This is a genomic window from Sphingomonas sp. 10B4 (assembly GCF_035019905.1).
GTDB lineage: Bacteria > Pseudomonadota > Alphaproteobacteria > Sphingomonadales > Sphingomonadaceae > Sphingomonas > Sphingomonas glacialis.
The window spans coordinates 1-44,096 of record NZ_JASJVC010000031.1 but is presented as its reverse complement, the minus strand read 5'-3'; the positions used below and the strand labels follow the sequence as shown (position 1 = coordinate 44,096).

Sequence of the window (44,096 nt, the reverse complement as noted above, 5' to 3'; positions counted from 1 at the left end):
GGCAGCGTCAGATGTGTATAAGAGACAGCCCCAACCCCTCCCCTGAAGGGGAGGGGCTTTTCGGGCTCGTCACGCATCGAGTGCGGCCAATCTTTCAGCCTCGTCCTGCGCGATCAGCGCGCCGATCAGTTCGTCCATCTCGCCCTGCAAGATCTCGGGCAGCCGGTGCAGCGTCAAATTGATGCGATGATCGGTCACGCGACCCTGCGGGAAATTGTACGTCCGGATCCGCTCGGAACGATCGCCCGACCCGACCATCGATTTCCGCGCACCCGCGCGCTCCTGGTGCAACCGGTCGCGCTCGGCCTCGTACAGCCGCGTGCGCAGGACCCGCATCGCCTTGGCCCGGTTCTTGTGCTGCGACTTCTCGTCCTGCTGGATGACGGTCAGCCCAGTCGGAATATGCACGATCCGCACCGCCGAATCGGTGGTGTTGACCGACTGCCCGCCCGGCCCCGACGAGCGATAGACATCGATCCGCAGGTCCTTGTCGTCGATCTTGACGTCGACCTCCTCGGCCTCGGGCAGCACCGCGACGGTCGCCGCCGAGGTGTGGATGCGCCCCTGCGCCTCGGTCGCGGGAACGCGCTGGACGCGGTGGACGCCGCTTTCGAACTTCAGCTTGGCGAACACGCCCTTGCCCTCGACAGAGGCGATCGCTTCCTTGAACCCGCCGCTTTCGGAAGAAGACGCGGAGATCAGCTCGACCCGCCACCCCTGCGCTTCGGCATAGCGCTGGTACATGCGGAACAGGTCGGCGGCGAACAGCGCCGCCTCGTCGCCCCCGGTGCCGGCGCGGATCTCGAGCATCGCGGCGCGCTCGTCGGCAGCATCGCGCGGGAGCAGCGAGAGCGCGAGCTTCCGTTCGGCATCTGGAAGCGTGTCGCGGATCGTCGCGATTTCCTCGCGCGCCATCAGCTTGATCTCGGGGTCGCTCTCCTCCTCCATGCTGGCGAGCACGTCGAGCTCGGCGCGGAGCCGCCGCACCTCGCCCGCCGCGCGCGCGATCGGTTCGAGTTCGGCATAGTCCTTCGAGACCTGGACGAAGCGGTCCGACGGGAGGTCGCCCGACGCCATCAGCGCCGACAGTTCGTCGCGCCGCGCCTCGATCTGCAGGATGCGTTCGGGGGAGATCGAGGTCATCGCGGGCGCCAGATCAAGGCGATCCCCGTTCCGATCAAGGTGCCAGCATCGTCCGCGCCAACCGCGATATCGGCGGACAGCGCCTTCAAAACAGCGTCCGCCCTGTCCTCGAGCGCGACGGGCCCGGTCCCGATCTTGCCGAGCTTGAGCGACGCTGCGGTGCCGCCCTCGACGCCCACACGCCCGACGAAAAGAACCTCGGTCACGTTCGCGCGCCGCGCGCGCTCGACTTGGCGCTTCGCATTACCGGCAAACGCCGCCGCAACGGACAGACCGCTGCGCCGAAGGCCTGCCACCACGCGAACGGCATCGAGCGGATCTGCGTCATTCTCGGTCACGACCGCGATATCGACCTGATCGATCGTCGGCTCCTCGAGCAGCATCGCCAGCCGCTCGATCCCCGCCGCCCAGCCGACGCCCGCCGTCTCCGGACCGCCGAGGCTGCCGATCAGCCCGTCATAGCGCCCGCCCGCGAGCACGGTGCCCTGCGCGCCGAGCCGGTCGGTGACGAATTCGAACGCGGTGTGGCGGTAATAATCCAAGCCCCGCACCAGCCGCGCGTTGCGCGTCCACGCCACGCCAGCCGCATCGAGCCCCGCCGTCACCGCGTCGAAGAACGCTCGCGCCTCGGGCGTCAGATAGGCGTCGATATCGGGCGCGCTGTCCGCCACCGGGCGATCGCGCGGGTCCTTAGAATCGAGGATGCGCAGCGGGTTCTTGTCGAGCCGCGCGAGGCTGTCCTCGCTCAGCACGTCGCGATGCGCCTCGAAATGCGCGACCAGCGCCGCGCGCCACGCGTCGCGCGTCTCGGCGTCGCCGAGCGTGTTGAGCTGGAGCGTCACGCCATCGGCGATGCCGAGTTCGCGGAGCAACTGGTCCGCCAGCACGAGCAGCTCGACATCGGCAGCAGGCTCGCTCGCGCCGATCACCTCGGCGTCGATCTGGTGGAACTGGCGGAAGCGCCCCTTTTGCGGGCGTTCGTAGCGGAACACGGGCCCATGCGTCACGATCTTGAGCGGCGCGTATTGCTGCCAGCCCTCGGTCAGATAGGCGCGCGCGATGCCGGCGGTGAATTCGGGGCGCAGCGTCAGCGAATCGCCGCCGCGATCCTCGAAGGTGTACATTTCCTTCGACACGACGTCGGTCGTCTCGCCGAGCGAGCGTGCGAACACCGCGGTGCTCTCGAACACGGGGATGTCGACGCGCTGGAAGCAATAGAGCCGGCGGACGCGTTCGAACGTCGCGATGACGTGTGCGAAGCGACGCTGCTCCTCGCCGAAGATGTCCTGCGTGCCGCGGATGCGTTTTGGGGTTTCTATGCGGGCCATAAGGGTGCGTTCTCTATGCGAGCGTTCGGGCGAACGCCAGATGGTTGTGGATTCTGCTCCCCTGCGTGGAAGGGAGGGGAGGAAGAGCGGCTTGACACGTCCGGCTCCCGCGCCGCAGCATAAGCGTAACGGGGGCGGCAACAGTCCCCATTTCAGCATCCGCAGGATCTCACCCGGCTCGTTTCGGAAAGGTCGCCATGCGTCTGTTTGCCGTGTCCGTTGTCCCATTCCCGCGTGCCAGCGCATGAGCGCCGTGCTCGCCTGGGCGCCCGCCATCCTCGCCATGCTCGCCGCCGGGCTGTTCGCGGGGTTTGCCGCCGGACTGTTCGGGATCGGCGGCGGCTTCGTCGTCGTTCCCGCAATGATCGCGCTGCTGCCGCTGCTCGGCGGCGCGAAGAGCGAATATACGCATGTCGCGATCGGGACGTCGTTCGCGACGATCGTCGTCACCGCTTTGCGCTCGACGCTCAGTCACCACAAACGCGGCGCGGTCGATTTCGAGATCCTCAAGACCTGGGCGCCGTGGATCATCCTCGGCGTCGGTGTGGGCGTGCTGCTCGCACAGCGGATGACGGGGCAGACGCTGACCTTCATCTTCGCTGGCGGCATCGTGCTGATGTCGATCAATTTCCTCGTGCCCAGGCTCGCGCGGCGCCAGGTCAGCGACACGATGCCGAGCGGCCTGCCCCGCGCCGCGATCGCCGGTGGGCTTGGCCTCTTCTCCTCGTTGCTTGGGATCGGCGGCGGGACGGTCGCGGTGATCGTGATGACGCTGTGCGGCCGCTCGATCCACAAGGCGATCGCGACCGCCTCCGGGTTCGGCTTCATCATCGCGGTGCCCGGCACGATCGGCTGGATCCTGATCGGGCTCGGCAAGCCCGGCCTGCCGGTCGGCTCGCTCGGCTATGTCAATCTGCTCGGCGCGGTCGTCATCACCTCGATGTCGATCCTCACCGCCCCACTCGGTGTCGCCGCGGCCCATGCGCTGCCGGCCGAGCCGCTCAAGCGCGTGTTCGGCGTGTACCTGCTGTTCATCGCAGGGGTGATGGCGAACCGCGCGCTGCAGATGTGACAGAAACGTTATGTTTGCGCGAGGATTTCACCCCGCACAAAAGCGCGGTAGCTCTGTTGCATGGGTCTGAATCTCGGCAACAAGGTCGCCCCGCCCCGCTTCATCCTGTTCGCGACGCTGTTCGTGATCGGGCTATTCGTCGCCATCCCCCCGCTCGGCTGGGGGCGCGGTGCGATGGCGGCGTTCGACGTCGCCGCTGCCGTGTTCCTGATCGCGATCTCGACGCTGCTCGGCCACGGCGAGGCCGACAAGATGCGCAAGGCCGCCGCGAACAACGACGCCAATCGTGCCGGGCTGCTCGTGCTCACCGGCGTGACGATGCTCATCATCCTCACTTCGGTCGCCAAGGAATTGCAGGGCAAGACGAGCGTTGCCGCGACCGTATTGGTGATCGCGACGCTGGTGTTTGCGTGGCTGTTTTCGAACACCGTCTATGCGCTGCATTATGCGCATCTCTTCTATTCGGACTGCGACGACGACGGGCAGGATTCGGGCGGGCTCGATTTCCCCGAATGCGCCGAGCCCGATTATTGGGACTTCCTCTATTTCAGCTTCACGCTCGGCATGACCTTCCAGACCTCCGACGTCGAAATCTCGTCGCGGCGGATGCGGCGCGTGTCGCTCGGCCAGTGCCTGGCGGCGTTCGTGTTCAACATCGGCGTGCTCGCCTTCACGATCAACGTGCTCGGCAGCAGCAGCGGGTCGTAGCGGAATCGCGCGGCGGGGGGCTGGACGGCGCGCGCTTCAACCGCTTTAACCACCGTCAAAGCCGCTCTTCCCAAGAAAGCTCCCCTGCATGATCCGTCGCGTCGCGTTCACCGCCCTGTTGCTCGCCACCACCGCATCGCCGGTGCTGGCCGAAAATTCCAAGCCGCAGCCGGTGCCGATCGTCGACACGATCCCCGAAGCGCGCGACACGCCCTTTCCCGGCACGATCAGCCTCGACATCGACGCGACCGACACGACGCGCGGCATCTTCACGACGCGCGAGACGATCAGCGGCGTGAGCGCGGGCCACATGGTGCTGCTCTTCCCAAAATGGCTGCCGGGCAACCATTCGCCGACCGGCCAGCTCGACAAGCTCGCCGGCCTGCACATTCGCGCGGGTGGCAAGGAGGTCGCGTGGACGCGCGATCCGGTCGACGTCTACGCCTTCCACATCGACGTGCCGGCGGGCGCAAAGAACCTCGACATCGACTTGCAGTTCCTCTCGGCGACCGCAGGCGACCAGGGCTCGGTGGTGATGACCCCGAACATGCTGCGGCTGCAGTGGAATTCGATGAGCCTCTATCCGGCGGGCTATTTCACGCGCCAGATTCCAGTCAAGGCTGTGGTCAAATACCCGATTGGCTTCACCGCCTCGTCGGGCCTGCCGTCGAAGGCGAACGGCTCGACCTATGCCTATCAGCTCACCAATTACGAAGTGCTGGTCGATTCGCCCGTCCTCGCCGGGCGCTATTACAAGCAGTGGCCGCTCTCGCCGCGCGTCAATCTCGACGTCTATGCCGATACGCCCGCCGAGCTCGCTGCAACGCCCGATCAGATCGACGCGCACAAGCGGCTGGTCGATCAGGCGGTCAAGCTCTACGGCGCGCAGCATTACGACACCTATGAATTCCTGCTGTCGATCTCCGACGTGATGGGCGGGATTGGGCTCGAGCATCACCGCTCGTCGGAAGACGGCGTCAAGCTTGGCTATTTCACCAAGTGGAAGGACGGCCCGGGCTCGCGCAACCTGCTGCCGCACGAATACAATCACAGCTGGGACGGCAAGTTCCGCCGCGGCGCCGATTTGTGGACCCCCGATTTCCGCATGCCGATGCGCGGCAGCCTGTTGTGGGTCTATGAGGGCCAGACGCAGTTCTGGGGCTATGTGCTGCAGGCGCGCTCGGGGATCGTGTCGAAGCAGGATACGCTCGACGGCTATGCCGCGATCATGGCCGAGCTCGACAATCGCCCGGCACGCAACTGGCGCGACATGGTCGATACGACCAACGACCCGACGATCTCGCAGCGCCGCCCCAAGGGCTGGACGAGCTATCAGCGCTCCGAGGATTATTACAACGAGGGCCTGCTGGTGTGGATGGAGGTCGATTCGATCCTGCGCCAGCAATCGGGCGGCAAGAAATCGATCGACGATTTCGGACGTGCGTTCTTCGGCCTCAACGACGGCGATTACGGCGAAGTCACCTACACGTTCGACGACGTGGTCAAGACGCTCACCGCGATCCAGCCGTACGACTGGGCCGGTCTGCTCACCAAGCGGCTGATCGAGACCGGCGCCCCGGCGCCGCTGAAGGGCTTTGAGGCGAATGGCTACAAGCTGGTCTATACCGAGGAGCCGACGCTCGCCTTCAAGAATGCCGAGGCCGCACGCAAGAACACCAACCTCACCTTCTCGCTTGGCCTGACGGTCGACAAGGACGGCAAGCTGACCGGCGTCGGCTGGGACTCGCCCGCGTACAAGGCCGGGCTGACGATCGGCGACAGCATCGTCGCGGTCGACGGCACCGCCTTCTCCGACAGCGCGCTGAAGGGCGCGGTCACCGCCGCCAAAGCGCGCAAGACGCCAATCGTTCTGCTGGTCAAAAGCAACGACCAGATCAGCCCGGTCAGCATCGACTATCACGAGGGCTTGCGCTATCCGCACCTCCAGAAGATCGGCACCGGAGAGGGTGGACTGGACCGTTTGCTGGCACCGCGTTAAGGCCGATTTTCTTCCATATTATTCAGTGTAGTTAAGGACTTACTATGCGTATCGACATGATCCCGGTCGGCAAGGGCCCGCCGGACGACCTCAACGTGATCATCGAAGTTCCGACCGGCGGCGAGCCGGTCAAGTATGAGTTCGACAAGGCGTCGGGCGCGCTGTTCGTCGACCGCATCCTGCACACGCCGATGCGCTATCCGGCGAATTACGGCTTCGTGCCGCACACGCTCTCGCCCGATGGCGACCCGCTCGACGCGCTCGTCGTCGCGCGTTCGCCGTTCATCCCAGGCTGCGTCGTGCGCGCGCGGCCGATCGCGGTGTTGAACCTCGAGGACGAGGCCGGCGGCGACGAGAAGCTCGTCTGCGTGCCGGTCGATTCGACCTTCCCGTATTATTCGAACGTCAACGAGCGCGGCGACATGCCCGAGATCGTGTTCGAGCAGATCGAGCATTTCTTTACGCACTATAAGGACCTCGAAAAGAAGAAGTGGGTCCGCGTCGGCAAGTGGGGCGACCGCGACGAAGCGCGCAAGGTCGTGATCGAAGCGATCGAACGCTATGAGCAGGCCAAGAAGGCCGGCGACCCTGCACCGGGCGAAGTCGCGCAGCAGGACTGAATCGCTTGAGCCCTTCCCCTTTAGGGAAGGGGTTGGGGTGGGGCCGTCCATCGCGTCCACCGCCGACAGGCTCGGTGAGACCTCCCCCACCCCCTGCCCCTCCCCTGAAGGGGAGGGGTGGTAGCGGCTACGTCCACGCCTTCTTCACTGGCGCGCGCATCCCCGCCGCAACGCCAAGCGCCGCCCATTCGCGCAGCGCATCGGCGTCGTCATAGACATCGTCGGGCGCGCGGCGATAGTTCATCGAGCCTTCACGCCCCTCGCCCATCGTATAGCTGAAGCGCGGGCAGGCGGCGGCATCCCACACCGCATCGCTCGTCGCATCGGCCTTGATCCACAGCCCGTCCTCGACCGCGATCGCGAAGATCGTGCCGTCGAGATAGAGCGTCGCCCCGCCCATCATCGCGCGCTTGGTCACGGTGCCCAGCGGTGCGAGCGCTTCCTCGATCCAGGCGATCAGGCCCGAATCGACCGGCATCAGCCCTGCCCCGCCAGCTTGGCGAGCGCATCGCCGGTGACGCGGTAGACGGTCCATTCCTCCATCGGCGCGGCGCCCATCGAGCGGTAGAAGGCAATTGCCTTCTCGTTCCAGTCGAGCACCGACCATTCGAAGCGCGTGCAGCCGCGCTCGACCGCGAGTTTGGCGAGATGCTGGAGCAACGCCTTGCCGACGCCCGCGCCGCGTGCCTCGGGCGTGACGTAGAGATCCTCGAGATACAGCCCGCGCCAGCCGGTCCAGGTCGAGAAATTGTGGAAGAACAGCGCCATCCCGACGGGCTTGCCGTCGAGCTCGGCGATCACCGCCTCGGCGGCCGGGTGCGGCCCGAACAGCGCGTCGTGGAGCAACGGCTCGGTCGCGACGACCTTGTCGGCGGCGCGCTCGAACTCGGCGAGCTCGCGCACGAGATGCAGGATCAGCGCGACGTCGGCGGGGGTGGAGGGACGGATTTCGATCATGCGGCAGCCTCGGTTTGTGGAGCGGGTGCGGCATGGCCGCGCACGGCGAGGACGCATCCCAGGATGATCAGCGCCGCGCCGCCCGCGGTGTAGAGCGAGACGGTCTCGTGGAAAACCCACCAGCCGAACAGCGACGCCCAGACGAAAGCGGTATATTCGACAGGTGCCAGCACCTGCGCCTCGGCATGGCTGTACGCCCAGGCGAGCGCCATCGCCGAAAGCGACCCGAGCACCGCCGCCACGCCGATCGACGGAAGCTGCGCTGTGGTCGGCAGCCCGGCGAACCACGGCGCGCCGAGCAGCAGCAGCCCCCCAAGCACCACGCTGGTGAACAAGGCGACCTCGAGCGGATCGGCGACCTGCGCCTGCTGGCGTAGCAGGATCAGGCTGTAGGCGTAGAAGATCGACGCGGCGAAGATCGCGAGCGAGCCGAGCACATGGGCGGTCGAGGCATGCCCCTGCACCTCCCCTGCGGCGATCACCAGCACGCCCAGACTCGCGACGATCGACCCGAGGATCGCCGCACGCCGGATCGTCTCGCCAAGCAAGGCGGCAGCAAAATAGAGCGCGATCAGCGGCGCGAGAAAGGTCAGCGCCATCCCCTGCGCCATCGGCACGCGCACGAGGCCCCAGAAGAAGAGCAGCACCGAAAAGCCCGCCGTCGCGCCGCGCAGCGCGTGCAGCTTGAGCGCCGCGCGCCCTGGAAACGGCCGCCGCCGCAGCACGAAGATCGTGCCGAGCAACACCACGCCGACGACCGAGCGCCACAGCACCGCCGAATAGGCGCCGCTGGTGATGCTGAGGCCCTTCATCAGCACGTCCATCGCCGAATAGGTCGCGATGCCGGCGGCGGCGACAGCGAAAGCGAGCGCCGCACCCACCTTCTTCGGTGTTGGCACACGCATGTTCAGCGGATCAGTCGAAGTTCGAGACCGATATCGACGCCGGCGAGTCGACGGTCTCCGGTATAGACGGTCGCGCGCCGCTCGGCGGCGAGCGCCAGACAGGCGCGATCGCCGAGCGAAATACCCGCCGCCTTGGTTGCGGGACGCAAATCGGCCGCAGCGATCGCGTGATCCACCGAAAAAGGAACGACTTCGATCTCAAGGCCCTTCAGCAATGTGAGAACGCGCTGTGTCTGATGGCCCTTGTCTGCCGCACGCTGGAACGTCTCCGACGCGTTCACCGCCGAGAGCGCGCTCCCGCGCATCACCGGGATCACAATCTCCGCGCCGGGTTCATCCAACAGCACCGCGAGAATTGCTGACGCATCGAGAACGACGCTCATTCCTCGCGCCAGTCGCTCACGCGCTCACGCAAGAACTGATCAACGGAATAGTCGTCACCGGTCATCTCGCGGAACGCCTGCTGCGCCTCCCGGACGACCTGCCCGTAGGTTTTCAGCGATATTCCGCCATCGTCGCTCTTGGCGAGCACGAGCGAGTCACCGTCCGCAATCCCCAATTCGCGGCGCAACTCCGCCGGGATAACGATCTTGCCGCCAGCGATCACTTTGGCATGATAGGTCATGTCAGGCCTCCCGAGACCTGACACATACCACAAGACCTATTCCGCCGCCACAGCCACCGGCGCCGCCGCTGCCAGCGCCGCATCATGCGCTTCGATCGACGCTGCCTTTTCCTCGACCAGCTTGACGATATGTTCGAGCATATCCTCGGAATTGACCGTGTGATCGGTCACGCCCGACAAATACACCATATGCTTGCCGTTGCCGCCGCCGGTCAGGCCGATATCGGTCTCGCGTGCTTCGCCCGGGCCGTTGACGACGCAGCCGAGGACCGAGAGCGACATCGGCGTGCGGATATGCTGGAGCCGCTCCTCGAGCGCTTGCACGGTGCGGATCACGTCGAACCCCTGTCGCGCGCACGACGGGCACGACACAACGCGCACGCCGCGGTTGCGGATGCCGAGTGCTTTCAGGATCTCGAAGCCGACGCGGACCTCGTCCTCGGGCTCGGCCGAGAGCGAGACGCGGATCGTGTCGCCGATGCCGTACCACAGCAGCGAGCCGATCCCGATCGACGACTTGACCGTCCCGCCGACGAAACCGCCCGCCTCGGTAATGCCGAGATGCAGCGGGCAATCGACCTGTTCGGCGAGTTGCTGATACGCCGCCACCGCGAGGAAGAAGTCCGACGCCTTCACCGCGACCTTGAACTCGTGGAAGTCATGGTCCTGCAGGATCTTGATATGGTCCATCGCCGATTCGACCAGCGCGTCGGGGCACGGCTCGCCATATTTTTCGAGCAGATGCTTTTCCAACGACCCGCCATTGACGCCGATGCGGATCGCGCAGCCGTTCGACTTGGCCGCGTCGATCACTTCCTTGACGCGGGCGGGCGAGCCGATGTTGCCGGGGTTGATGCGCAGGCACGCCGCACCCGCATCGGCGGCTTCGAGCGCGCGCTTGTAGTGGAAATGGATGTCGGCGACGATCGGCACGCGGCTCGCGCGGACGATTTGCTTCAGCGCCGCGGTGCTTTCCACGTCGGGGCACGACACACGGATGATGTCGACGCCGGCATCCTCGCAGCGGCGGATCTGGTCGATCGTCGCCTTGACGTCGTCGGTCGGCGTGTTGGTCATCGTCTGGACGGTGACGGGCGCGTCGCCGCCGACGGGCACGTTGCCGACCATGATCTGGCGGCTCTGACGACGGTTGATGTCGCGCCACGGGCGGAGGGACATGGAAAACTTCCTCTGGTTGGTCGCGCCCATATAGCGACGATCCGCGCCATCGGAAACCGCTAGAGTTTGCTCGATCGGGCACATCGCATTAGGGCCGCGCGATGGAACGGCATTACGGACTGGACTGGTTGCGCATCGGCGCGTTCGCGCTGCTGATCCTCTATCATATCGGCATGGTGTTCGTGCCGTGGGGATATCATGCCAAGACCGCGCAGCCGCTGGCATGGGTCGCGATCCCGATGCTCGCGGTCAACAGCTGGCGGTTGCTGCTGCTGTTTGTCGTGTCGGGCTATGCCAGCCGGGCGCTGCTGGTACGCGGGCCCGCAACCGGGCATTTCGCGGTCAACCGTACGTGGCGGCTGATCATCCCGCTCCTGTTCGGCGTGATCGTCGTGGTGCCGCTCCAGCCGTGGGTCGAGCTCATCACGCAGCACGGCTACACCCATGATTTCGGGTATTTCCTGCTCCACGATTATTTCAGCTTCCGCGTCGTCAACGGCCTCGCGCTGCCGACGTGGCAGCATCTTTGGTTCGTCGCGTATCTCTGGATCTACACGATGGTGCTGGCGGTGCTCGTCGCCGCGATGGGGCAGCGCAGCCTTCAGCGCGGCTTCGATCGGCTGTTCGGCGGGTGGCTGGTGTGGCTGCTCCCGGCCGCCTGGCTCGTGCTGGTGAGCGCCTGGCTGTTCCCCGGGATCGGGCCGAGCAACGATCTGGTCGGCGATTCGGTGAGCCATGTCCAATATCTGCCCGCCTTCCTGTTCGGCTTCGCGCTCGCCGGGTCCACGCCGGCGCTGGCGACGATGCGGCGATTGTGGCCATGGGCGCTGGCGATCGGAATCGCCTGCTACGGAATTGTCGCCGCGACCGAGTTGCGCTGGCCGAACAGCTCGATGCCGACCTGGCCATGGGGTATCCTGTTCGCCAGCGCGCGCGCCGTGCAGGGCTGGAGCATGATCGTCGCGTTGATCGGCTTTGCCGACAGCCACCTCAACCGCGACCTGCCGTGGCGCCGCGTGCTGACCGAGGCGGTGTTCCCCTTCTACATCATTCACCAGACGATCATCGTCGGGGTCGAGGGCGCGCTTCTCCCGTTCGGCCTGCCGCGCTTGGTCGAGTTCGGCGTGCTGGTCGTGACGACGCTGGTCGGATGCTGGCTGTTTTACGCGATCGGCCGCGAAATCGGCTGGCTGCGCCCGCTGATCGGGCTGCGCCCCTTCCCCCAGACGAAAGAGACGTGATGAGCTGGACCCTGATACTCCATGGCGGCGCGGGACAGATGACGCGCGACACCGTCTCGCAGGCACAGGCCGAGGGTGCGCGCGCCGCGCTCGGCCGCGCGCTCGATGCGGGCGCGGCGGTGCTGGCAGCGGACGGTGCGGCGCTCGATGCCGTCGAGGCGGCGGTGCGCGTGCTCGAGGATGATCCGCACTTCAATTCGGGGCGCGGCGCGGCGCTGACGCACGCCGGTGTCGCCGAGCTCGATGCAGCGATCATGGACGGTCGGGATCGCAATGCGGGCGCAGTGGCAGGGGTGACGGCGACACGCAATCCGGTGAGCCTTGCCCGCGCCGTCATGGCGAACAGTCCGCATGTGCTGCTGAGTGGTGCGGGGGCCGACGCGTTTTCGGTGGAGCAACGCTGCGAGCCCGCGACACAGGACTGGCTGGTCCTGCCCGAGCGGCGCGCGCAGCTCGACGAGATGCTCGAAGGCGGCGGCGCGTTCGATGTCGACATGAAATATGGCACGGTCGGCGCGGTGGCGTGCGACGTGCACGGCCATGTCGCCGCCGCGACCTCGACCGGCGGGGTAACAGGCAAGCGCTGGGGCCGGATCGGCGATTCGCCGCTGATCGGCGCGGGCACCTATGCCGATGATCGCGCAGGCGCCGTTTCGTGCACCGGATCGGGCGAATTCTTCATCCGCGCGAACGTCGCGCACGAGATTTGCGCGCGGGTGCGGCTGGCGGGCGAAACGCTGGAAGCGGCGGTCGAGACGGTGCTGGCCGAAGTGACCGCGCTCGGCGGGACCGGCGGCATCATCGTCGCGGGGCCGCAGGGCGAGGCGCTGTGGCGGTTCTCGACGCCGGGCATGTACCGCGCGCGCCTTGACTCCGCCGGGGGCCGCGAAGTCGCGGTGTTCGGCGACGAATAGCCTGCAAGGCAAAACCCTTCTTCTCCTCCGCGTCCTCCGCGCCTCTGCGCGAAAAAGAAGATGGGTTCGCGCAGAGGCGCGGCGGATGCAGAGGCGGTTGCTTTCGCCTCTTCGTGCCTGCGCGTCTTCGCGTGAGCACCCCTTCTTTTCTCACGCGAAGACGCGAAGGCGCGAAGAGCGGGCGTGACGGCGACGGAACGTCTCGTTTCGGCATCGGACTTGCGAGACCCGCTTTCGCGGGAGGAGCAACGCCGCTAAGGCCGGAGCCCATGACCAGTCTCCGTCGCGTTCGTCCCGGCCTTGCCGTTGCCGCCACCTTGATCATCGCGGCGACCGCGTCGCCGGCGGCGGCCTATTGGGAATATGGCCACCAGACGATCGCGCAGATCGCCGACGCCAATGTCCGCCCCAAGACGCGCCTGGCGATCCGCGCGCTGCTCGCACATTCGGAGCTGCTCGGCACGCCCGAGTGCAAGGCCTCGACCATATCCGACGCCGCGGTGTGGGCCGATTGCATCAAGCCGCTGAAGGGCCCCGACGGCAAATCGCGCTTCGGCTATGCCTATAACTGGCACTATCAGGACGTGAACATCTGCCACCCGTTCGACCTCGTCGCGGCGTGCAAGGACGGCAATTGCGTCTCGGCGCAGATCACCAAGGACGTCGCTGTGCTCAAGAACAAGCGCGCGCCGCTCCACGACCGCGTCGAGGCGCTCGCCTTCCTCGTCCACTTCGTCGGCGATCTCCACCAGCCGCTGCATGCCGGCGAGAAGGACGATCAGGGCGGCAACAAGGTGCTCGCCAGCTATGGCGGCTACGGCACTGCGCGGCTGAACCTCCACAGCATCTGGGACGGCTATCTCGCCGAGCGCGCGATCACCAGCGGGCCGCCGATCGTGCGCCGCTACCCGGCCGCCGTGCGCGCGAAGATCGCCGCGGGCGACGTCACCGACTGGAGCCGCGAGAGCTGGCAGGTCGCGCGCGACGTGACCTATGCGAGCGTGATGGCCGATCCCTGCGCGCCGACGCCGGCGCACGTCACGATGGACGAAGCGACGATCGAGAAGGCCGTGCCGATCGCGCGGCTCGAGGTCGAGCGCGGCGGGCTGCGCCTGGCGAAATTGCTCGACCAGGCGCTCGGCTGACGGTTCAGCTCAGCCGCGTAGGCCCCAGCGCCAGCGCCAGCCGCCCTTGGTCTTGCGCACCGCGATCACAGTGAAGACTGCAAACAGCGCAACGCCGATGCCGATTTGCGCGACCGGCTCGTGCACGAAGCGAATGTCGGCAACGAGCAACGCCGCAAACCCGATCGTCAGCGCCCAGCCCTGCCACGTCACTGGCGTCGCGCCGATGCCGAACAGCTTGGGCACGAACCAATAACCCGGCTCGGCGCGGTAATGGTCGATCACGTCACGCGTCTGCATCGTCGTCCTCCTTGGGTGGCCGCCCGCGCCGGGGCGGGTTGGGCGCTTCGAGCTTCACGCCGCGCTTGGCGAGCGCCTCGCGCAGCAGGCATTCGAACTGGGCGTTGACGCTCCTGAGATCGGCCGCCGCGATCCGCTCGACCGCCGCGTACAGCGAAGGGTCGAGGCGAAGCGCGAACGCCTTCTTGGGAGGAGCCGCCACCGTCCAGCTCGTTACTGGTAGAGCGAGCCGGCGTTGACGACGGGCTGCGTATCGCGCTCGCCGCACAACACGACCATCAGGTTCGAGACCATCGCCGCGCGGCGCTCGTCATCGAGCTCGACGACGTTCTTCTCGCTGAGCAAGGCGAGCGCCATCTCGACCATCCCGACAGCGCCCTCGACCAAGGTCTTGCGCGCCGCGACCACCGCCTGCGCCTGCTGGCGACGCAACATCGCGCCGGCGATTTCCGAAGCATAAGCGAGGTGCGTAAAGCCGCATTCGTCAACGGTGATCCCCGCGGTCGCGAGGCGCGCGATCAGCTCGGCGCGCAGCTCGGCGGCGACCTGGTCGTGATTGCCGCGCAGCGTCACTTCCTGATGCTCGAAATCGTCATACGGGTAGCGCGCGCCGATCGTGCGCACCGCCGCCTCGATCTGGACGATGACGAACGCCTTATAATCGTCGATGTCGAACAGCGCCTGCGCAGTGTCGGTGACGCGCCACACGACCTGCGCGGCGATCTCGATCGGGTTGCCGCGCAGGTCGTTCACCTTCAACCGCTCGGAGATCATGTTGTTGGCCCGCAGCGAAACCTTTTTCCGCGCGAGCCAGGGGAGCAGCCAGCGCAAGCCGGTCTTGCGATCGGTGCCCTTATACGCGCCGAACAGCGTGATCGCGGTCGCCTGGTTGGGCTGCTGCATGTAGAAACCACAGGCGACAAAGGCGATGACGAGCGCCGCGATCGCGACAAGCGCGCCGCCGAGCGTCGATTCGTCCTGAAGCAAGCTCGCGCCGAACAGCCCGAAGCCGAGCGCCACGAGCATCACGATCAACATCATGTACCCGCTCGACGTAGCCGCGGTGTGTTCGTGCGACAGCGTGAGTGCTGTGTTGCGTGTTGGCGACTCGACCATCAATGCCTCCCGTTAATGTGATATCACATTTATATCGGGATTTAGGGAGAGGCAAGCCTATTCCCTCGCCCGTTCAGAGAGGGAGTGTGGAGGATAGCGACGGGAGGGGTAAGGGTCACGGACATGGCAAGGGCGACGCCAGCAAAAGCCGACGTCGCCCCCATCCCCATCTTCTTCACCCCGGCCGCGTGCCGGGGTCCACCGTGCCACACATTCTACGACCGTAGGGCGCGCATCCGAGTGGACCCCGGAACAAGCCCGGGGTGACGGATCAGCTTAGTTCAGCACGATCGTCACCGCGCGACGGTTCTGCGCCCAGCTGGCTTCGTCCGAACCCAGCGCGATCGGGCGTTCCTTGCCGTAGCTGATCGTCGAAATCCGGCCCGGCGCGACGCCGCGTGCCGCGAGATAGTTCTTCGCCGAGAGCGCACGACGATCGCCAAGCGCCAGATTGTATTCGCGCGTGCCGCGTTCGTCGGCATGACCTTCGAGGCTCACCGGCGTGTTGGGATAGCGCGCGAGCCACGTCGCCTGGCTGTCGAGGATCGACCGCGCACGGTCATCGAGGCTGTAGCTGTCGAGCGCGAAATTGACGGTGTTGCTCGTCACCGACCGCTCGAAATCGGCGCGCGAACCGGGAACGATGGCTCCCTGCCCGCCCGAGCCGCTCTGATCGGTTACCGCCCCGGGCGCGGGCGGCAGCTCGGCGGGGCGCTTCTTGCTGCACGCGGTGGTTGCGAGCAGAGCGGTGGCAATCAGCAGCGTCGTGGTCAGTTTCGCCATGGCGGCTTCTCCCAGAGGTAAAAGGTCGTTTCGGGCACAGACCGAGGTAAGCCAACGGCTTCGCCCGGTCGCAACGGTGAGTCAAACGCTTGGCTTGATATCAGGGGCGTAACGGTCCCCAGGCGGGATCGGATCCATCGAGCACCGTCGGAACGCGCCGGACATTGACCCCGGTGAGATCGACCGACCACAGATCGGCCCGCCCGCCGCCGCCCATCCCTGAGCGGAAGAACATGATGACGCGGCCGTTGGGCGACCAGCTCGGGCCCTCGTCCTGCGCGCCGTCGGTGAGCAATTGCTCGTTGCCGCCCGCCGGGCTCATCACGCCGATGCGGAACGATCCGCCGATCTTGGTATAGGCGATGAGGTTCCCGCGCGGGCTCCACACCGGGGTCGCATAGCGCCCGCTGCCGAAGCTGATGCGCTGCTGCGACGATCCGTCGGCATTCATCACATAGAGCTGCTGCGTGCCCGAGCGATCGCTCTCGAACACGATTCGGCCGCCATCGGGCGAATAGGTCGCGCCGGTGTCGATCCCGGGCGAATCGGTCAGCCGCTGCGGACTGCCGCCCGTGAAGGCTACACGGTAGATATCGGTATTGCCGCCGACCGCCATCGAGAACAGCACGAAGCGGCCATCGGGCGAGATGCGCGGCGCGAAGGTCAGGTTGGCGCTCGCCACGAGCAGCCGCGACGATCCGCTCGCCAGATCATAGACGTAGATCGCGGGGCGATCCTTGAGATAGCTCATATAGACGATCGAGCGCTGGTCAGGCGAGAAGCGCGGCGTCAGCGAGATCGCCTGGCCGTTGGTCAGGAAACGGTGGTTGCCGCCGTCCTGGTCCATGATCGCGAGCCGCTTGATGCGCTTGCCCTTAGGGCCGGTCTCCGAAATGTAGACGACGCGGCTGTCGAAATAGGGGCCTTCGCCGGTCAGCTTCGAATAGACCATGTCGGCGCATTTGTGCCCCGCACGGCGCCATTCGCTCGGCGGCACGACGAAGCCCTGCCGCGCGATCTCGGCGCGCGACGAGACGTCGTAGAGATAGCAGCCGACCGTCAGCGTCCCGTCGCCATTGGCACGGACGAACCCCTGGACGAGCGCCGAGGCACCTGCCGGACCCCAGTAATCGAAGGTCGGCGCGGTTACTTCGGGATAGGCGATCGGATGGAGCGCGTCGCCGCCGAGCGGCTTGAACAGCCCCGAATTGCGCAGATCGGTGGTGACGATATCGGACAATTGCCGGCCGAGTTCGTCGGTGCGACCGGCAGCCGTGCTGACCGCCTCCGACGTCGGCATCACCGGGATCGCGATGCCGAGCGGCGCCGACACGCCGCCGACGACATCGACGACGAGCTCGCCCTGCTGTTGCGGATTGGCCGCGCCCGCCTGCCCGCCAGCCTGCGGCGCGGTCTGCGGGCTATTCGGGAACGGCACCGGCAGCGGCGCCGATCCCGTTTGCGCCAGGGTCGCCGCGGGGACCGCGGCCAGAGCAAGCGCGAGGATCGTCTTGGGGAGCATCATCGTCTTTCCTCAGCCGGGAAGTTTGTAGCGCAGGATAAAGGTCTTCCACCCGCGTTGCACGTCGTAAAGCTCGGGCGGAAGCCCACGCAGCGGCGCGCAGCCGGCGAAGGTCGCGATCGCGTTGCGATCGACCGTGTCGACATAGCGGCGGTTCTCGTCATCGACCCCGCCATGATCGTCCGACACGGTCGGCCGCCCGGCGAGCGACCCGTCGCGGTTGAGTGACAGCCGGATCGTCACGACGATACGCGACGCGCCGGGGCCCGGATTGACCTGGCGATCGGCGCACGGCTGGACCTGGCGGCGGATCGCCGAGCCGATGTCGGCGGCGGCCTTGGCATCCATCGTCGCGCCGGGCGCGGCTTCGGACGCCTTGGCCTTGGAGGGCGACTGCGTCAGGCCTTTGCGGAAATCATCGTCGAGCAGCGATCCGGTCGGCTTGGCCTTGGTCGCCTTTGGATTGGTACCCGTCGCCTTGGCGGTCGCCACCGCCTTGGTCGATGCCGCGCTCTTGGCGGGTGCGGCATTCGCGGGTGCGGCCTTGGCGGGTGCCGGCTTGGCAGCGGGCTTGTCGGCCGCCTCCGATTTCTCGGCGGCGGGTTTCCTGGGCGCAGGCTTGGGCTTCGGCGCGAGCTTGGGCGGCGGCACTGCGTCGGGCTTGGGCTCGGGTTTCGGCGCCGGCTTGGGTGCAGGCTTCGGTGGCGCGGGCTTGGGTACCACCGGCGCAGGCTTGGGTGGAGCCGGCTCGGGCGCGACCTCTTCCGCTTCGGGCGGCGGCGCCTCGGCGGGGGGCCCGGGATCGGGCGCGGCGGATTGCGCAGGCGGCTCAGGCGCCGCGGGTGCGGTCTGGTCGAGCGCGACGTCGTCGACCAGCGAGACTTCGATCGGCTTGTTCATCGGCGGCGGGGTAGGCGCGCTGCTCCAGGCAAGCGACAGGAGCGCGAACAACGCGACATGGCCGAGCACGGCCGCCCCGAGTCCGTATTGCTCCGCTCGCGTCATTGGCCGTCCTGGCCCACCGTCACCAGCGCAACGCGGTTATAGCCGGCGCGGTTGAGCTCGCCCATCACACGCATGACGTGCCCGTAATCGAGCTTGCGGTCGGCGCGCAGGAAGACCTGCGGCGGCTTGGCCGGATCGCCCTTGGCGGCAAGCTGCGCGAGCACGTCGGGCAGCATCGCTTCGCTGAGCGGATCCTTGTCGAGGAACAGCTTCCCCTCACCGTCGAGCGACAGGACGAGCGGCTTCTGGTCCTGGTCGAGCGCCTTCGCGCGGCTGTCGGGCAGCGTCACGGGCACGCCTGCGGTAAGCAACGGCGCGGTGACCATGAAGATTATCAGCAGCACCAGCATCACGTCGACCAGCGGCGTGACGTTGATGTCGGCCATCGGCGCGCGACGCCCGCGGCCGCGCTGGGAGGGGAGGTTCATCGACATTTTCTACTCCCCTCCCGCTTGCGGGAGGGGAGAATAAAATGCGCCCCTCACCGGCGCACCTCGCTCTCGAGCTGGCGGCTGAGCGTCGCGTGGAAACCGTCGGCGAAGCGGTTGAGCCGCGCCTCGATGCGGTTGATGCCATGCGAAAAGCGGTTGTACGCAATCACCGCCGGGATCGCCGCGAACAGGCCGATCGCGGTCGCGAACAGCGCCTCGGCGATGCCCGGCGCGACGACGGCAAGCGAGGTGTTCTGCGCCTGCGCGATGCCGGTGAAGCTGCGCATGATCCCCCACACCGTGCCGAACAGCCCGACGAACGGCGCGACCGAGCCGACCGTCGCGAGGATGTTCAACCGATCGGACAGCTGGTCGATCTCATTGGCGACCGCCGCGCCCATCGCCGTCGCCAGCCGCTCGCGCGTGCCGCCGCGGTCGACTTGCCCGCCAACGGTCGAACGGCGCCACTCGGCGACGCCCGCCGTGAAGACGCGCGCGATCGGCAGATCGCTCTCGTTATGCAGCCGGTGGAACGCATCGATATCCTCGGCCTTCCAGAAATCGCGCTCGAAAGCCGCGGTCTTGCGACGCGTGGCGCCGAGCCGGAAGAAGAAGCCGAGGATCACCGCCCAGGTCCACACGCTCGCCGCCAAGAGACCGATCATTACCGTCTTCACCACCCAGTCGGCCTGGAGGAACAGCGCGATCGGCGACAGCGTGGTTGCGTCGGTGTTGAGCATGATTTCGTTCACGTGGCGCTATCCCCTGATCCCATCGCGCGTTCGCCCATCGCTTGGGCAAACGCCGCGATCCATTCCTTCGGCTGGCGCAGCGGCCGGCCCGTTGTCGCGACCAAGGCCGCGGTGACGTCTGCCTCGGTGAGTATCGTCTCGCCGCGCATGACTCGTTGCTGAATATCGACCGACGCCGCACGAACATTCTGGAGCGTCGTCAGGACGATCAGCGCGTCGTCGAGTTTGGCCGGCGCGCGATACCGGATCGCGAGCGCGGTCACCGCATAGGCTCCACCGCCGGCTTCTTGATGCGCGCGCTGGTCGATCCCGACGACGCGCAACATGTCCGAGCGCGCGCGCTCCATGTAGCGCAGGTAATTGGCGTGATAGACGATTCCCGAAAGATCGGTGTCCTCGAAATAGACGCGCAGCGGAAACCGGTGGACGGTTCCGACGATGCGGCCTTGCGCGGGCTGATCGAGGTCGCTGGCCGTCGTCATGCCCCGGCTGTTAATCTAACCGGGCAAGCGAGGGAACCCTTTACGGCGCTTGCGGCGATGTAACACTTAGGTTACATGTAACCCGTAGGTTACGACTCGAAAGGGGAATGATGATGGGAATGATCGAACTCGCCGAACGCAAGGCGCGCGCGCGCGCGCTTGGCCTATACGCCTTTGCGGGCCTCACCGTCGTGTTGCTTGGCCTCACCTTCGCGACATCGCGGGGCTCCTTCTTCCAGGGCATGTGGTTCGGCTTCACGCTCGTCTCGGTGCTCTATCTCTCGCCGCTGGTGACACGGTTGAAGAACGGCCCGCTCGCACAATTGCTCGAGGACGAGGTCACGCGCGAGCATCGCCGCGCAAGCAGTGCGATCGGCTTCTGGGCGGGCCTGCTCGCCGCCGCCGCGATGCTTGCGATCGGCGACGTGCCCGGGCTGCTCTCGGCAAGCGACAGCGCGCGGATCATCTTTACCACGGCGATCGTCGCGGCGCAGGTCCGGCTCGCGACGCTCGAACTGCAGGCCGCGCGCTGAATGGCCGAAACACTCCACAACACGCTCAAGGCCGAACGCGAACGGCTCGATCTGACGCAGGCCGCGCTTGCCGAGCGCGTCGGCGTCAGTCGCAAGACGATCAACACCGTGGAGAATGGAATCTTCGTTCCCTCGACGATTCTCGCGCTGAAACTCGCCGTCGCGCTCGATCGTCCCGTCGAGGCCCTGTTTCGGCTGGACGATCCGAGTGTATCGCCTAAACAGAACACATGAGCGATTTCTCTTCCCCTTTGGCGCTGCGGATCAGAGGCTTGGCCAAGGCGTTCGACAAGCCCGTCATCGCGGGGCTCGACCTCGATATCGCCGCGGGACAGCTCTATGCGCTGCTCGGGCCCAATGGCGCCGGCAAGACGACGACGTTGCGGATGGTCGCCGGGCTCGCCAAGCCAGACGCCGGCTCGATCGAGATCTTCGGCGTCGACGCACGCCGCGATCCGCTCGGCGCCAAGGCGATCACCGCGTGGCTGCCCGACGAGCCGATGCTCTACGACAAGCTCAGCCCGCTCGAATATCTGGCCTTCGTCGCCGGGCTGTGGCGGATGGACCCGGCGCATGCCGCGCAGGAAGCCGACCGGCTGCTCCACTGGCTCGACCTGTGGGAGCAACGCGACACGCGCTGCGAGGGCTTTTCGCGCGGCATGCAGCAGAAGGTCGCGCTTGCCGGCGCGCTGATCCACGATCCCAAATTGTTGATCCTCGACGAGCCGCTGACCGGGCTCGATGCGAGCATGGCGCGTTCGGTCAAGGACGCGCTGCGCAGCGCGGTCGATGCTGGCAAGACCGTGATCGTGACGACGCACATCCTCGAGGTCGCCGAGCGGATGGCCGACCGGATCGGCATCATCGGCGGCGGCAAGCTCCTCGCCGCGGGCACGCTCGACGAATTGCGCGATCGTGCGGGGACCGAGGGGATGACGCTCGAGGACACGTTCATCCGCCTGACCACGCCGGACGCCGTCGCGGCGTGAACTGGGCGATGCGTCACGTCCCGCCGGGCTCGTTCGGCTGGCTCGCGCTGAACGAAGTGCGGCTGGCGGTGCGCGCCCGCAGTTCCAGCGGGCGGCGGGGCTTGCTCGCGCGGCTCGGCGCGACGCAAGTGATCGGCTGGCTGCTGATCGCGGCATGGCTGGCGATCGGCTGCCTGATCGGCTGGGCGGCGCGCGACACCGCGATCCCCGTCCTGCCCGAACTGCGCATCGCGGCGCTTGGCGTGAGCGCGCTCATGCTGAGCTTCATGACCGCGCAAGCGGTTCTCGGCAGCCAGCGCAGCCTGTACGACACGGGCGACCTGGCTCTGCTCTTCTCGGCGCCTATTCCCGAAAGCAGCGTGCTGCTCGCCAAGATGCTCGGCATCGCCGCGACGATCGCGCTGACCTATGCCGTATTGCTGTTACCGATCGTCGTGCCCGTCGCCGTGCTCGGTCACCCGCAGTTGTTCGGCGTGGTGGCGCTGCTCGTCGCGCTCGCCTTGACCGCGAGCGCCGTCGGGATCGCGCTGACGCTCGCGGTCGCGACGCTGGTCGGGCCACGGGCCGCGCGCACCTTCGGGCAGATCCTCGCGGCGTTGCTCGGCGGCGCGGTGTTCCTCGCCTCGCAGCTCTATCCGCGCGCCGACCACAAGGGCAGCGCGATGGTCGCGCACTTCGAGCGGCTGCGTGCCAGCGGGTTCGGCACGCACGGCCTGAGCAGCCTGCCGGGGCGCGCCGCGTTCGGCGATCCGCTGGCGATCGCGATCCTGCTCGGCGTCGCGCTGCTGCTGTTTGCGGGTGCGGGGCTGACGCTCCAGCGGCTGTTCCTGTCGGGCTATCAGGACGGCGGCAACCGCCTGTCGCGCAGCAAGCCGACCGGCCGCGCGAGCCAGCGGCTGTTCCATGCCGGGCTAACGCGATCGATTTTCGCCAAGGAATGGCGGCTGCTCGCGCGCGATCCGGCGCTCGCCTTCCAGATCGTGATGCGGCTGATCTACATGGCGCCGCTCGTGCTCGCGATGCTCGGCAGCCGCCATGCGGTGCCGGTGCCGCCAGCCCTCGCCTTTGCCAGCGTCCTGATCGCGAGCCAGCTCGTCGGCAGCTTTGCCTGGCTGACGGTGTCGGCGGAGGATGCGCCCGATCTGCTCGCGGTCGCGCCGGTCAGCAAGGACCAGATCAACCGCGCGAAGCTGCTGGCGGCGTTTGCGATGGCGGCGCCGTTCGCGCTGGTGCTGCCGATCGGGCTCGCCTGGCAGACGCCGCTTGGCGCGCTGATCACCGTAATCATGACCGCGCTCGGCGGCGCGGGTGCGGGCTATGCCGAGCTCAAGCTCGGAAAGCCGAGCCAGCGCAGCAGCTTCGCGCGGCGGCGGCAAGGCGGCGTCATTGCCGGCTTGGCGTCGGTCGCGATCGCCGTGGTGTTCGGCGGCGGGGCGGCCATCGCGGTCTATCTCGTCTCGGGCGACCTCGGCGCGCTGCGCATGGTCATCGGCCAGCGCTGACTCAGCGGCGCGGGCGCGTCGCAGCGAGCGTGCGCGGCGCACCACCGTGGACTTCGCGCCTCTCGGGATCGGGCAGCAACGCGACTTGATCGAGCTGGATCCACGGCGTCGCGGGCGTCGATGCCAGCGTCGCGCGCGGCGCTGCGCGGCGCTGCGCGACGATCGGCGGCGGCGCTGGTGCCGTGATCGCAGCCGGCGCTGCGCCCGCGCGCCAGCGATCGTAGCGCGCGTAGAAATCGGTAAAGGCGCCGTCGAGCACCGGCAGGCGCGCCGCCGCGAAGGCGGGGAACGCTGCGGGTGCGATCGTCTCGCTCTCCGCGAGAATCTGCGTCGCCGACGCGCAGAAGGTGTCGTGCGCAAAGCCCTGCGAGAAGAAATTGTAGAGCACGGTCATCGCATGGTCGTAGCGCGCGCGCCATGCGGTCCCGCCGCTGCCGCGATATTCGTCGGCGAGCCTTGCTTCGGAGTCGCGCAAGACGCTGCTCTGGCGCGTGAGGATTGCATTGTAGCGCGCGGCGACGAGCGCATCACCGGGGCCGCGGCACGCGAGCGCCGCGACGTTGAGCCCGGCGCGAAAGTGCCAGACGGTCGCCGCTGCGCTGAGCGCGCGATTGGGCGTGGCGTACGATCCGTCGGCGAGGCGCGCGGGGATCGGCATTCCGGGATAGCTGCCCGCAGGGGGCGCCGTGGCGATCGCCACGGGGGGCGGCGTGACCGTCGCGACCGATGGCAAGCGATGCGATGCGCATCCGCTCATCACCGCGACTCCAGCCAGCAACAGCGCGGACGCCGAAATTCGAATCGATCTCATCACGCAACTCCAGTCCGGGACTTGGGTGTCGCATGACAGGGTTAACGCGGCGTTACCGGGCGGAGGTCGGCGATGCCGAGACGCGGTGATCCGCGCGCTCGATCAACCGCTGCCAGGGCACGACGAGGCTGCGGGCGGAGGCTCGGCACTTGAACCGATGGACCGTGCGCCGCGTTACACTTCGACCTGGTTGCCGACACCCGGAACCTGGGCGAGCACCGGCCCGCCCGTCGCCGGCAGGGCGGTTATCGGCCACCGCGCCGCAAGGAAGCGCGCGCGCGGCTTGCCGATGATCGACACCGCGTTGCCCTGATTGCCGCCGAGGATCAGGAAATCGCCGACTTGGTCTTCGCCGACATAGAAGCCGACATGGCCTTTGCCGCTGCCCTCCGACTCGCGCCAGAACACCATGATAGCGCCCGGCTGCGGCGCGACTTTCTTGCCGAATGTCTCATACGACCGCGCGCCGAGCGGGTTGGCGGGGAGCGGCTCGCGCGGCAGTTGCGACGCGATGCAATGGCCGACGAAGAGCCCGCACCACGGGACATCGTCATCGTCGTATGCGATGTGCAGATCGCGCGCCCATTGCAGGATCTGCTGGTTGCTGCCGGCGCCAGTATCTTCCTTCAACCCGAGCAGGCGATGCGCCTCGGCAAGCCAGGGGATCGTCGAGGCGAGCGTCAGCGTCGCGGGATCGGTGCCGGGGATCAGCTTGGCGAGGGTCTGCCGCCCGACGATCCCGTCGGGCATCAGTCCTGCGGCGGACTGGAATGCCAGGATCGCGGCGATCGTCTTTCGCCCGCGCACGCCGTCGAGCGGCCCGGGATCGAAGCCCTTTGCCTGCAGCGCCTCCTGCACATCGAGCAAGTTCGTCGTCATCGGCCAACCCCATCAAGAGTATGGATAGACGCTGTACGACGCGAAACAGTATCCGATGGATCATTGGCCATGACCAACGAATCGAGATCGATGTCTTGTGGCATATTTCAGGGCTTTTTACCAGCGCTGCCACCTATAGTGGCGGCGTGTCGACCGAGACACGGAAGAACCTCGGCGCAATCAACACCCTTGATATTGACCTAATTTGTATCTTTAACTTGCGTAAGGCGAACGCTCCACGCGTCGCGCGCAACCGTTAGGCTGCGCGCTGCTCGAGCGCCGCCGCAGCCTCGGCCATCAGCACCGCGATGATCTCGGCGACGGGCTCTTCCTTGGTCACCATCCCGACCGACTGGCCCGCCATCAGGCTGCCATGCTCGACATCGCCGTCGATCACCGCGCGGCGCAGCGCGCCCGCCCAATAATGCTCGATCTGCAATTGCGCCTCGGCCATCGCGACCTTGCCCTCGTCGAGCAGTTGCGCGACTTCGCGCTGCTTGGCGGTGAACAGGTCGCCGCCGGCATTCTTGAGCGCGCGCACCGGGATGACGGGCAGGCGCGGATCGATCTGCACGCTCGCCACCGCATCGCGGGCAGATGCGCGCAGGAACGCCTTCTTGAAATTGGCATGCGCGATGCTCTCGGTCGCGCAGACGAAGCGCGTGCCGAGCTGGACGCCCGCCGCGCCCATGTCGAGATACGCCGCGATCCCCTCGCCGCGGCCGATCCCGCCCGCCACGAAGACCGGCACCTTGTCGGCGACTTCGGGGAGGATTTCCTGCGCGAGCACGCTGGTCGACACCGGGCCGATATGCCCGCCCGCCTCCATCCCCTCGACGACGAGCGCGTCGACGCCCGAGCGGATCAGCTTCTTGGCGAGCGACAGCGCGGGGGCAAAGCAGATCAGCTTGGCGCCGTTCGCCTTGATCGCATCGATCGAGCCCGTCGGCGGGAGGCCGCCTGCCAGCACGACATGGCCCACGCCGTGGCGGTTGCACACGTCGATCAGGTCGAACAGCGCGGGGTGCATCGTGATGAGGTTTACGCCGAACGGCTTGTCGGTCAGCGTCTTGGTCGCGGCGATCTCGCGGTCGAGCAGCTCGGGCGTCATCGCGCCGCATGCGATCAGCCCGAAGCCGCCGGCGTTCGATACCGCGGCAACGAGGTTGCGCTCTGACACCCACGACATCGCGCCACACAGGATCGCGACCTCCGAGCCAAGAAATGCGGAACCGCGCGCCATGCGCCGGGCGAGGCGCGCTGCGCCGGTCGAGGAGATTTCGTTCATGCGCGCAGGCCTAGCCGCGCGCGGGGCTTTGGGGCAAGCCCGCGTCATGCGACAGACTTCGACCGAACTGGTGATTGCGACCCCCGGGCAGGGCCTCCACGAGATGACCGACGCGGTGGTGCGCTGGGTCGCGGACAGCGCGATCGAGACGGGGTTGCTGACATTGTTCGTCCGCCACACCTCGGCATCGTTGCTGATTCAGGAAAATGCGGCGCCGGCCGCGCAGCGCGACGTCGAGCGCTATTTCGCGAAGATCGCGCCGGAGAGCGCGGCGTACGAACATGACGATGAGGGGCCCGACGATATGCCCGCGCATTTGCGCGCGGCGCTGACTGCGACGAGCTTGTCGATTCCGGTGGTGGGCGGGCGGCTCGTGCTGGGAATGTGGCAGGGGATTTATCTGTTCGAACATCGCACGAGTGCGCATCGGCGGCGGGTGGCGGTGCATTTGATCGGGGAATAGCGTTGGGGATGGGCAGGAGGCAGAAGGCAGAAGGCAGAAGACCCTCACCCAACCCTCTCCCGCAAGCGGGAGACGGTTAGAAAGGCAGGAAGGGCTGGGAAAGAGGCAGGCGGCCCGCAGCGCGTAAGCCCTCTCCCGCTTGCGGGAGAGGGTTGGGTGAGGGCCTTCTTCTTCCTTCGACCTTCTTCCTTCGACCACATCCGACCCCGGAACCTCCCTCCCCGCCAAACGCTTGCGCTTGCAGCTTCTCCAGACAGGATCCTCAACATGCAGATCGGTTTCATCGGGCTCGGCAAGATGGGCAGCGCCATGGCCGTCAACCTCGCCAAGGCGGGCCATCAGGTCCACGCGTGGAACCGCTCGCCGGTCGACGCAGCCGAAGTCCCCGGCGTCACGATCGTCGACAGTGTCGCTGCCGCGCTCGACACCGAAGTCGTGTTCACGATGCTCGCCGACGATGCCGCGATCCGCAGCGTGTTGCTCGACTCGGGCGCACTCGACTCCGCCCGCGCCGGGTTGATCCATATCGTCGCCGCGACGATCTCGGTCGCCTTCTCGAAGGCACTCGCGGCGGACCATGCCAAGCGCGGCCTGGCGTACGTCGCCGCCCCCGTCTTCGGCCGCCCCGATGCCGCCGCCGCGGCGCAACTCAACGTCGTCGTCGCAGGGCCCGAGGACGCTGTTGCCACCATCACCCCGTTGCTCGAGACGCTCTCGACCAAGGTCTGGCCGCTCGGCACCGAACCCGCCCAAGCCAATGCCGCCAAGATCGCGGGCAACATGATGATCACCATGGCGATCGAGGCGATGTCCGAGGGCGTCGCGCTGGCGGGCGACAATGGCGTCGCGGCCGACACCTTCCTCGACTTGATGACCGGCACGCTGTTCGGCGCACGCGCCTATCAAAGCTATGCGCCCAAGATCGTCTCGGGCGATTTCACGCCGGGCTTCAAGATGAAGCTGGGGCTCAAGGACCTGAGGCTCGCGACCGAGCTCGCCGATGCGGCGCAGATCACGCTGCCGGTGCTCGACGCGGTGCGCACGCGGATGGGTGCCGCGGTCGATGCCGGGATGGGCGAGCAGGACTGGTCGGGCATCGCGAGCCGGCCGTACGCGCGGAAGGAATGATCGGGCGTCTCGCTCGGAAATAGCCGCGCTTCTGCAGAGGTTTGCCATCGTTCCGCCGCGATCTGTCGCCACTCCGTACGCAGTGCGGAGGATGGCCGATGTCGGTGGTGCTGATGCTGATCCTCCAGAGCGCGGGCGCGGCCTTGCCGATCGACTTCGATCTCGCGCATTCGCCCGCGCGCGACCGCCTCGCGATCCTGCGACGCTGCGCCGCGGCGTCGACCTCCGCCGCCATCATCGTCTGCGCCTCGCGGCATGATCGCACGCCGATGGCGGCCGCTGAGGGCTGGGCCAATCCCGACGACGAGCCCGACGACGCCCGCGTCACACGCGGCACCGGCATGGCGGCGCTGACCCCGGTCGGCGCATGCGGCATGTTCGCCGGGCAGCGCGACTGCAACAAATCCGAGATGCGCCACTTCGGCTATGGCCGCGGGCGCGATCCGGTGACGTTCGTGGGCAAGCTCGCGACGAAACTGCTCGGCCACGACTGAGCGCGCCGCGGTTCAGGCGGCGACGTCCTCCGCATCGAGGCCATAGGCGGTGTGCAGCACGCGCACCGCGAGCTCGGTATAATCCTCCTCGATCAGCACCGAGACCTTGATCTCGCTGGTCGAGATCGCCTGGATGTTGATGCCGCGCTCGCCGAGCGTGGTGAACATGGTCGAGGCGACGCCGGCATGGCTGCGCATGCCCACGCCCACCACCGAGATCTTGGCGACGCGCGTGTCGTGGACCAGCTCGGCGAACCCGATCGCCTCGCGCCCCTGGTTGAGCACTTCGATCGAGCGCGCGAGATCGGCGGCGGGAACGGTGAAGGTCACGTCGGTCGACCCCGCGGCATGCGCGATGTTCTGGATGATCATGTCGACGTTGATGTTCGCCTGCGCGAGCGGCGCGAAGATCGCCGCGACCGCGCCGGGCTTGTCGGGCACCGCGACCAGCGTGATCTTGGCTTCGTTCTTGTCGTGCGCGATGCCGGTGATGAGCTGGCTTTCCATATCGTCGATCTCCTCCCAAAACTCATCTTCGCCCACGATCATCGTGCCGGGCAATGTATCCGCCATCGGTGCGTCCTCGCCGGTGAACGACGACAGCACTTGAACGCGCACGCCTTCCTTCATCGCGAGGCCGACCGAGCGGGTCTGCAACACTTTCGCGCCGACCGAGGCCAGCTCGAGCATTTCCTCGTACGTCACCTTCTTCAGTTTGCGCGCACGCGGCACGATGCGAGGATCCGTGGTGTAGACGCCGTCGACGTCGGTGTAGATGTCGCAGCGGTCGGCCTTCATCGCCGCCGCCATCGCGACCGCCGACGTGTCCGATCCGCCGCGGCCGAGTGTCGTCACGCGGCCATGTTCGTCGACGCCCTGGAAACCCGGGATCACCGCGACTTCACCCGCGGCGAGGCTCGCCTCGAGCGCTGCCATGTCGATGTCCTGGATGCGCGCCGAGGCATGCGCGTCCGAGGTCGAGATGGCGAGCTGCCAGCCGAGCCAGCTGCGCGCGGGCACGCCCGCCGCCTGCAGCGCGATCGCCAGCAAGCCACTGGTGATCTGCTCGCCCGCCGAGACGACGACGTCATATTCCTTGGGATCGTAGAGCGACGACGCCTCGCGGCAGAAGCCCACGAGCCGGTCGGTCTCGCCCGCCATCGCCGAGACGACGACGGCGACCTGATTGCCCGCCGCCACTTCGCGTTTCACCCGCGCGGCGACGCTGCGGATACGTTCGATCCCGGCCATCGAGGTGCCGCCGAATTTCATCACGATACGGGCCATGAGTGGCAGAAGTCCTTGAGGTGGGGCTTGGGCTATGCGGGCGGTCCTGATAGAAAGCGGGCATGAACAGCGCAACCGTAACGTCTGCAACCACTATCGACCCGGCCGAGGCCGCACATTTCGGCGCGATGGCGGCGGAATGGTGGGATCCCAAAGGCTCGTCGGCGATGCTCCACCGGCTCAATCCGGTGCGGCTGCGCTATCTGCGCGAACGGATCGACGCGCACTGGCTCGGCGATGACACGGGGTTCACGCCGCTCGCCGGCAAGCGCGCGCTCGATGTCGGGTGCGGCGCAGGGCTGCTGTGCGAACCGCTCGCGCGGCTGGGGGCGGCGGTGACGGGGCTCGATGCGGCGGCGGAGAATGTCGCGGTGGCGGCGACGCACGCCGTGCAATCGGGGCTGGCGATCGCCTATCGCACCGGCAGCGTCGAGGATCTGGCGGGCGAGACGTTCGATCTCGTCACCAGCCTCGAGGTGATCGAGCATGTCACCGATCCGGCGGGGTTCGTTGCCGGGCTGGCGCGAGCGCTCGCGCCGGGCGGGCTGCTGGTGCTGTCGACGCCGAACCGCACCGCGCTGTCGCGGTTGGCGCTGATCACCTTTGCCGAAGGGACCGGCACGATCCCGCGCGGGACGCATGATTGGGACAAGTTCCTGACGCCCGAGGCGTTGACCGAGCTGGTCGTCGCAGCCGGGCTCAAGGTTGTCGATGTACGGGGCTTGGGCTTCTCGGTGGCGAAGGGCTTCGTGCTGAGCGACGACACCAAGCTCGATTATTTCGTGACGGCCACCCGCTAATTTCCTCCCCTCCCTTCCAGGGAGGGGAGCAATGCGGCGCTACAATCCGACCTTGCGCTCCAGCCACCGTGCCGCCGCATCGGGGGTCGCCTTGTCGGCATCGCGATCGACCTGGTAATTCGCCGCGCGCATCGCCTCGACCGGGATTCGTCCGACCATCGGCTGCAACGCCGCGACGAATTTCGCATCCTTCGCCCGCCCGGGCGCGACCATCAGGATCGCGTCATACCCCGGAATCGCATGGCGCGGGTCGCTCAGCACGGTGAGATGCTGCGCCGCGATTCGTCCGTCGGAGGAGAAGGCCGAGATCACATCGGCCTGCCCGCTCGCCAGCGCCTGGTACATGAAGGTCGGGCTATAGGCGTGCGACGCGCCGAACTTGAGCGGATAGGCGCGCTGCACCGCCGCCCATTCGGGCCGCTCGAGAAATTCGAGATCGGCGCCGAGCGTCAGTTGCGGCGCGACCCGCACCAGATCATCGAGCGACGCGACGCCCTTCGCCCTGGCCGCCGCGTCCTTCATCGCAAAGGCATAGGCGTTCTCGAACCCGAGCGCGCCGAGCAGCCGGACCTGCGCCGTCTTCGCCGCCCAATCGCCGATCGCCGCGACCATCGCGGGCCGTGCTGGGATGTCGCGGCGCTTCATCTCGTTGGTCCAGATCGTGCCGGCATAATCGACATAGACGTCGATCGCGTCGGTCTTGAGCGCGCCGAACACCACCGCCGAACCGAGTCCGTCGCGATATTGCACATGATAGCCCGCGCGCTCGAGCCGGTGCCCGATGACGCGCGCGAGGATATATTGCTCGCCGAAATTCTTCGCGCCGATCGTGATCGTATCGCCCGAGCGCGGCCACAGCGGCGTCAGCGCGAGCAGCACGCCGACGAGCAGCACGCCGCTCGCCGCCCACACCCGGCCACGCTTGCGCTGCGCGATGCCGCGCTCGATCAGCCCAAGCAGCGCATCGACCGCGAGCGCGAGCGCCGCCGCGCTGAGGCAACCCGCGAGCACCAGCGCCCAGTTCTGCGTCTGGAGGCCGGCAAAGATCATGTCGCCAAGGCTCGGCTGCCCGACCGTGGTCGACAGCGTCGCAGCACCGATCGTCCACACCGCCGCGGTGCGGATCCCCGCCATCAGCACGGGCGCGACGAGCGGCGCCTCGACCAGCCGAAGCTTCTGCCACGATGTCATCCCGACGCCGTCAGCCGCCTCGATCACCGCCGGGTCGAGCCCGAGCAGCCCGGTCACGCCATTCCGCAGGATCGGCAGCAACGCATAGAGCGTCAGCGCGAGCAGCGAGGGCAGGAAACCGAGCGCTGGGATCCCGCCACCGACCAGCCCCGACACGAACAGCAGCAACGGGTAGAAAAGCGCGAGCAAGGCAAGACTCGGCACGGTCTGGACGAGGCTCGCAAACCCCAGCGCCACGCGCGCGACGCCGGGCTTTCGCGCCGACCAGATCGCCAGCGGCAGGCTGATCGCAAGCCCGAGCAGCAACGCCGACGCCGCCAGCAGCAAATGCGCCGCGAGCAAAGGCGGGACGCGCGAGAGCGCTTCGACGAACGGGCTCATGCGCCTTGCTCCAGCGCCTGCAACTTCCGCGCTTGTTCGCGCGGCACCGCGACCAGCGCCGCAGCGACGGGCCCGCCCTCGCCCGCGAGCAGCGCCTTGGGGGTGGCATCGGCGACGATCCGCCCCTTGTCCATCACCAGCACGCGGTCGGCGAGGATTAGCGCCTCAGCCATGTCGTGCGTCACCATGATCGTCGTCAGGCCGAGTTGGTCGTGCAGGTGCCGGATCGCACCGCCCAACTGGTCGCGTGTCACCGGATCGAGCGCGCCGAACGGCTCGTCGAGCAGCAGCAGCCCCGGCGCGGTCGCCAGCGCGCGCGCGACGCCGACACGCTGGCGCTGCCCGCCCGACAGCGCATCGGGGCGGCGCAGCGCGAATTCGCGCGGCAGTTCGACCAGATCGAGCAATTCGGCGACGCGTTCGGCATGCATCTTCTCGCCAGCCAGCCGCAAACCGATCGCGATGTTTTCGCCCACCGTCATATGCGGAAACAGCCCGATATTCTGGAAGACATAGCCGATCCGCCGACGCAGCACGTGCGGCGGTTCGTCACCGACGCCCACGCCGCCGATGCGGACCTCGCCCGCGCTCGGTGCGATCAGGCGATTGATCATCTTGAGCAAGGTCGATTTGCCCGATCCCGAGCTGCCGACCAGCGCGACGAAGCTCCCCCCCGCAATCTCGACCGACACGCCGTCGACCGCGATCGTCCCGCCAGCATACGCTTTGGTGACACCATCGAAGGCGACGGCGGGGCCGGGGGACTGGACTGACATCGCACGCTTTGTGCGGGAGCTTTGCGGGAGCGTCAAACCTTGGTTCGCCCGGGCTTGTCCCAAGCGCCCGCGTATCGCACACTCGCCGCCAACGCTTGAGCGGCCCGGGCATGTCGGGACGAAACGGGCATGACGGATAGGATGCAACATGACCGACACCACAAAGGCGATCTTCATTACTGGCGGCGGTTCCGGGATCGGCCAGGCGACCGCCAAGCTGTTCGCGGCGCGCGGCTGGCGTGTGGGTCTTGCCGACGTCAACACCGCCGGGCTCGCCGCCACCGCCGCGATGCTGCCCGCCGGGATGGTCGAGACCTATACGATGGACGTGCGCGACCGCGACGCGTGGGTCGCGCACCTCGACGCCTTCACCGCGACGACGGGCGGCCGGCTCGACGTCTTGTTCAACAATGCCGGAATCGGCTCCGGCGGCCCGATCGCCGAGATGAGCTTCGACGATCTCGACCGCGTCGTCGCGATCAACCTCGTCGGCGTGCTCAACGGCGCCAAGATCGGCTACCCCTATCTCGCGCGCACGCCGGGATCGTGCCTGCTCAACACCGCGTCGGCGTCGGCGATCTACGGCTCCTCGGGCCTGCCGGTCTATTCGGCCACCAAGTTCGGCGTCCGCGCGCTGACCGAGGCGCTCGACGGCGAATGGTATGGCGCCGGGATCAAGGTGCGCGATCTCGTCCCGAGCTTCATCGACACGCCTTTGCTCGCGACGCCCGCGGGCAACAGCAATTACTCGATCAAGCAAGTCGTCACCAACGCCGGTCTCGAGCTGACCAACGTCGACAAGGTCGCGCAGGCGGCGTGGGATGCGGTCCACGGCGACAAGGTCCACACCTATGTCGGCAAGACCGCCGACAAGATGGCGTTCGCCGCGCGCTGGATGCCGGGCAGCTTGCGCAAGCGGATGCGCCGCGGGACGATCGGCTCAGCCCAATAATCAGCCAAGTAAAGCGTCGATCGCCTCGGCCAGCGCCACGTCCTTGTGCGACAATCCGCCGGCATCGTGCGTGGTGAGCAGCACATCGACGCGGTTCCACACGTTCGACCATTCGGGATGGTGATCGGCCTTCTCCGCGAGCAAAGCGACGCGCGTCATGAAGGCGAACGCCTCGCTGAAATCGGCGAAGGTGAAGCGCCGCGTGATCGCGTCGCGCGCCTCGTCATAGTCCCATTCGTCGAGCGTATCGAGCGCCTCTGCCCGGTCGTCTTCGCTCAGCGGTTCAACGTGCACGCTTGCTCTCCTGCTGGCGCACGGCGCGCCTTCGCCGTAAGGCATAGCCAATGCCGCCCGCCGATCAACCGCGTAACCCGCCCGACGCCGCCACGATCGAAGCGATCGCGCGCGCGACGATTGCCGGGCTCCCCGCGGAATTTCGCGCGCATCTCGGCGATGTCGTGCTGATCGTCGAGGATCTCGCCGATGACGAGACGCTCGACGCGCTCGGCATCGCGCATCCGCTCGACCTGACCGGGCTCTATCACGGGCGTCCGGTCGGCGAGAAATCGTCGATGGACAGCGGCGGCCTGCCCGACCGGATCCATCTCTATCGCCGCGCGATCCTCGACGAATGGATCGAGACCGGGGTCGATCTCCACGCGCTCGTCGCGCACGTCACGATCCATGAGATCGGGCATCATTTCGGGCTCTCCGACGACGACATGCACGCGCTCGAGGATTCGGCGGGCGCTGCGTGACGCCGCTTTTTGCTTTTCGCGACGTGGCCTGCGTCCGGGGTGGACGGATGCTGTTCGAACACGTCTCGTTCGCCGTCGCGCCGGGGGGCGCGGTGCTGGTGTCGGGGCCGAACGGGGTCGGCAAGTCGAGCCTGATCCGCATCGCGGCGGGTTTGCTGCGGCCGGCCGACGGCGAGGTTACCGTCCCGCCGCAGCGCGCGCTGATGGCCGAAGCCGCCGCGCTCGACCCGGCGCGACCGCTCGGCGCGGCGTTGCACTTCTGGGCGACGCTCGACCCCGCCCCCGCCAGCGCGACCGAACGCGTTGCAAAGGCGCTCGAAGCCGTCGGGCTTGCCGCAATCGCCGCGGTCCCGGTGCGCCTCCTCTCGACCGGGCAGCGGCGCCGCGCGGCGCTGGCGCGCGTCGTGGCGAGCGGTGCGCCGTTGTGGTTGCTCGACGAGCCGGCCAACGGCCTCGACGTCGCAAGCGTCGGCCTGCTCGAAGCGCTGATCGCGACGCACCGCGCCGCTGGTGGTGCGGTCGCGGTGGCGACGCATCTGCCGATCGCGCTGCCCGATGCGATGCCGGTCGTGCTCGGATGAGCGGCCTGCTCGCCCTCGTCGCGCGCGACGTGCGGATCGCCTGGGCAAGCGGCGGGATCGTCAATGCGCTCGCTTTCTTCCTGCTCGTCACGATCCTCTTTCCGTTCGCGGTCGGCCCCGACACCGCGTTGCTCGCGCGGATCGGCGGCGGGGTGATCTGGGCGGCGGCGTTGCTAGCCGCGCTGATGCCGGTCGAGCGACTGATCGGCCCCGATGCCGAAAGCGGCGTGCTCGACCAAGTGTCGGTGCGCGGGTTCAGCATGGCGGCGGTCGCCACCGCGAAGATCGCGGCGCACTGGCTCGGTTTCGGTCCGCCCTTGATGGTCGCCACGGTGCTGGCCGCTGGACTGCTCGGCTTGCCCGCGGAGACGCTGGCGGCGGTCGAGCTCGGGTTGCTGATCGGCACGCCCGGCCTCGCGGCGCTCGCGGTGGCGACTTCGGCGCTGGTGACGGGGTTGCGCGGGGCGGGCGCAGTCGCGGGGCTGGTGATGCTCCCGCTCGCGGTGCCGCTGCTGATCTTCGGCGCAGGCTCGATCGAAGGCGGCGTGCAGGCCGTCAAGCTGCTCGGCGCGGTGAGCCTCGTGCTGCTCGCGGGTGCGCCGTTTGTCGCTGGTGCGGCGATGCGCGGAAGCATGGAATGATTCGCGCGCTGAATACCTGACAACGGTCACCGCAGATTTCGCTATGTGTTGCTGATATAGTACACTATAGCGCAGGCAATCCTAATCGCACGGAATGCCGGCCATACTCACCCCGATGACGTCGTACCACCTGTGAGCTTCCGCAACATCTCGGCCTGGTCGATCCGCAACCCGATCCCGGCGCTGGTGCTGTTCGCGATGCTGACCGTCGCGGGCATGGTCAGCTTCGCGCGGATGCAGGTCAACGACAATCCCGACATCGATTTCCCGGTGGTGATCGTCTCGGTCAGCCAGCCTGGCGCGGCGCCGAGCGAGCTCGAGAACCAAGTCACGCTCAAGATCGAAGCCGCGGTGCGCAGCCTCGCCGGGATCGACCAGATCAACTCGACCGTGTCGGAGGGCCAGTCGACCACCGTCATCCAGCTCGCGATCGGCACCCCGATCGACCGCGCCGTCGAGGACGTCCGCGGCGCGGTGCAGCAAGTGCGCAGCGCATTACCCGACGGAATCCTCGAGCCGCAGATTTCGCGCGCCGACACGACCGGCAACGATCTCGCGAGCTATGCCGCGATCGGCACCGACATGACGATCGAACAGCTCAGCTGGTATATCGACAATACCGTGGCGAAGGAGCTGCTGTCGGTCCCCGGCATGGCCAATGTCGATCGCAACGGCGGGGTCAATCGCGAGATCCGCGTGATCCTCGATCCGCTCAAGCTGCAGGCGCAGGGGCTCACGGCGGGCGACGTCAATCTGCAACTGCGCCAGATCAACCTCAACGCCGCGGGCGGGCGGGCGCAGATCGCGGGATCAGAACAGGCGGTCCGCGTGCTCGGCAACGCCCACACCGCGTCCAAGCTCGGCCGCACGCTGATCAGCGCTGGCAACGGGCGGACGGTCAAGCTCGACGATCTCGGCGTCGTGCGCGATCTCTATGCCGAGCAACGCTCGGCCTCGGCGCTCGACGGGCGACCGGTGCTGAGCTTCGATTTCCAGCGCGCCAAAGGCGGATCGGACGTGTCGGTGTTCCACGGCGCCGAGGCCAAGCTCGCCGCGCTCGAGAAGCGCTTTCCCAAGGTGCATTTCAAGCTGATCTTCAACCAGGTCAAATATACCGAGATGCAATATCACTCGGCGATCGACACGATGATCGAGGGTGCGGTGCTCGCGGTGATCGTCGTGTTCGTCTTCCTGCGCGACTGGCGCTCGACCGTCATCTCGGCGCTCGCCATCCCGCTGTCGGCGATCCCGACCTTTTGGGTGATGGACTTGATGGGCTTCACGCTCAACGGCATCAGCCTGCTCGCTTTGAGCCTGGTTGCGGGCGTGCTGGTCGACGACGCGATCGTCGAGATCGAGAATATCGTGCGCCACATGCGGATGGGCAAATCCGCCTATCAGGCGGCGATCGACGCCGCCGACGAGATCGGCCTCGCGGTGCTCGCCACCACGATGGCGATCGTCGCGGTGTTCCTGCCCGTCGGGCTGATGCCGGGGATTTCGGGCCAGTTCTTCAAGAACTTTGGCCTGACGATCGTCGTCGCGGTGCTGATGAGCCTCGCCGTCGCGCGTCTCATCACGCCGATGATCGCAGCCTATTTCCTCAAGGCGCACGGGAGCCATGCGCATGGCGAGGGGCGGATCATGGACCTCTATATGGCGGTGCTGCGCTGGACGCTGATGCACCGCTGGTCGGCGGTGGTCGGCGGGATGGCGGCGCTCGCGCTGACGGTGGTGTGCGCGGGCGCGCTGCCGATGACCTTCCAGCCCGACCAGGACAACGATGCCTCGACCGCCACGATCGAACTCGTCCCCGGCTCGACGCTCGCGCAGACGCAAGCCGTGGTCGATCAAGTCGCGCAGCTGCTGAAGCGCCAGCCCGATGTCGAAACGACCTATCAGCGCGCAAACGTCGGCAGCGGGCGCGTCACCGCGATCTTCAAGCCCGGCAAGACGCAATCGAGCAACGCGTTCGAACGCGCGCTCGCCCCACAGCTCGCGCAGATCGCCGATGCGCGCGTCGCGTTCCGCTCGAACAATGGCGGTAGCAGCGGGCGCGATTTGTCGATCACGCTGGCGGGCTCGGACCCCGATTTGCTGCGCAGGACCGCGGTGACGCTGGTCGGCCAGATGGGCCGCCTCCCGACGGTCACCGCGCCGCGCATCATCGGCGACCTGCAGCGCCCCGAAATCGTCATCACGCCGCATATGGATCTCGCGGCGAGCATGGGCGTCACCACCGCGGCGCTGTCGAGCGCGATCCGCGTCGCGACGCTCGGCGACATCGACCAGAACAGCGCGAAATTCTCGCTCAGCGACCGGCAAGTCCCGATCCGCGTCGCGCTCGACCAGAATGCGCGCACGCGGCTCTCGACGATCCAGAATCTGCCAGTGCAGACCGCGAGCGGCGGCTCGGTCCCGCTCGGGCTGCTCGCCGCGATCAGCTTCGGCGCGGGGCCGACCAAGATCGAGCGCGTCGCGCAGCAGCGCCAGATCACGATCGGCGCCGATCGCGCGCCGGGCGTCGTCAGCGGCACCGCGATGGAGCAGATCAACGCGCTGCCGATCCTGCGCAACCTGCCGATCGGCGTCGGCAAGCTGACGCTCGGCCAGCAGAAGTTCGAGACCGAGATGATCAACAATTTCATCGCGGCGGTGGTGTCGGGCATCCTGCTGGTTTTCGCGGTGCTGGTGCTGCTCTACCGCCGCATCCTCGCGCCGTTCGTCAATCTCGGCTCGTTGATGCTCGCGCCGCTCGGCGGATTGCTCGCGCTGCTGGTGACCGGCAACCCGATCTCGATGCCGGTGCTGATCGGCTTGCTGATGCTGCTCGGCATCGTCGCCAAGAACTCGATCCTGCTGATCGATTTCGCGCTCGAGGAAATGGCGAAGGGCGTCGATCCGTTCGTCGCGATCCTCGATGCCGGGCACAAGCGCGCGCAGCCGATCGTGATGACGACGGTGGCGATGGTCGCCGGCATGGTGCCGACCGCGCTGTCGCTCGGCGGCGACGGATCGTGGCGCGCGCCGATGGGGATCACCGTCATCGGCGGGTTGTTGCTCTCGACCGTGCTGACGTTGGTGATCGTGCCGGCGAGCTTCAGCCTGGCGATGGGGATCGAGCGCTGGATCGGCCCGCGGCTCGGCCGGCGACTGCTGACCTATCGGCCCGAGGAGACCGCGCTGACGGTGCGATCGACCACATTCCAGCACGCGCACCTGCAATAGCCGCGGATGCGGCGGCGGCGAGGCTCAGCCCCCCGCCGCCGCGAGCGCGCGATAGGTCGCGCGGAGCGTGACCTTGTCGATCTTCTCGGTACCGAGCCGCGGCAGTGCCTGATCGACGAACCAGATCCGCGCGGGCACCTTGAACGCCGCGATATGCTCGAACAGGAAGGCGCAGAGATCCTCGGTGCTCAGCGCCGCGCCGTCGCGCAGCAGGACAACGGCGCCCGGCACCTCGCCGAAACGCTCGTCGGCTAGGCCGAACACCGCTGCCTCCGCGACCGCCGGATGCTCGTAGATCGCCGCCTCGACTTCCTGGCACGAGATGTTCTCGCCGCCGCGGATGATGATGTCCTTCTTACGGTCGACGATGAAGAGATAACGGTCCTCGTCGAGATAGCCGATGTCGCCGGTCAGGAAATAGCGATCGGCGGTGAACGCCGCCGCGGTCGCATCGGGGCGGCCGTAATATTTGGTGAAGTTGCACACCGAGCGAATCGCGACCTCGCCGCGCTCGCCTTGCGCGACAGGCTTGCCGTTGCCGTCGACGATCGCGAGATCGATCAGCGGGAGCGAGGCGCGGCCGGTCGAATTGGGCTTGGCAAGGTAATTGTCGCGAAAATTGCCGCAGCCCGCGCCATTGGTCTCGGTCAGGCCGTAGCCGAGCAGGGGCTTGGGCCCGCCCATCTCCTCGGAGATGCGGCGGACATGCTCGATCGGGCGCGGCGCGCCGCCTGCCGCGAAATCGGACACGCTCGACAGATCGTAGTCGGCGCGCTTCGGGTGCGTCAGGATCTCGAAGCTCATCAGCGGCACGCCGACGAAATAGGTCACCGTCTCGGCCTGGATCAGCCGCATCGCTTCCTCGGCATCCCATTTCGGCATGAGCACGAGCTTGCGCCCCATGGCGAAGCTCTGGAGGAACACCGGCACCTCCGCCGTCACATGGAACAGCGGCACGTTGAGCAAGGTCGCATGCTGCGTCGGCGGCGCGGCGCCGTCGGCGGTCGAGATCGACAGCATGACGAGCGCCTGCGCCAGATAATTGTAGACCGCCTGCGTGACCGCGCGGTGGTTGCTGATCGCGCCCTTCGACTGGCCGGTCGAGCCCGAGGTGAACAGGATCGTCGCCGAATCGGTCGGCGCGACGCTCGGCAGCGCGACGTCGCTCGAGCCGAGCAAGGCGGCCAGCGCGACGGCGAGCGGCTGGCTGTCCTCGATCGTCACCACCGCCACCTCGAGATCGGCGATCGCGGCGAGCCGCTTGGTACGCGGCGGATCGGCGAAGACGAGGCTGCATTCGACATCGGCCATCGCCGCGGCGAGTTCCTCGGACTGCCACCAGCCGTTGAGCAGCGTGGCCACGCCGCCCGCCATCGTGATGCCCATGTAGAGCACGATCCACGACGGCGAATTGCGCATCGCGATCCCGATCCGGTCACCCGGCGCAACGCCGTGGCCACCGACCAGCGTCGCCGCGACGCGCGCCGCCGCGGCATAGACCTCGGCAAAGGTCAGTCGCTCGTCGCCCGCGACGAGGAAGGTCTTGGCGGCATGCTCGTTGCAGTAATGCGCGAAATAGGGCGGCAGCGTCTGCGGCACGCCGGTGATCAGCGGGAGATCGTTCCCGTCGACGTGCACGCTGCCGAGCGCCAGCGGACCGCCTGCGCCCGTCAATTGCGCGAGCGCGGAATCCATCCGTTGATCGAGTTTGCTCGGCATTCGCGCTCTCCACTTGGTCTTATCGCCTGGCGCCATTATGGAGGCGCAAATTCCAGGGGAAAAGCCTTGTTCCTGACTGCCGCCCTCCCCATCCTCGCTGCCGCTACGGCAGGCGTCGATCCGCACCTGCATTTTACCGATCTGCACCTCAATCCGGTCGCGATCGACCTGCATTTCTTCCAGATCAAATGGTATTCGCTCGCCTATATCAGCGGAATCCTGCTCGGCTGGTGGTATCTGCTCAAGCTGATCGCGCAGCCCGGCAGCCCGATGGCCAGGCGTCATGCCGACGATCTGGTGTTCTACGCGACGCTCGGCATCATCCTCGGCGGGCGGCTCGGCTATGCGATCTTCTACGCGCCGCACCTGCTGACCTCGCTCGGGCTGTTCAAGCTGTGGGATGGCGGCATGTCGTTCCATGGCGGGATGATCGGCACGTCGATCGGCATCATCCTGTTCGCGCGGAGCCAAAAGCTCGATTGGCTGCGGATCCACGATTATCTCGCCTGCGTGGTGCCGTTCGGGCTGTTTTTCGGGCGGATCGCCAATTTTGTGAACGGCGAATTGTGGGGCAAGCCCGCCGACGTGCCGTGGGCGATCGTGTTTCGTGACACGGTGCAGACCGGCATGATCGAACCCGCGCGGCATCCGAGCCAGCTGTACGAGGCCGCGCTCGAAGGGATCGCCTTGTTCCTCATCCTGTGGTTCGCCTTCTGGAAGACCAAGGCGCGCTATGAGCCGGGCAAGCTCGTCGGGCTGTTCCTGCTCGGCTACGGCCTCGCCCGCTTCATCGTCGAATTATTCCGCGAGCCCGATTCGCAGTTCAGCGGGACGTTCTTCGCGACGACGATTCACATGGGCCAGGTGCTGACGCTGCCGATGATCGGTGGCGGGCTGTATCTCGTGCTCACCGCCAAGGGCCGCCGCCACCGCGTCGAACCGATCGCGGGCGGGCAGAGCGTGGCGTAACGCGGAATCCCTCCCGCATCTTCTTGCTCCCCTCCCGCAAGCGGGAGGGGCCCTTCTTGCTCCCCTCCCGCTTGCGGGAGGGGCTGGGGGAGGGCAGTGAGCATCACATGACTGCGCCCGATTCAGACTCCCCTCCCCCGCCCCCTTCCGCAAGCGGGAGGGGAGAACTCGCCGACCGCCTCGCCCGCGCGATCACGCTCGCCGGGCCGATCTCGCTTGCGCAGTATATGGCTGCCGCCAACGCGCATTATTACGCGACGCGCGATCCGCTCGGCGCGGGCGGCGATTTCACCACCAGCCCTGAAATCAGCCAGATGTTCGGCGAGCTGATCGGCCTGTGGTGCGCCGACCTGTGGGACCGCGCGGGCCGCCCCGACGTAGCATGGGTCGAGCTCGGCCCCGGCCGCGGGACGCTCGCCGCCGATGCGTGTCGCGCGATGGCCAAGGCCGGCTTCACCCCGCCGGTCCATTTCGTCGAGACCAGCCCCGTGCTGCGCACCGCGCAAGCGACGCGCGCACCCGGCGCGACCTGGCACGATTCGATCGACACGCTGCCGAGCGACCTCCCACTTCTGATCGTCGCCAACGAATTCTTCGACGCGCTTCCCGTCCGGCAATTGGTCAAGCGCGCCGATGGCTGGTTCGAGCGGCTCGTCGCCTGCCAGGACACGCTGTTCCTGCCGATCGCGGGCAAGCAAATCCCCGATGCAGTCGTCCCCGAGACGCTGCGCGACGCGACGCCGGGATCGGTGATCGAGACCTCCCCCGCCAGCGTCGCGATCCTGCGCAGCCTCGCGCAGCGGATCGTCGCGCAGGGCGGCGCACTGCTGGCGGTCGACTATGGCTATGACGGCCCCGCGCTCGGCGACACGCTGCAGGCGGTGCGCGGGCATCAATACGCCAACCCGTACGAACACCCCGGCGAGCAGGATCTCACCGCGCACGTCGATTTCGGCACGCTCGCCGCCGCCGCACTGGTCGAGCGCGCGGCGGTCGCCGGGCCGATCGGCCAGGGCGCGTTCCTCACCGCGCTCGGCATCGACGCCCGCGCTGCCGCTTTGTCGAAGGCCGCACCCGGCCGCGCCGAGCAAATCGCGCTCGACAAAGCGCGGCTGACACGGGAAATGGGCAACCTTTTCCAGGTCCTCGCCGTGTCCGCACCGGGTTGGCCCAACCCCGCAGGTTTTGCATGATCACCTATCGCGACGCGCGCACGATCGACGGCCCGGCACTCGCAGCCATGGCGCGGCGCTCGTTCACCGAGACCTTCGGAACGCTCTACAGCGACGCCGATCTCTCGGCGTTCCTCGACGAGGCGTTCGGGCCGAACGGCTTGCCATCGCAGCTGTCCGATCCCGATTTCACGATCCGCCTCGCGCTCGCCGATGACGAGATCGTCGGCTATGTGAAGATGGGCCCCGTCACCTTCCCCGGCGAATGGCGCCCCGATGCGATCGAGCTCTATCAATTCTACGTGCTTTCGGGCTGGCACGGCCAGGGCGTCGCGCAGGAACTTATGGCGTGGGCGCTCGATTTCTCGCGCGAACACGGCGCGCGCGAGGTGATCCTCAGCGTTTATGTCGACAATCACCGCGCGCATCGCTTCTACGAGAAATACGGCTTCGAGGATATCGGGCGGATCGCCTTCCGCGTCGGCGAGACGGTCGATGACGACAATCTGATGCGGCTGGTGCTGTGAGCCCGCCCGTCGAGGTGATCACCGCGCGGACGCTCGCGGGGGTCGCGCACGGGTTTCTCGGGCGCGTCGGCGGCGTCTCGGGCGGGGTTCATGCCGGACTGAACGTCGGGATCGGCTCCGACGACGATGCCGCCGCGGTCGCCGAGAACCGCGCGCGCGCGACCGAGGCGGTCGTCCCGGGTGCGACGCTGGTGACGCTCTACCAGATCCACTCCGCCGAATGCGTGACGGTGCGCGGGAGCTCCGACGAAGCCCTGCGCCCGCGCGCCGATGCGCTGGTGACCGACCGGCCGGGGCTCGCGCTCGGCATCCTCACCGCCGATTGCGCGCCGGTGCTGCTCGCCGACCGTGCGGCGGGTGTGGTCGGCGCGGCGCATGCCGGGTGGAAGGGCGCGCTCGGCGGGGTGACCGACACGACGATCCTCGCGATGGAAGCGCTCGGCGCCAAGCGCGAGCGGATCGCGGCGGCGATCGGCCCGTGCATCGCGCGCGCGAGCTACGAAGTCGATGCCGCCTTTGCGCAGCGGTTCGAGGCCGACGATCCGGCGAACGAGCGCTTCTTCGCCGAGGGTCGTGCGGGGCATTTCCAGTTCGATCTCGAAGCCTATGTCGCGCACCGCCTTGCTGCTGCGGGGGTGATGCGCGTCGCAATGCTCGGGCTCGACACCTACGCTGACGAAGCGCGCTTCTTCAGCTACCGCCGCGCGACGCATCGCGGCGAGCCCGATTACGGGCGGCAGATCTCGATCATCGGGCTCTGATTGTCCTTCTCCTCCCCTCCCTGGAAGGGAGGGGTCGGGGGCTGTCTCTTATACACATCT

The 44,096-nt window shown here is 67.3% G+C and carries 49 protein-coding genes; 24 read left to right on the top strand and 25 right to left on the bottom strand.

The window, feature by feature from the left end; genetic code table 11:
• Positions 1–69 precede the first annotated feature (69 nt).
• Positions 70–1,143 (bottom strand): peptide chain release factor 1, encoded by a 1,074-nt coding sequence (prfA, locus tag QN347_RS11115; protein ID WP_189676269.1) that lies wholly within the window; start codon positions 1,141–1,143, stop codon positions 70–72.
• Positions 1,140–2,471, bottom strand: coding sequence for a histidine--tRNA ligase (gene hisS / locus QN347_RS11110; protein WP_322162057.1), 1,332 nt, complete (start codon positions 2,469–2,471; stop codon positions 1,140–1,142). Before hisS ends, prfA begins: the two co-directional genes overlap by 4 nt.
• A gap of 244 nt (positions 2,472–2,715) precedes the next feature.
• On the opposite strand from hisS, the gene QN347_RS11105 reads away from it, so the two are divergent.
• From QN347_RS11105 to ppa, 4 genes are all read left to right on the top strand, one after another.
• Positions 2,716–3,543: a sulfite exporter TauE/SafE family protein gene (locus tag QN347_RS11105; protein WP_322162055.1), complete on the top strand. Its 828-nt coding sequence runs from the start codon at positions 2,716–2,718 to the stop codon at positions 3,541–3,543.
• A 60-nt stretch (positions 3,544–3,603) separates the two neighbouring features.
• Positions 3,604–4,251 carry a DUF1345 domain-containing protein gene (locus QN347_RS11100; RefSeq protein ID WP_322162053.1) on the top strand — a complete coding sequence of 216 codons (648 nt, stop codon included), beginning with the start codon at positions 3,604–3,606 and terminating at the stop codon, positions 4,249–4,251.
• An 88-nt stretch (positions 4,252–4,339) separates the two neighbouring features.
• Positions 4,340–6,250, top strand: coding sequence for a peptidase M61 (locus QN347_RS11095; RefSeq protein ID WP_322162051.1), 1,911 nt, complete (start codon positions 4,340–4,342; stop codon positions 6,248–6,250).
• Positions 6,251–6,294: 44 nt separating this feature from the next.
• Positions 6,295–6,870, top strand: a complete 576-nt coding sequence (gene ppa / locus QN347_RS11090; protein ID WP_322162050.1) for an inorganic diphosphatase — start codon at positions 6,295–6,297, stop codon at positions 6,868–6,870.
• 127 nt (positions 6,871–6,997) lie between these two features.
• Here the strand turns inward: ppa and QN347_RS11085 are convergent, their stop codons facing one another.
• The 6 genes from QN347_RS11085 to ispG are packed head-to-tail and all read right to left on the bottom strand — an operon-like array spanning position 6,998 to position 10,536.
• Positions 6,998–7,348, bottom strand: a complete 351-nt coding sequence (locus tag QN347_RS11085; protein WP_322162049.1) for a TfoX/Sxy family protein — start codon at positions 7,346–7,348, stop codon at positions 6,998–7,000.
• Positions 7,348–7,827: a GNAT family N-acetyltransferase gene (locus tag QN347_RS11080; RefSeq protein ID WP_189676275.1), complete on the bottom strand. Its 480-nt coding sequence runs from the start codon at positions 7,825–7,827 to the stop codon at positions 7,348–7,350. Before QN347_RS11080 ends, QN347_RS11085 begins: the two co-directional genes overlap by 1 nt.
• Entirely contained in the window at positions 7,824–8,732 is a 909-nt protein-coding gene (locus QN347_RS11075; protein ID WP_322162047.1) for a DMT family transporter, read from the bottom strand. Before QN347_RS11075 ends, QN347_RS11080 begins: the two co-directional genes overlap by 4 nt.
• A 2-nt stretch (positions 8,733–8,734) precedes the next feature.
• A complete protein-coding gene (locus QN347_RS11070) occupies positions 8,735–9,115 on the bottom strand; it encodes a type II toxin-antitoxin system VapC family toxin (protein WP_322162045.1) in 381 nt (126 codons plus the stop codon).
• Positions 9,112–9,357, bottom strand: coding sequence for an AbrB/MazE/SpoVT family DNA-binding domain-containing protein (locus tag QN347_RS11065; RefSeq protein WP_322162043.1), 246 nt, complete (start codon positions 9,355–9,357; stop codon positions 9,112–9,114). The genes QN347_RS11070 and QN347_RS11065 overlap by 4 nt, the downstream gene beginning before the upstream one ends.
• Positions 9,358–9,393: 36 nt before the next feature.
• The gene (gene ispG / locus QN347_RS11060; RefSeq protein WP_189676279.1) at positions 9,394–10,536 is read right to left on the bottom strand and encodes a flavodoxin-dependent (E)-4-hydroxy-3-methylbut-2-enyl-diphosphate synthase; all 1,143 of its coding nucleotides are present in this window, start codon (positions 10,534–10,536) and stop codon (positions 9,394–9,396) included.
• Positions 10,537–10,637: 101 nt separating this feature from the next.
• On the opposite strand from ispG, the gene QN347_RS11055 reads away from it, so the two are divergent.
• The 3 genes from QN347_RS11055 (at position 10,638) to QN347_RS11045 (ending at position 13,836) form a co-directional block, all read left to right on the top strand.
• A complete protein-coding gene (locus tag QN347_RS11055) occupies positions 10,638–11,777 on the top strand; it encodes an acyltransferase family protein (RefSeq protein WP_322162041.1) in 1,140 nt (379 codons plus the stop codon).
• Positions 11,777–12,691 (top strand): isoaspartyl peptidase/L-asparaginase, encoded by a 915-nt coding sequence (locus QN347_RS11050; protein WP_322162039.1) that lies wholly within the window; start codon positions 11,777–11,779, stop codon positions 12,689–12,691. Before QN347_RS11055 ends, QN347_RS11050 begins: the two co-directional genes overlap by 1 nt.
• A gap of 269 nt (positions 12,692–12,960) precedes the next feature.
• Entirely contained in the window at positions 12,961–13,836 is an 876-nt protein-coding gene (locus QN347_RS11045; RefSeq protein WP_322162037.1) for a S1/P1 nuclease, read from the top strand.
• Positions 13,837–13,845: 9 nt separating this feature from the next.
• On the opposite strand, the gene QN347_RS11040 is transcribed toward QN347_RS11045, so the two are convergent.
• From QN347_RS11040 to ybgC, 9 genes are all read right to left on the bottom strand, one after another.
• Positions 13,846–14,115 carry a hypothetical protein gene (locus QN347_RS11040; protein WP_322162035.1) on the bottom strand — a complete coding sequence of 90 codons (270 nt, stop codon included), beginning with the start codon at positions 14,113–14,115 and terminating at the stop codon, positions 13,846–13,848.
• Positions 14,102–14,317, bottom strand: coding sequence for a toxin-antitoxin system HicB family antitoxin (locus QN347_RS11035; protein WP_133191566.1), 216 nt, complete (start codon positions 14,315–14,317; stop codon positions 14,102–14,104). The genes QN347_RS11040 and QN347_RS11035 overlap by 14 nt, the downstream gene beginning before the upstream one ends.
• Positions 14,318–14,328: 11 nt before the next feature.
• A complete protein-coding gene (locus tag QN347_RS11030) occupies positions 14,329–15,231 on the bottom strand; it encodes an SPFH domain-containing protein (RefSeq protein WP_322162033.1) in 903 nt (300 codons plus the stop codon).
• A gap of 276 nt (positions 15,232–15,507) precedes the next feature.
• Positions 15,508–16,014 carry a peptidoglycan-associated lipoprotein Pal gene (gene pal / locus QN347_RS11025; protein ID WP_133191564.1) on the bottom strand — a complete coding sequence of 169 codons (507 nt, stop codon included), beginning with the start codon at positions 16,012–16,014 and terminating at the stop codon, positions 15,508–15,510.
• Between the two features lie 100 nt (positions 16,015–16,114).
• Positions 16,115–17,539, bottom strand: a complete 1,425-nt coding sequence (tolB, locus tag QN347_RS11020) for a Tol-Pal system beta propeller repeat protein TolB (RefSeq protein WP_322162032.1) — start codon at positions 17,537–17,539, stop codon at positions 16,115–16,117.
• 9 nt (positions 17,540–17,548) lie between these two features.
• The gene (locus tag QN347_RS11015) at positions 17,549–18,541 is read right to left on the bottom strand and encodes a cell envelope biogenesis protein TolA (RefSeq protein WP_322162031.1); all 993 of its coding nucleotides are present in this window, start codon (positions 18,539–18,541) and stop codon (positions 17,549–17,551) included.
• A complete protein-coding gene (gene tolR / locus QN347_RS11010; protein WP_322162029.1) occupies positions 18,538–18,975 on the bottom strand; it encodes a protein TolR in 438 nt (145 codons plus the stop codon). Before tolR ends, QN347_RS11015 begins: the two co-directional genes overlap by 4 nt.
• 47 nt (positions 18,976–19,022) lie before the next feature.
• Complete coding sequence (gene tolQ, locus QN347_RS11005; protein WP_189676644.1) at positions 19,023–19,712, bottom strand: protein TolQ; 690 nt, start codon at positions 19,710–19,712, stop codon at positions 19,023–19,025.
• An 8-nt stretch (positions 19,713–19,720) separates the two neighbouring features.
• A complete protein-coding gene (ybgC, locus tag QN347_RS11000; RefSeq protein WP_133191559.1) occupies positions 19,721–20,206 on the bottom strand; it encodes a tol-pal system-associated acyl-CoA thioesterase in 486 nt (161 codons plus the stop codon).
• A 113-nt stretch (positions 20,207–20,319) separates the two neighbouring features.
• Between ybgC and QN347_RS10995 the strand changes: the two genes are divergently transcribed.
• Genes QN347_RS10995 through QN347_RS10980 form a run of 4 tightly spaced genes read left to right on the top strand, consistent with a single transcriptional unit; the run spans position 20,320 to position 23,230 of the window.
• Positions 20,320–20,739, top strand: a complete 420-nt coding sequence (locus tag QN347_RS10995; RefSeq protein ID WP_133191558.1) for a hypothetical protein — start codon at positions 20,320–20,322, stop codon at positions 20,737–20,739.
• Positions 20,740–20,973 carry a helix-turn-helix transcriptional regulator gene (locus QN347_RS10990; RefSeq protein ID WP_322162025.1) on the top strand — a complete coding sequence of 78 codons (234 nt, stop codon included), beginning with the start codon at positions 20,740–20,742 and terminating at the stop codon, positions 20,971–20,973.
• Entirely contained in the window at positions 20,970–21,728 is a 759-nt protein-coding gene (locus QN347_RS10985) for an ABC transporter ATP-binding protein (protein ID WP_189676287.1), read from the top strand. Before QN347_RS10990 ends, QN347_RS10985 begins: the two co-directional genes overlap by 4 nt.
• Positions 21,725–23,230, top strand: a complete 1,506-nt coding sequence (locus QN347_RS10980) for a hypothetical protein (protein WP_322162023.1) — start codon at positions 21,725–21,727, stop codon at positions 23,228–23,230. Before QN347_RS10985 ends, QN347_RS10980 begins: the two co-directional genes overlap by 4 nt.
• Position 23,231: 1 nt before the next feature.
• Here the strand turns inward: QN347_RS10980 and QN347_RS10975 are convergent, their stop codons facing one another.
• The 3 genes from QN347_RS10975 to QN347_RS10965 form a co-directional block, all read right to left on the bottom strand.
• Positions 23,232–24,041: a hypothetical protein gene (locus QN347_RS10975; protein WP_322162021.1), complete on the bottom strand. Its 810-nt coding sequence runs from the start codon at positions 24,039–24,041 to the stop codon at positions 23,232–23,234.
• A 174-nt stretch (positions 24,042–24,215) separates the two neighbouring features.
• The gene (locus QN347_RS10970; protein WP_322162020.1) at positions 24,216–24,920 is read right to left on the bottom strand and encodes a TIGR02594 family protein; all 705 of its coding nucleotides are present in this window, start codon (positions 24,918–24,920) and stop codon (positions 24,216–24,218) included.
• A gap of 256 nt (positions 24,921–25,176) precedes the next feature.
• Positions 25,177–26,208, bottom strand: coding sequence for an NAD(P)H-dependent flavin oxidoreductase (locus tag QN347_RS10965; RefSeq protein ID WP_206365601.1), 1,032 nt, complete (start codon positions 26,206–26,208; stop codon positions 25,177–25,179).
• 46 nt (positions 26,209–26,254) lie between these two features.
• On the opposite strand from QN347_RS10965, the gene QN347_RS10960 reads away from it, so the two are divergent.
• From QN347_RS10960 to QN347_RS10950, 3 genes are all read left to right on the top strand, one after another.
• Positions 26,255–26,671 carry a secondary thiamine-phosphate synthase enzyme YjbQ gene (locus tag QN347_RS10960; protein WP_322162017.1) on the top strand — a complete coding sequence of 139 codons (417 nt, stop codon included), beginning with the start codon at positions 26,255–26,257 and terminating at the stop codon, positions 26,669–26,671.
• A gap of 267 nt (positions 26,672–26,938) precedes the next feature.
• Positions 26,939–27,799: an NAD(P)-dependent oxidoreductase gene (locus tag QN347_RS10955; RefSeq protein ID WP_322162015.1), complete on the top strand. Its 861-nt coding sequence runs from the start codon at positions 26,939–26,941 to the stop codon at positions 27,797–27,799.
• A gap of 98 nt (positions 27,800–27,897) precedes the next feature.
• The gene (locus QN347_RS10950; protein WP_323494024.1) at positions 27,898–28,293 is read left to right on the top strand and encodes a hypothetical protein; all 396 of its coding nucleotides are present in this window, start codon (positions 27,898–27,900) and stop codon (positions 28,291–28,293) included.
• 12 nt (positions 28,294–28,305) lie between these two features.
• Here QN347_RS10950 and QN347_RS10945 read toward each other — a convergent pair whose 3' ends face one another.
• Positions 28,306–29,580, bottom strand: coding sequence for an aspartate kinase (locus QN347_RS10945; protein WP_189676295.1), 1,275 nt, complete (start codon positions 29,578–29,580; stop codon positions 28,306–28,308).
• 62 nt (positions 29,581–29,642) lie between these two features.
• On the opposite strand from QN347_RS10945, the gene ubiG reads away from it, so the two are divergent.
• On the top strand, positions 29,643–30,380 hold the full coding sequence (ubiG, locus tag QN347_RS10940; RefSeq protein WP_322162012.1) for a bifunctional 2-polyprenyl-6-hydroxyphenol methylase/3-demethylubiquinol 3-O-methyltransferase UbiG: 738 nt from the start codon (positions 29,643–29,645) through the stop codon (positions 30,378–30,380).
• Between the two features lie 39 nt (positions 30,381–30,419).
• Here ubiG and QN347_RS10935 read toward each other — a convergent pair whose 3' ends face one another.
• Entirely contained in the window at positions 30,420–31,952 is a 1,533-nt protein-coding gene (locus tag QN347_RS10935) for an ABC transporter permease/substrate-binding protein (protein ID WP_322162011.1), read from the bottom strand.
• A complete protein-coding gene (locus QN347_RS10930; RefSeq protein WP_322162009.1) occupies positions 31,949–32,728 on the bottom strand; it encodes an ATP-binding cassette domain-containing protein in 780 nt (259 codons plus the stop codon). The genes QN347_RS10935 and QN347_RS10930 overlap by 4 nt, the downstream gene beginning before the upstream one ends.
• Before the next feature lie 148 nt (positions 32,729–32,876).
• Here QN347_RS10930 and QN347_RS10925 point away from each other — a divergent pair, with 148 nt between their 5' ends.
• Complete coding sequence (locus QN347_RS10925; protein ID WP_133191546.1) at positions 32,877–33,680, top strand: SDR family oxidoreductase; 804 nt, start codon at positions 32,877–32,879, stop codon at positions 33,678–33,680.
• Here QN347_RS10925 and QN347_RS10920 read toward each other — a convergent pair whose 3' ends face one another.
• Positions 33,681–33,974 carry a 4a-hydroxytetrahydrobiopterin dehydratase gene (locus tag QN347_RS10920; RefSeq protein WP_133191545.1) on the bottom strand — a complete coding sequence of 98 codons (294 nt, stop codon included), beginning with the start codon at positions 33,972–33,974 and terminating at the stop codon, positions 33,681–33,683.
• Between the two features lie 50 nt (positions 33,975–34,024).
• Between QN347_RS10920 and QN347_RS10915 the strand changes: the two genes are divergently transcribed.
• The 4 genes from QN347_RS10915 (at position 34,025) to QN347_RS10900 (ending at position 38,888) form a co-directional block, all read left to right on the top strand.
• Positions 34,025–34,438, top strand: coding sequence for a metallopeptidase family protein (locus QN347_RS10915; protein ID WP_322162006.1), 414 nt, complete (start codon positions 34,025–34,027; stop codon positions 34,436–34,438).
• A complete protein-coding gene (gene ccmA / locus QN347_RS10910; RefSeq protein WP_322162004.1) occupies positions 34,435–35,019 on the top strand; it encodes a heme ABC exporter ATP-binding protein CcmA in 585 nt (194 codons plus the stop codon). The genes QN347_RS10915 and ccmA overlap by 4 nt, the downstream gene beginning before the upstream one ends.
• Positions 35,016–35,660: a heme exporter protein CcmB gene (locus QN347_RS10905; protein WP_206365600.1), complete on the top strand. Its 645-nt coding sequence runs from the start codon at positions 35,016–35,018 to the stop codon at positions 35,658–35,660. The genes ccmA and QN347_RS10905 overlap by 4 nt, the downstream gene beginning before the upstream one ends.
• 132 nt (positions 35,661–35,792) lie before the next feature.
• Positions 35,793–38,888 carry an efflux RND transporter permease subunit gene (locus QN347_RS10900; RefSeq protein ID WP_416194484.1) on the top strand — a complete coding sequence of 1,032 codons (3,096 nt, stop codon included), beginning with the start codon at positions 35,793–35,795 and terminating at the stop codon, positions 38,886–38,888.
• A 24-nt stretch (positions 38,889–38,912) separates the two neighbouring features.
• On the opposite strand, the gene QN347_RS10895 is transcribed toward QN347_RS10900, so the two are convergent.
• Positions 38,913–40,607: a class I adenylate-forming enzyme family protein gene (locus tag QN347_RS10895; RefSeq protein WP_322162002.1), complete on the bottom strand. Its 1,695-nt coding sequence runs from the start codon at positions 40,605–40,607 to the stop codon at positions 38,913–38,915.
• Between the two features lie 66 nt (positions 40,608–40,673).
• Between QN347_RS10895 and lgt the strand changes: the two genes are divergently transcribed.
• The 4 genes from lgt to pgeF all read left to right on the top strand — a co-directional run bounded on the left by lgt (position 40,674) and on the right by pgeF (position 44,036).
• Complete coding sequence (gene lgt / locus QN347_RS10890) at positions 40,674–41,576, top strand: prolipoprotein diacylglyceryl transferase (protein ID WP_322162001.1); 903 nt, start codon at positions 40,674–40,676, stop codon at positions 41,574–41,576.
• Positions 41,577–41,683: 107 nt separating this feature from the next.
• Positions 41,684–42,769 carry a class I SAM-dependent methyltransferase gene (locus QN347_RS10885; protein ID WP_416194483.1) on the top strand — a complete coding sequence of 362 codons (1,086 nt, stop codon included), beginning with the start codon at positions 41,684–41,686 and terminating at the stop codon, positions 42,767–42,769.
• Positions 42,766–43,275 carry a GNAT family N-acetyltransferase gene (locus QN347_RS10880; protein WP_133191540.1) on the top strand — a complete coding sequence of 170 codons (510 nt, stop codon included), beginning with the start codon at positions 42,766–42,768 and terminating at the stop codon, positions 43,273–43,275. Before QN347_RS10885 ends, QN347_RS10880 begins: the two co-directional genes overlap by 4 nt.
• Positions 43,272–44,036 carry a peptidoglycan editing factor PgeF gene (gene pgeF, locus QN347_RS10875; RefSeq protein WP_322161999.1) on the top strand — a complete coding sequence of 255 codons (765 nt, stop codon included), beginning with the start codon at positions 43,272–43,274 and terminating at the stop codon, positions 44,034–44,036. The genes QN347_RS10880 and pgeF overlap by 4 nt, the downstream gene beginning before the upstream one ends.
• Positions 44,037–44,096 lie beyond the last annotated feature (60 nt).

Excerpts from the sequence above, each read along its gene's own strand:
- QN347_RS10915 (WP_322162006.1), top strand. The coding sequence starts at position 34,025 with ATGCCGCCCGCCGATCAACCGCGTAACCCGCCCGACGCCGCCACGATC.
- ubiG (WP_322162012.1), top strand. The coding sequence starts at position 29,643 with ATGAACAGCGCAACCGTAACGTCTGCAACCACTATCGACCCGGCCGAG.
- QN347_RS10970 (WP_322162020.1), bottom strand. The coding sequence starts at position 24,920 with ATGACGACGAACTTGCTCGATGTGCAGGAGGCGCTGCAGGCAAAGGGC.
- QN347_RS10935 (WP_322162011.1), bottom strand. The coding sequence starts at position 31,952 with ATGAGCCCGTTCGTCGAAGCGCTCTCGCGCGTCCCGCCTTTGCTCGCG.
- QN347_RS10975 (WP_322162021.1), bottom strand. The coding sequence starts at position 24,041 with ATGAGATCGATTCGAATTTCGGCGTCCGCGCTGTTGCTGGCTGGAGTC.
- QN347_RS11015 (WP_322162031.1), bottom strand. The coding sequence starts at position 18,541 with ATGACGCGAGCGGAGCAATACGGACTCGGGGCGGCCGTGCTCGGCCAT.
- QN347_RS11085 (WP_322162049.1), bottom strand. The coding sequence starts at position 7,348 with ATGCCGGTCGATTCGGGCCTGATCGCCTGGATCGAGGAAGCGCTCGCA.
- prfA (WP_189676269.1), bottom strand. The coding sequence starts at position 1,143 with ATGACCTCGATCTCCCCCGAACGCATCCTGCAGATCGAGGCGCGGCGC.
- QN347_RS10905 (WP_206365600.1), top strand. The coding sequence starts at position 35,016 with ATGAGCGGCCTGCTCGCCCTCGTCGCGCGCGACGTGCGGATCGCCTGG.
- QN347_RS11075 (WP_322162047.1), bottom strand. The coding sequence starts at position 8,732 with ATGCGTGTGCCAACACCGAAGAAGGTGGGTGCGGCGCTCGCTTTCGCT.
- QN347_RS10995 (WP_133191558.1), top strand. The coding sequence starts at position 20,320 with ATGGGAATGATCGAACTCGCCGAACGCAAGGCGCGCGCGCGCGCGCTT.
- ybgC (WP_133191559.1), bottom strand. The coding sequence starts at position 20,206 with ATGACGACGGCCAGCGACCTCGATCAGCCCGCGCAAGGCCGCATCGTC.
- QN347_RS10880 (WP_133191540.1), top strand. The coding sequence starts at position 42,766 with ATGATCACCTATCGCGACGCGCGCACGATCGACGGCCCGGCACTCGCA.
- QN347_RS10955 (WP_322162015.1), top strand. The coding sequence starts at position 26,939 with ATGCAGATCGGTTTCATCGGGCTCGGCAAGATGGGCAGCGCCATGGCC.
- QN347_RS10990 (WP_322162025.1), top strand. The coding sequence starts at position 20,740 with ATGGCCGAAACACTCCACAACACGCTCAAGGCCGAACGCGAACGGCTC.
- QN347_RS10950 (WP_323494024.1), top strand. The coding sequence starts at position 27,898 with ATGTCGGTGGTGCTGATGCTGATCCTCCAGAGCGCGGGCGCGGCCTTG.
- QN347_RS11100 (WP_322162053.1), top strand. The coding sequence starts at position 3,604 with ATGGGTCTGAATCTCGGCAACAAGGTCGCCCCGCCCCGCTTCATCCTG.
- QN347_RS11095 (WP_322162051.1), top strand. The coding sequence starts at position 4,340 with ATGATCCGTCGCGTCGCGTTCACCGCCCTGTTGCTCGCCACCACCGCA.
- pal (WP_133191564.1), bottom strand. The coding sequence starts at position 16,014 with ATGGCGAAACTGACCACGACGCTGCTGATTGCCACCGCTCTGCTCGCA.
- QN347_RS10895 (WP_322162002.1), bottom strand. The coding sequence starts at position 40,607 with ATGCCGAGCAAACTCGATCAACGGATGGATTCCGCGCTCGCGCAATTG.
- tolR (WP_322162029.1), bottom strand. The coding sequence starts at position 18,975 with ATGTCGATGAACCTCCCCTCCCAGCGCGGCCGCGGGCGTCGCGCGCCG.
- QN347_RS11065 (WP_322162043.1), bottom strand. The coding sequence starts at position 9,357 with ATGACCTATCATGCCAAAGTGATCGCTGGCGGCAAGATCGTTATCCCG.
- QN347_RS10985 (WP_189676287.1), top strand. The coding sequence starts at position 20,970 with ATGAGCGATTTCTCTTCCCCTTTGGCGCTGCGGATCAGAGGCTTGGCC.
- QN347_RS11070 (WP_322162045.1), bottom strand. The coding sequence starts at position 9,115 with ATGAGCGTCGTTCTCGATGCGTCAGCAATTCTCGCGGTGCTGTTGGAT.
- QN347_RS10930 (WP_322162009.1), bottom strand. The coding sequence starts at position 32,728 with ATGTCAGTCCAGTCCCCCGGCCCCGCCGTCGCCTTCGATGGTGTCACC.
- tolB (WP_322162032.1), bottom strand. The coding sequence starts at position 17,539 with ATGATGCTCCCCAAGACGATCCTCGCGCTTGCTCTGGCCGCGGTCCCC.
- QN347_RS11105 (WP_322162055.1), top strand. The coding sequence starts at position 2,716 with ATGAGCGCCGTGCTCGCCTGGGCGCCCGCCATCCTCGCCATGCTCGCC.
- ispG (WP_189676279.1), bottom strand. The coding sequence starts at position 10,536 with ATGTCCCTCCGCCCGTGGCGCGACATCAACCGTCGTCAGAGCCGCCAG.
- QN347_RS11030 (WP_322162033.1), bottom strand. The coding sequence starts at position 15,231 with ATGGTCGAGTCGCCAACACGCAACACAGCACTCACGCTGTCGCACGAA.
- QN347_RS11050 (WP_322162039.1), top strand. The coding sequence starts at position 11,777 with ATGAGCTGGACCCTGATACTCCATGGCGGCGCGGGACAGATGACGCGC.
- QN347_RS10965 (WP_206365601.1), bottom strand. The coding sequence starts at position 26,208 with ATGAACGAAATCTCCTCGACCGGCGCAGCGCGCCTCGCCCGGCGCATG.
- QN347_RS11045 (WP_322162037.1), top strand. The coding sequence starts at position 12,961 with ATGACCAGTCTCCGTCGCGTTCGTCCCGGCCTTGCCGTTGCCGCCACC.
- QN347_RS11040 (WP_322162035.1), bottom strand. The coding sequence starts at position 14,115 with ATGCAGACGCGTGACGTGATCGACCATTACCGCGCCGAGCCGGGTTAT.
- hisS (WP_322162057.1), bottom strand. The coding sequence starts at position 2,471 with ATGGCCCGCATAGAAACCCCAAAACGCATCCGCGGCACGCAGGACATC.
- QN347_RS11080 (WP_189676275.1), bottom strand. The coding sequence starts at position 7,827 with ATGATCGAAATCCGTCCCTCCACCCCCGCCGACGTCGCGCTGATCCTG.
- tolQ (WP_189676644.1), bottom strand. The coding sequence starts at position 19,712 with ATGCTCAACACCGACGCAACCACGCTGTCGCCGATCGCGCTGTTCCTC.
- ppa (WP_322162050.1), top strand. The coding sequence starts at position 6,295 with ATGCGTATCGACATGATCCCGGTCGGCAAGGGCCCGCCGGACGACCTC.
- QN347_RS10945 (WP_189676295.1), bottom strand. The coding sequence starts at position 29,580 with ATGGCCCGTATCGTGATGAAATTCGGCGGCACCTCGATGGCCGGGATC.
- QN347_RS10960 (WP_322162017.1), top strand. The coding sequence starts at position 26,255 with ATGCGACAGACTTCGACCGAACTGGTGATTGCGACCCCCGGGCAGGGC.
- QN347_RS10925 (WP_133191546.1), top strand. The coding sequence starts at position 32,877 with ATGACCGACACCACAAAGGCGATCTTCATTACTGGCGGCGGTTCCGGG.
- QN347_RS10885 (WP_416194483.1), top strand. The coding sequence starts at position 41,684 with ATGACTGCGCCCGATTCAGACTCCCCTCCCCCGCCCCCTTCCGCAAGC.
- QN347_RS11055 (WP_322162041.1), top strand. The coding sequence starts at position 10,638 with ATGGAACGGCATTACGGACTGGACTGGTTGCGCATCGGCGCGTTCGCG.